This is a genomic window from Psychrobacter sp. 28M-43 (genome assembly GCF_014770435.1).
GTDB lineage: Bacteria > Pseudomonadota > Gammaproteobacteria > Pseudomonadales > Moraxellaceae > Psychrobacter.
In genome coordinates, this window is sequence record NZ_CP061739.1 from 2,940,021 (window position 1) to 2,997,691 (window position 57,671).

A 57,671-nucleotide genomic window follows, 5' to 3' on the forward strand; every position below is an offset into this window, starting at 1 on the left:
CTGCATAGCGTAATGCATTACCTGCAAGGTTCTGAATCACACGGTGTAAGTAACGTCTATCTGCCACTGCCGTTACTTTTGCATTTGGCAAACTGGTTACTATTTTGATAGGTTTACCTAGCGCATTGGTTTCGCGCTCGATCTGCTCTAACAGCTCTCTTAAGTTTACTGGTTCTAAATCTAGCTTAGGTGACCCTTCCTCAAGCTTAGCATAGGTCAAAATCTCATCAATCAAACCATTAAGCGATTCAATATCTTCATCAATATAGTCACGCTGCATAAAACGTGAGTCTTCGTCATCCGTATCAGCAAGCATATCTACCGCAAATCGAATACGAGCCACTGGCGTACGCAGCTCATGTGAGACCGCTCGGGTAAGCTCTCGCTGTGATTCAATCAAACGCTTAATATGCGAGGTCATGGCATTAAAAGTCGCTGACAAACGCGCTATTTCATCTTGACCAATAACCTGTACTTGAATATCAAGGTTACCTTGACTGACCTCATTCACACCTACCTGAATCAATTGTAGCTTACGTTCAAGCGGGAAGATGAGCGCATATACACCTAAGCTAATTAGGAACATACTGATAAGAATCATACTAATAATTAAGTTAAGCGGGAACCAATTAAATAACGGTATAGGCCCAATCAAAATTGCCATATCATTGATTTCAGAGGGTACTATTACCCTAATCGCAGAGTTACTCGTACTACTGTTAGTATCTTGCAGCGATATAACAACTTCATCACGGCGCAGGCGAGACATCTGATCTGAATCTAACTCAAGTGTATTGACTGCTTTGAACGCTAAAGGAAAAGAAAACTTTTTCTCCAATTCAGCCAAACGTGCGCGCTTGTCCGATAATGTCATGTGATAAGACAAATCATCTAATAAAAAGACCGCGATTGCCCGTACTTGCTGTTCGGTAACTTGAGAGATTCTTGCTGTTAACACACTCTTATTATCCGGCAAGCGATAATAAACATCTGCATATACAGGCTGGTTAAAATAACGCACAACGGTATTATCATTTTTAAAGCGGCGTAGCTCACTGGCGCTAAAATCTACTTCGTCAATAGGCAAGACTTTAAAAGTAGTACCAAACAAACTACTCGCATCTGATAACCAATATTCACGCTCTTCTTCGCTATTTTGGTGAGAGATTCCTTCACTCACCAAATGGAACGCCCCCATTGCCATATTTTCACGATAGGACTGCACACGCTCCTTATTAATGGTATCCATCAATAACTGCGCAAACAGTGCCACACACAAACAGACTATAAGTAGCCCAGCATAGATACGAACAAAAATACTGTGTTTTAAAGAAGAGACTAATGACATACGTGCCGTGACCAACTTAATAAATAGAGATTGCCAATCTCATCAAACATATAGATAGTACTATGTGTTTGATGATATCGAACATGATCGAATAGAGATAGACTTTAACTTTTAATTACCGCATTTTAATTCATATGTGGCAATCATCCAAAGACTTATATGTATGACATATATTTAGTCAGCGTCTATAATAATGGCTTAATTAAACCACATAACACTGCATTTAAGTTTAAAAATTAAAATTTAGCCACAAAAAAACCAGCATCGTTGCTGGTTTTTTCGAATAGTGATCAATAATTAATCAACCTATAGAAGCAACAATATTAGTTGCCTTCTTTTACGAATAGATAGCCTTTACTACGTACGGTCTTAATACGCTTTGGATTTTCTGGATCATCACCGATTTTTGGACGAATACGTGAGATACGCACGTCAATTGAACGATCTTGACCATCATACTCAATACCGCGTAGACGCTCAAAGATATCCTCACGAGATAGAATACGACCTGCGTTAGAAGCAAGCAACCATAGTAGATCATATTCAGCACTGGTAAAATCAACCAACTCATCACCTAGGTTAACTGAACGACCGCCGTTATCAATTACCAACTCGCCAAACTCTAGACGTTGTGGCACATCTTCTGATGGTGCATTTTCTGAACGGCGTAATAGCGCACGAATACGAGCAAGCAATACACGTGGCTGAGCAGGCTTGGCAACATAGTCGTCAGCACCCATCTCAAGACCCAATACCTGATCCATGTCTTCAGTACGTGCAGTCAACATCAAAATTGGATTTTGATAATGTGGGCGTACTTCACGGCATACAGTCAAACCATCGCTACCAGGTAGCATGACATCAAGTACAACCATATCTGGTTGCTCATTGACGATACGGCGAATAGCGCGATTACCATCAGTTTCAATTGCCACTTCTAAACCATTTTTGACCAAGTAATCTTGAGTCAACATGGCCAGACGCTCATCATCTTCAACAATCAAGATTCGGGGGGTGTTGTCTTCTTCATTCGTTGTCATTGTTATATCCTCTAATACATCTAATTTAAAAGCAGTAAAAGTAAGAGCGGTAAAATTAATAGCACCATATAGTGGCACAATTGATGTTCGTATAGCTGTTACAAACTTGGTAGCACAGTATACTATTAAATTATCAGCTTCCTATACTATAGCTGATAGTCGGTAACAAAACCTATAAACTACCCCTATCAAAACTTTAGTTTGCGTCCAAAAATTACGCCAATTACTTCGTTAGTACATCGCAATTTGTATTATCTATTGTTTGCTGATTAGCCAAACTATCGAGCCAACATTATCGCGTACAGTTACTGCCCGTTACTTATAATACGTTATGTCTAATATAACCATATATTACCGTTGTCGCCAGTGTCTTTTTAAGAAAATTCCAATGGACGATGATTCATTGATAATAAAAGATTTTTCCTGAGAATAGATTGAACTGCCACAAATAATAGACAAATAACAACCATGTCTATTTACCGCAGAACCGTTAATTTCATAATGAATAGACATAAAAAAACAGCCCATATAATGGACTGTCTTTTTATTATTACTTTTAGCGATAACTCTAAATGATTAGCTAGAGCCATCAATAATAAATTACGCGCGGTTTTTGTACTTACGGATAGTCTGTAATTGTCCTACTGACTCTGCAAGTGAGGCCAAAGCAGCATTGGTTTGTAGCGTATCAGACTGGTTAACTAGCATTTGCTCAGCCTTTTTACGTGCTTCAACGATTTTGCTTTCGTCAAGATTGTGTGCACGCATGGCTGTATCAGCCAATACCGTAACCATCTTAGGCTGTACTTCTAATACACCACCTGAGACGTAAATTACTTCTTCTTCACCGTTTGGTGTTTGCACTCGCATTGCACCTGGCTTTAGCAAAGTAATAAGCGGTGTGTGACCTGGCAATACACCAATCTCGCCTTCGGTACCAGTAGCTATTAACATGCTAATTTCGCCTGAATACAACTCTTCACGAGCACTTACGACGCGACATTGTAACGTTGCCATACTTAATTCCTTACCATCAAAGCGCGATCAAAAAACAGTAAAACTGCGATGCGTTACTGAAGAGTAGATACAAGGTTTATATTATATCTACTCGTTAGCTTATGCTCATACAACTTACGCTGACTTAGACTTCATTTTTTCAGCTTTAGCGACTACTTCATCGATGCTACCAGCCATGTAGAACGCTTGCTCTGGTAGGTCATCGTATTCACCGGCGATGATTGCTTTAAAGCTAGCAATGGTATCGCGTAGTGGTACGTATTTACCAGGTGCACCAGTGAAGACTTCAGCTACGTGGAATGGCTGAGACAAGAAGCGCTGAATCTTACGGGCACGATAAACAACCAATTTATCTTCTTCTGATAACTCATCCATACCCAAGATAGCGATGATGTCTTTAAGCTCTTTATAACGCTGTAGAACTTCCTGAACACCACGAGCAACATTGTAATGATCTTCGCCGATTACTTGTGGATCTAACTGACGCGACGTTGAATCCAATGGATCAACCGCAGGATAGATACCTTGTGATGCGATATCACGGCTTAGTACAACTGTTGCATCCAAGTGAGCAAACGTTGTAGCAGGTGATGGATCAGTCAAATCATCCGCAGGTACGTATACCGCCTGAACTGAAGTAATAGAACCTGACTGAGTTGACGTAATACGTTCTTGTAGTAAGCCCATCTCTTCAGCTAGTGTTGGCTGATAACCAACCGCTGACGGCATACGACCAAGTAGTGCTGATACTTCTGTACCCGCTAGTGTATAACGGTAGATGTTATCAACAAACAATAGTACGTCACGACCTTTGCCAGTCACAGGATCTTTGGTATCACGGAAGTACTCAGCCATGGTCAAACCAGACAGTGCAACACGTAAACGGTTACCCGGTGGCTCATTCATCTGGCCATATACCATTGCTACTTTAGACTTACTGAAGTCTTCCGTGTTTACAACGCCGGCTTCCTGCATTTCGTGATAGAAATCGTTACCTTCACGAGTACGCTCACCAACACCAGCAAACACTGACAAACCTTCATGTTTTAGAGCGATGTTGTTGATCAGCTCCATCATGTTAACGGTTTTACCAACACCAGCACCGCCAAACAGACCAACTTTACCACCTTTAGCAAACGGGCAAAGTAGATCGATAACTTTAATACCAGTCTCTAGTAGCTCAGTGCTGTTTGACTGATCCGCGTAGCTTGGCGCTTCACGGTGGATAGACCATTTTTCGTCAGCAACAACAGGACCTTCTTCATCGATAGGACGACCAAGAACATCCATGATGCGACCTAGCGTACCAGTACCTACAGGCACAGAGATAGGTGCGCCAGTATTAGTAACAGGTAGGTTACGCTTTAAACCTTCGGTTGAACCCATTGCAATAGTACGTACAATACCGTCACCCAGCTGTTGCTGTACTTCTAGGGTAGTTTCGGTACCGTCTACTTGCAAGGCATCAAAAATTTGAGGAACTTCATTACGGTTGAACTCAACGTCAAGAACCGCGCCAATAATCTGTACAATACGACCGCTACTCATTGCGTTCTCCTTGAACTTCTATATATAGGTGTAGTCAATTATGAAACAGCAGCAGCACCGCCAACGATTTCCGAGATTTCTCGGGTAATCGCCGCTTGACGCAGCTTGTTATAAACCAACTGTAAATCGTTAATAAGGTCACCAGCATTATCTGTTGCCGCTTTCATCGCAACCATACGTGAAGACTGCTCAGAGGCAATGTTTTCCATTACCGCTTGATAAACAATCGACTCAATGTAGCGACCAAGCAATTCATCAATTAACGTCTTGATGTCAGGCTCGTAGATATAATCCCAGCTAAGTTCTGTCTGTAGACCACTGTCTTCATCATCAAATGACTGCTCTGGTAGAGGAACCAACTGATTGACTGTTGGTTTCTGAGTCATCGCATTGATGAATCGGTTATAGACCACATAGATACGGTCAATATTGCCGTTGCTATAGTCTTCAAGCATCGCTTGAACCGGTGCATTCAATTGTTCAAACGTTGGTTTATCGCCATAATCGGTCACAGCCGATGTAACTTTACCACCAAAGTTTTTGAAGAAACTCACACCTTTGGCACCGATGACTGCAAACTCAGCTTGTACAGACTGATCTTGATAATCTTGGATACTTTTAGTTAGGGCTTTGAATAAGTTAATATTCAAACCACCCGCTAGGCCACGGTCAGAGGTAATGACAATATAGCCAACCTTATTGACTGGACGCGATACCATATACGGATGTTTGTAGTCTGATGAGGCATGCACCAAATGTGAAATAACCCGGCGCATACTATCAGCATACGGGCGACCCACTTCCATGCGCTCTTGTGCACGGCGCATTTTACTTGCCGCTACCATTTGCATAGCACGAGTAATTTTCTGGGTGCTTTTAATACTGGTGACTTTGGCACGTATCTCTTTTAAGCTTGCCATAATGATTCCAATATAAGAGGGTTAAAAAGCATTGGCGCATGCGACAATCGTTTGATATACAACATCAATCCTACAGAATAACATTTTATATCTTGTGGCATTACGCGATCTAATACCGGTAATGGTTAAAACAGTGGCGCAAATATCTGGTCAGACAACGCGCCACTTTATCAGCTCTAAGCTACAGTTATAACCAATTCGGCTTAACCCGTTAAATTAATAACTGTGATTTTGTTTAAAGGTCTCTAGAGATGACTTTAAACGACCTGCGATATCATCATTGTAGTTCGCAGTGTCATCAATCTCACGCATCAATTCACTTTGCTCATCATGCATATAACGTAGGTACGCTTCTTCGAAAGAACCAATCTTTTCGACAGGTACGTCAGCTAAGAAGCCTTCGTTTGAAGCATAGATAACGGCTGCTTGCTCAGAGATTGACATCGGCTGATACTGCTTCTGCTTCATCAATTCAGTCACACGCTCACCATGATCAAGCTGCTCGCGAGTTGCGTCATCAAGATCTGATGCGAACTGAGCGAATGCTGCTAGTTCACGATACTGAGCTAGAGCGGTACGAATACCACCAGATAGCTTTTTGATGATCTTAGTCTGAGCGGCACCACCAACACGAGATACCGAGATACCAGCGTTTACTGCTGGACGGATACCTGAGGCGAATAAGCTAGACTCTAGGAAGATCTGACCATCAGTGATCGAAATCACGTTGGTTGGTACGAATGCAGATACGTCACCGGCTTGTGTTTCAATGATTGGTAGTGCGGTTAAAGAACCAGTTTTACCTTTCACTTCACCGTTAGTGAACTTTTCTACATAATCAGCATTTACACGTGATGCACGCTCAAGTAGGCGTGAGTGTAAATAGAATACGTCACCAGGATAAGCTTCACGACCTGGCGGACGACGTAATAGTAGTGAAATCTGACGATAAGCAACTGCTTGCTTTGATAAGTCATCAAATACAATCAGTGCATCTTCGCCGCGGTCACGGAAGTATTCGCCCATCGTACAACCTGAGTACGGTGCGATATACTGAAGTGCTGCAGGCTCTGATGCTGAAGCAACCACAACAGTGGTATATTCTAGTGCGCCAGTTTGCTCAAGCTTACGTACTACGTTAGCGATAGTCGAACGTTTCTGTCCGATAGCCACATATACACATTTAATGCCTGACGCTTTCTGTGCGATGATCGCATCGATAGCCATCGCTGTTTTACCAGTCTGACGGTCACCAATGATAAGCTCCCGCTGACCACGACCGATTGGAATCATGGTATCAACGGCTTTATAACCAGTCATTACTGGTTGATCTACTGATTGACGGTCGATAACGCCTGGAGCGATCTTTTCGACTTTATCAGTCATCTTGGCATCGATAGGACCTTTGCCATCAATAGGATTACCCAAAGCATCAACAACACGGCCTAACAGCTCAGGACCTACTGGTACTTCAAGAATACGACCAGTACAATAGGCTTTTTGACCTTCTTGCAGCTTTAGGTAATCACCAAGTACTACCGCGCCAACAGAATCACGCTCTAAGTTTAGAGCCATTCCGTAGATTTCGCCTTCAAACTCAATCATTTCGCCGTACATGGCATCTTCAAGACCATGAATCTGCACGATACCGTCAGATACTTTGACAATCGTGCCTTCATTCTTTGCAGTTGCACCCGCATCAAGGTCTTGAATACGCTGCTTAATCAGGTTACTGATTTCCGCTGGATTCAATTGTTGCATTGCCTTGTTTCCTTTAATTTATGATAACCCGCCCACTGACTTAATTGCTCTTATAATCATACAGTCAATATTTGACTGTATTGATGATTGGCATTAGGCAGTTAGCTGTGTTTTTAACTGTTGTAACTTGCCGCGCATCGAATCATCAATGACTTTGTCACCGACTTTGATTGTAGCGCCTGCCAATAGGCTTGGATCAACTGATTCGTGAATCACTACACTAGCATTTAGCGAGGCAGCAAGACGCGTTTGTAGCGTTTGACGCTGTTCATCAGTCAATGGGTAGGCAGAGGTCACATATGCGTCAAGCTGCTTTAAGCTTATTGCCTTGTGACGGCGATAATGCTCATAAACTTCAGGAAGCAGCGCCAGACGCTCTTGTTCTGATAACTGTTTAACGAAGTTACTAAGTGCTACTGATACTTTTGGATAGCTTACGTTACTGTCAAGGCTAGTCCCTTGAGCTTCGCTTAATAACTGCTTAAAAGCAGAATCATTAGCGCTAGCTACTTGCGTATCATAAAGATCGACCAAAGCAGCTGACTTATGCTCAGCAGAAACAGCTGGATTGTCTAGCCAAGTACTGAACGACTTGTCATTGACAACAGTGCTAGCAACAAGTAAGAAGTTTTCCCACTCGTTGACTGCGCCGTTTTCGTTGGCATAGTCAAACGCGGCTTTAGCGTACGGTCGTGCTAAGGTTGATAAGTCAGCCATTATATCCTCACAATTACAGCTTCGCCGCCAGTTGGTCTAACATACTGGCATGTTTTTGCACATCGACTTTGTCTTGCAAAATCTTCTCTGCACCAAGTACAGCCAGTTCAGCAACTTGGGCACGTAATGATTCACGCGCTTGATTGATTTCTTGATCGATAGATGCTTGCGCTTGTTGACGAATGCGCTCGCCTTCCGCTTGGGCTTGCGATTTTGCATCTTCGACGAGCTGATTGGCACTCTTGTTCGCTTGCTCGATTAGAGCGGCAGCCTTGGTCTTTGCAAGATCAAGTTCCTGCTGGACATTTTGCTCCGCGGTCGCCAAATCTGCTTTTGCTTTTTCTGCGGCATTCAGACCTTCAGCAATTTTACGCTGACGCTCATTGATGGCACCGATAAGTGGTGGCCACACGAATTTCATGCAAAAAATCACAAATATTGCAAAAGCAATGGCTTGACCGACGAGGGTAAAATTGATATTCACGTGATCACCTCTTTGTTAATGAAAAATCAGTTTCATTGATCATGTTTGGTAGTCAAATCTTGACTATATTTGATAGAAAGTCTCCGAATACCAAACATTTACAACTGAGCTTTCGGATTAACCTGCTAGAGGGTTAGCGAACAACAATAGCATAGCAATACCAACACCGATCATCGGAATAGCATCAAGAAGACCTGCTACGATGAACATACGAGTTTGCAATTGTGAGCCAAGCTCTGGTTGACGCGCAACGCCTTCTAAGAATTTTCCACCTAGAATAGCAAAACCAATACCTGTGCCAAGTGCGCCAAGACCGATAAGTAGTGCTACTGCGATAACTGTGTAACCACCTAATACTGGATCCATTGATGTATCCTCATTTACCTATTGAATGTCTAATTAATGTTCAGTTGATGATGCAAGCGACATGTAAACTATCGTCAGCATCATGAATACGAACGCTTGAAGTGTAATAACTAAGATGTGGAAGATAGCCCACGGTACCGATAACGCCCATTGAATCCAAAACGGCATTAGAGCAATCAGTATGAAAATCAATTCCCCAGCATACATGTTGCCGAATAGACGCAAACCAAGTGATACAGGTTTGGCTATTAGAGTAACTGCTTCTAGGATGAAGTTGATGGGAATCAAAATCGCTTGTACGATTGGGTTTTTGGCGCCAAACGGATGCAGTGTTAACTCACCGATAAAACCGCCCAAACCTTTTTCTTTAATGCTATAAAAGATAATCAGTGCAAAGACAGAGAACGACATGCCAAGCGTGATGTTAGGATCAGTCGTTGGAACAATCTTAAAGAAAACATGATGTGGATCATGGCCCATAGCGGCACCGATTTGCCCAGCAATACCTGGAATGAAATCAACAGGTATCAAATCCATCAAGTTCATCAAAAAGATCCAGACAAAAATGGTCAACGCCAATGGCGCAATCAGTTTTGATGTACCACTGTATGAATCACGAACGTTGTTATCAACAAACTCAACGATCATCTCAACTGCTGCCTGAGTTTTTCCTGGCACGCCTGAAGTGACTTTTTTGGCAACCATCCAAAAGACGGCGCAAAATAAGATACCTAGACCAATCGACCATAGCATAGAATCAAGATGGATAGCGTTAAAGCCCATTGCCCCTGCTTCTTCAGCAGTATGAGCAACTTTCCAACCTTCGCCCGGCAGATAGCCATACGTCCAATTCGTTAAGTGGTGAGAGATATATTCTGATGATGTTTGCTCGGATGCCATAATGTAAGCTTCTTATTAATCAACGATTTAATCAACTACCAAAAATATGGTTGTCATCTGATGAGGTGTAGTATTTATATCTATCCTGCTATTAAGCAGACAAATAAACCGTACTAAATCACTCATGTAACCAACAACATCCAACCCAAAGTTCTATTACTAATATGCAATATTTGATAGCGTGAGATAAATTTTAGCTATCAAAAAAGGGCTTATGATAACTCAGTAATAGCCCTTGCATTTTTATACGCAAAATTATTATATATGTGCTTGCCCACTGACCGTTTTTTACGATCGGCGCTTAATGTAGCGCTTATAAGCAAAATATTTAGCCGCCTATATTAATGCAGCGTTGTATTCGTGTAAAGTCAATTGTGATTTTTTTATCCACTGTATGAATAAGTTAGCCACCAGTTTTACTTGCTAATATAGCTACTAACCATAATTAGATATCAGTACTCTAATTATCAGTGATACAGATAGTTGAATAACCCCTACCCTCTCACTGCATACTACGTCTAACATTGAGACTCATAGTGCGGTCTTTATAATCACTGGTGCTATCCTAAGACAGCGTTATGCTTCGACTTTTCGAACTAGTCATAGAGAAGCTGGACGGCAGGGTGACTTGCCAGTACTATTAATAAACCATCTGTTTAGCGATCATTTATTAGCGCTAGCGTATATGCCACAACATCCAACTGTGACTAATTTGCATTACCATAAAACCGATAAACAGCGCTGGCGCAGATAGGGGTTGTACGGTAATAAAAATTAGTGCAAAACCAAACACGGTCAATAACCATTTTGACATTTGACCCCGATATAGCTGGCTAACGATGTGTTGGCGCGCGCGATATCCGGTGTACCAAAAAATAAAAAACGCAAATACTGCTTGAGTGATAAAACTTAGTAGCGCACCAATTGCAGCGCTTTTTGCTATCGTAAGCTCACTATGTAGCCAAATAGTATCTACTAACCAAGCAATGATAATAAGGATAAATAGTATCCATGCTTGTCGTTTAATATAGATGCCAATCTTGTCTTTTTGCGTGCGTTTGGCAGGCTTGGTCATCGGTATTCCTATAGCCCTTACAGCATTGGGACAATATATCATACTTATGATAATTTTATCCGTGAATGACTTACTCTACAGGCATTACCTTTCGGCCAAAATAAAACGCTACTTATTATAGGTAGAGCGTAACTATTAAGCAAGTAAAATATGACTTTTATCAGTCACCTAACGCATTTTGCTAAGATTATTATAGTATTTAGTCTGTAATAAATGCTTGAAGCGAAGCTATACAACCAACTCAAACAATCCTAGCAAATTGCTATTCTTGATTATATTACGAGATACATTGATATATCTGTTTGGCCATACTCTGCCAACCGCTGATAAAGTCATCGCTACTACTCATATCTTCTGGCTGTACCGTACTCTTCACTGGTTGTAACTTCGCAAGTAAGCCTTTTGCTGGCTCACTTGGACTAATCAAACACATTTGCTTGGCTGGGCGTTGCTCATTTAACCAACGGAGTTGGCTTGCTTTGGGTGAGAGATGATGATCTACGCTAAGGCTGCCAACGAGCGTTAAGTGTAAGCTATCTTCGATATATTGATAAGCATCATGATAAGCCCAATAAGGTCGTGTTTTTGAGGCACTTTGAATAGAGATTTTCTCAAATGCAGTAACTTCTTTGTCTAGTTGCTGTGCAAATTTTTTCGCGTTGGCTTGGTATAGATCTTTATATTGCGGATTGGCATGGCTATGAATTACAGCCAATGCACGGGTAATGGCTTTGGCATTTTCAGGGTCTAACCAAATATGTGGATCTAGTGTACCCGCGATAGCGTCGCCCTTTACATCACGTAATGGATGTCGATTGAATGCATCAAACTCAAATAAAGCAATGGCATTTGGGGCTGTTTTTAGACTTGCTGCTAGATTGTTTTCTAGCGGCTCACCGAACCATACGACGAACTTGCTGTCTTTGATTGCCTTGATATCACCTGGGCTGATACTACCATGATGTCCCACCTCCCCCGCTTGCAATAGTCGATTGGCTGATGGCGCACCTTCTGTTACTGCTTCACTTAACAAGAATAGCGGATAATTACTAACACTGACCGTTGCAGCTTGTGCATTCAGTGTAAAAGTTCCTAAAACTATCAGTCCTGTCATTAGCAAGCACTGTAATGTGATAAGCGAACGTACGGAGTAAGTAAAAACAGCGTTCATAGTAAGCTCTTTTATTGTTAGATAGCATTGTTTGATAACGAACGTAGGATCAATAGTGTACTGCCCAACTCCTGTAAAAAGGGTAGATATACAAGACTACTATAAGACAATTCACTCAGTTCTTATTTTAGTATGTTATACTATAACAATAAAAAACGCTATCATAAAAAACGTCATGCGATTACCATGCTATTTTTAGGAGCCTGTACCATGTCTATTACTTCATCGATCTGCGAACATTTGCATGATGTGCAAGATCTGACTCCGCATGATGTTTATGAACGCTTAGCAGCAGCTAAAGAGCATTGCCGTCTAAATGGCGCGCGCTTTACGCCTTTGCGTCAGCAGATATACCAATTGGTCTTGGAGGCGGATCAGCCCGTTGGCGCTTATGACCTAATCACTCAGTTGCAGCAAATGCGGTTGTCTATACCTGATGACAGCGATATTCAAAAAGTAGCGAGCTCACCAACACTTTCGGTAGAAACTAAGACAACCAAAAAACGCGCGCCAAAAAACGTCGCGCCACCAACGGTTTATCGCAGTTTAGAGTTTTTGCTAAGTGAAGGGTTGATTCATCAATTAACCTCTATCAATGCTTATGTTCCTTGCTGTCATCCGCGCGCCCAACATACAGCCGCCTTTTTGATCTGCGATCAGTGTCAACGAGTGCAAGAATGCAGCAGCCTACCTGTTCAGGAAATGATGAGCTTCGCCGAGCAAGATGTGGGGTTTGTGGTTGAGCGTAGTGTCATTGAGCTTAGCGGTCGTTGCCAAGCTTGTCAGTAGAGCTACTATGGTTTGTGTAAACGTTTTAAGCATGATTCGTCGATTGTCTATTTACCTATGCGTTGTCATATTATGAATACCTCTACCCTACCTTATAATCAGTCAAATCCTGCTGTTACAAATGACAGTACTGTGAGTAACGCTGACAAATTATTGAGCTTAAACAATATCAGTTATCATATTGGGCCTCAATGTCTGCTCTCTCACATCGATATTGACATTGCTGTTAACGAGACAGTCAGCCTTATCGGTCCCAATGGCGCTGGTAAGTCAACGCTAGTCAAACTTATCTTAGGTTTGATTGAGTCAACTGATGGCTCTATGACAGCACATCAGCCGTTACAGCTTGGCTACGTACCGCAGCGATTTGCTGTGCCACCGATATTGCCATTACGCGTTTGCGACTTGTTGGCGCAAGCAGATAAAAAACGTCTAACCCCTGAGCAGCGGCAGTTTATCTTTGATAACTTATCATTAACGCATTTACTGTCACGGCAGATGTTGCATTTATCAGGTGGTGAGACGCAGCGCGTACTATTGGCCAGAGCGCTACTAGACAAACCCAATTTGCTTATTTTAGACGAGCCAATGCAGGGGCTCGATCCTGATACTGAAGTTTGGCTATATCAGTTCATTGATGAGCTACCAGATTTCTTACGTTGCGCCATGCTAGTGGTGTCTCATGATTTGCACTGGGTCATGAAAGGCAGCCGCCGCGTCATTTGTTTGAACAAACATATTTGCTGTGAAGGACAACCAAGCGAGCTAGCTATTAGTACCGAATTTCAAAAGCTATTTGGTCATCATTACGAGCAGCCATACGTACATCAGCCCCATGCCTGTGAACACCATGCGCCAAGCGAGTTATAGGTTTAATAGACAAAGCTCGAAATCTAGCTCATCAAAGCCAAAACTATCAAATATATAAATAATACGGCTTTACTCTATTTATAAAAATTTTACGGATATTCATTATGACTGCTTGGTTAGCCATCATTGCGCCTGCTTGGATCGCTGGCAGTATATTAGCGTTATTATCAGCGCCGTTAGGTTGCTTGGTATTGTGGCGGCGTATGGCATTCTTCGCCGATGCCTTAGCCCATGGCACGTTGCTAGGTGTAGCCTTGGCTGTATGGTGGCAACTGCCAATGGGCATTGGCATTGCATTGGTCAGTGTCATGGTCGTGCTAGGACTGGTCTTGATTGATGATGAGCGTCTGCCAGTGGATGCTGTATTGGCAGTCGTGTCAGTATCGCTATTATGCCTAGGCTTACTGGCTTTGACCCAATTGACTGACCAACAGGCCAATGTGCTCGGGTTTTTATTCGGCAACTTGCTAGATCTTGATTGGGCAGATTTGCCTTTGCTTGCTGGTAGCGTATTAGCTGGCTTGGGACTGCTTATTTACATTTGGCCTGCGCAAATCAAGCTGGCAACGCATGAAGCATTGGCACGTATTCAAGGTATCAACCCAACACGGCAACGGCTGTTTTTTATGGGTGTACTAGCAGGGTTTTGTGCGATTGCTCTACAGGCAGTTGGCAGTCTATTAATCAGCGGATTATTAGTACTACCTGCACTGACCGCACGTCTATGGTCGGCATCGCCAAAACAAATGGTGATTATAGCGTTGATAATCGCTCAACTGGGTGTGACACTTGGTGTGTGGGGCAGTATTTGGCTAGATATTCAGACAGGTCTTTCTATCGTCTTGATATTAGCTGCTTTATTTTTTACTGCACTCATTTTTTCAAAGTTGATAAAGATAAAACTTTAGTTAGCGTCGCTGTAAATACGTTATAATAAATAAAACATGACTGTTTTTCACTATCTTTTTGTTCGACTTTATTTTATTAATATAATGAATACTTTAGCTCAATAATACTATAAAGTGGCTCTAGACTTTAAATTTGCTATTGCTAATTAATAGTATAAATATCGTTGATTCGAGTCAAAGTAAGCTCAAGATAAACGCTGTGCTCTTCTATAGTAGATTTATGATAATTATAAATACCCAGTGAAAAATAGTAGCTCATTTATCCATACTCGCGCTAACAATACTTATTGTTGTGATTCGATAAGGGACTGAACCAATGCCAAACTATCCTGCCAATAAGTTAAGCACCTCCGACCAAATAATAAATATTTTACAGATTACTGATTTGCATTTATCGACGCCTGTCTTTGTTGCTGAGAGTAACTCCTATAGTGATGACATGGCCTGTCAGCATAGCTTTGAAGCAGTGCTTCAACAGGCACTTAGTGAAGATATTCGCTGTGATCTGATTATTGTGACCGGTGACTTGGTCAATCGAGTAAAGTCCTCAATTTATGATCATATCTTTACTGTATTGCAGGCGACTCAGATTCCTTTTGCTTGTATTGCTGGTAATCATGATGTGACGGACGAGAATGGTAAAGACTTGCCGTTTTTTCAGCGAGAGCTTGTCGCTCAGCCTGCTGACTCACGCTTGTTAAGTCGTCATGTCATTGAGACTGAATTCTGGCAGCTGTTGTTATTAGACTCCTCCATTTCTGGTAAGGTCGCAGGCGAGATTACGCCTACTGATATCAATTGGTTATGTGAGAGACTCAGCACCTGTGATAAGCCCGCATTAATCGCCCTACACCACCATATTGTTCCAGTTGATTCTGACTGGATTGATACCCATATGGCAGAAAACACTGAGAGTTTTTGGCAGCATATGGCACCATTTGAACAGCTACAAGTGGTGATCAGTGGACATACTCACCAAGAGCAAGTTCGACTGCGCCAAGGCGTCACGGTATATAGCACGCCATCTACCTGCTATCAGTTCAAACCTTATGAAGATGATTTTTCTTATGATGAGTATGCTTTACCAGGATATCGCTGGTTGCAATTAGCCAACAATGGAACAGTTGCAAGCTGGGTTGAAAGACTGGATACTTGATGCCCAGAATTATTGGGAATAGTATAACCCTTAGCCCTTTATACTTATAGCTTTCGTCAATAATTCCTAATCAAAAATGCAGTGATGAACAAATAAAATATGCATTCAATATAAAAAATCACTTCATTATTATTACAAACAATGATACAACTTATGAAATAAAGCAAGGGTGGCCCAATATCTAATATGAAGTCACTGCACGATAGCTAGGATGGCCCATTAACCACAAGCTCAGTTTTCACAATCAATGACCTATGGCATGCTTTAGACAGTATTATTGAAACCGAAGTTTATATAACAACCTATCTAACAATCGGTATATAACTGTCAGTATATAAAGTCTACGATATTATTTGATCAGCTGTGTTACTTGTATTACCAAGTGGTGAAACGTTTGATAAAAGGACAAATTGTAGCGTTTGTAGCATTAATAACGTCTTGTCTTTTGATACGTCGTTTTATTGAATTAATTTGAAAAAGTAGGATACCCATATGAGCACCCTGACCACGAATCCGAGTGAAGTTAAATTTACTCCTTATGTGCCGGCCAAAGACGAAGAGTATATGTCTGATGCGCAGTTGGAGCACTTTAAGGCTATTTTATTGGATTGGAAAAACCAACTGATTGGCGAAGCGGATCGTACTAAAAACTACATCCAAGATGAGTCAAGCGCCATGCCAGACATCAATGACCGTGCCACTCAAGAAGAAGAGTTTGCATTGGCATTACGTACTCGTGACCGTGAGCGCAAACTTATCCGCAAAATCGACAAATCTATGTTAGAAATCGAAAATGACGACTATGGATTTTGTGAGACTTGTGGTGTAGAGATTGGATTACGTCGCCTTGAAGCACGCCCAACCGCTACTCAATGTATCGACTGCAAAACCTTATCTGAAATCAAAGAACGTCAAAACCAAGGCGCTTAGATCAGATATTACAGATATGAATGTAAGCAGAAGCGACCTTATAATAGGTCGCTTTTTGTATTTTAGATATTCATTACTTTGCTAACGTAATAGCACTACTTCAAAAGATATAATCACTAGAATAATGATACAACTAACAAAACAATCTCATTTAATGAATATCTTTTGATACTCATATTTATTATTCTATCTTTATTACCTTTTATAGACAGCCATTTATTTTGAAAACAATACCTACCGCCATGCCGACTCAAACGCCACCATCACAGCCCATTGGCCGCTTTGCGCCTTCACCAACGGGTGAGTTACATCTCGGCTCTTTAACGACTGCACTTGCCAGCTTTTGCCATATCAAATCAATCGGTGGCAAGTGGCTTTTGCGTATGGAAGATACCGATACTGAACGCTGTGACAGGCAGTTCACTGAGCAAATTTTGATGGATCTTGAGGCACTTGGATTGCATTGGGATGGTGATATTATTTATCAGTCTGAGCGCATTGATATCTATAACGATTATCTATCATCATACCTGCGACCATTGACCTATGGCTGCCAATGCTCCCGTAAAGACTTAGAACAGTACTGGGCGCAAGAAGAGATAAGTAGAAACCATAGTCGTGCCAGCTTAGCTGCGCCAACTGATCAGATATCATTAAACGAACAAGTTTCATCAATTGACCAAGTACAGCCAAATCGGCAGCGCTATCCACGTCGCTGTGTGGCAGCTGACCTTGATAGACAGCAGCATAAGCTACGTATTCAACTACCAGACTATCGGATTGGGTTCAATGATGGTATTCAAGGACTACAATGGGATAATCCGCAGCAGACGTTAGGCGATATGGTTGCTCGTCGTCAAGATGGCATGATTAATTACATACTGGCAGCCAGTCTCGATGATGGTCTACAGCAGGTTACTCATATCATGCGTGGTCTTGATATTCTACCTATGACGACCGCGCAAATCGGTATCATGCAAGCCGCGCGACTACCCACTATTGACCAATGGTATCATCTGCCATTGATTAATAATGCTGACGGCCAAAAACTCTCTAAGCAAAACCTTGCTCAACCCATCGACACATCAGACCCGAGTCAACTTATTGCTGAAGCCTTATCACTATTACAGCAAGCAAAGGTCGATATCGATACCCCAGAAAACATGCTCAAACAAGCCATTGCGCAATGGGACAATACCCCACTACAAGGCAAGCAGCAATTAAACTTGTCCTATTAATAAGAGTTCAAAAGCTATAAATAGACAATAAAAAGCGCCACTATGAGTGACGCTTTTTATTGCAATAATACTAAACACTATTTACCTAAAATCTGAATCTATGCAGAGACTGTTATATATAGAGCCTATTAGTAATAACGGCATTGGCTTTTTTCTATTTCAGGGCTTTCTTTATATATCTTCAATAATAGCGCGACCATAACCAAGCTAATCAACATAGACGATCCGCCATAACTAAAGAACGGCATAGTCAGACCTTTGGTTGGAATGGCGCCCATATTCATTGCAGCGTTAATAATCGTCTGGGCAATAAACACCACACCAATACCAAAAGCGGTATAGCTCATGCGCATTTGACGACGTTTTAGCGCGTTGTAACTGATACGCATCGCACTACCGATGATCAACGCTTCAAGTATCAGTACCATGCTGACACCGACGAACCCTAACTCTTCACCCGTAATGGCTAATAAAAAATCCGTATGCGCCTCAGGCAAATGCGACAGTTTCTGTACACTTTCGCCATAGCCAACACCCGTGAACTGCCCACGACCAAAGGCGATCAAACTACGTGCCAGCTGATAATCAGTATCCTGCACATCGTCAAATGGATCCATAAACGACATCACACGCACCAGTCGGTACTCTGCCGTAGTCACCATCAATACAGCTCCGCCAACAGCAGCAGCACCCAATGCTAAGAAATGCTTATAAGGTGCCCCAGCGATATAAAAAATCGCGAACAGCGTACCAATAATGACGACAAAAGAACCAAAATCCGGCTGCGACAATAACAGTATCGTTATCAGCGCCACTACCAGCATAATTCGCAAAAAACCATCTAGGCCATTACGAACTTCAAAAGATCGGCGCACCACGAAGTCAGATACAAACACAATCATGACCAGTTTGGCTAACTCAGCTACCTGAAAGTTAAAACCGCCTACCGTAAGCCAGCGTTTAGAGCCATTAATTGGTGTACTAAACAACGTGGCAACAAGTAATAGCCCTGTGATACCTAACAAAGCAAACTGGGTCTCGGTCTTATATAGGGTGCGTAAAGACACGCCATAATAAGGAATAACCGCAACGATTAAACCAATCGTCATATACAACAGCTGGTTTTTGAAAAAATACAGCTCTGTCATACCGCGGCTAAGCGCAAAAGGAATAGAAGCAGAAGCAACCATCAGCAGACTAAGCACCATCATACAGCCGACGCTAGATAATAAAATTGCGCGCGCTGACGGCATAGACAGAACACCGTCTGAGCCAGAGGTTTGCTTGGTTTGGAGCGAGGAACGAAAAAAAGAAGAGAGCGCCATAATTTTATATACACTAACAAACGAAAAAACACGGCGTCTATGAAACGCCACCGTTTAAAAAATCATAAAATAAATCGTACTAAATAGATGGTGATAGAAAACCTTTAACCATTGGCAAACGCCTTAGCTAGCACCTATTTCAGTAATCAGGATTATATGCTTGACAGTAGCAGCAATCTATAAGCAAAACAATCATTTATCCAGAAAATACTGGCTGTTGCTAGAGAAGAGACATCTGCTATGCCAATCTATATAGCTGCTTAATATATTCGACTACCTATTAAGCTTCTGATTGTGCGGTGTCTAATTGATTAACTAGTTGGCTAAAGTGTTCACCGCGAGCCGCATAACCACTATATTGGTCAAAGCTGGCACAGGCAGGTGACAACAACACAGCCTGCACTTGCGATAAACTACTGGTAGTAACTTGTTGAATAGTCGCAAATGCATTCTCTAATGTCTGACACTGATGTAGCGCAACATCATCACTCAGTTTTGCAGCTCTTAGGTGCTTTTCAATCTGCTGGCCATCTTCACCAATGAACAAGACTTGGCTCACGTATTGATTGATAAAAGGCGTTAATTCACCAAACTGTTGCCCTTTACCTTGCCCGCCTAAGATCAATAATAGCTTACCGTCTTTTGGTGCATAGACTGCACCCAAGCCTTCGATAGCAGCCATGGTCGAACCAATATTGGTGCCTTTAGAATCATTGAAATAATCAATACCAGCAGCATTTGCCACATATTGGCAACGGTGTTCAAGGCCTGAGAACTGCTGTAAAGTGGTCAACATACTCTCTAGCGGTAATCCTGCAAGCTCACCAAGGGCCAGAGCTGCTTGCGCATTCAGTAGATTATGACGACCTTTAATCAACAGTTTGTCTGCCGACAGTAATCGTTCTGTACCACGAGCAAGATAAGTTTGGCCTTCTGTGTCGGTAATCAGACCATACTGACCTTTATCAGGGGCATGAATACCGGTACTAATTCTCGGTAGGTTGTCTGCGACCAATGGACGAGTCAGTGCATCTTCGCGGTTAATCATCACCGACTTGGCACCTTGGAAGATACGGTGTTTGGCTTGATGGTAGCCAAGCATATCTCCATGACGATCTAAATGATCAGGCGACATATTGAGCACAGTCGCTACTTTTGCGCCCAAGTTAGTGACGGTTTCTAACTGAAAGCTAGACAGCTCAAGCACCGCAAGCTCCATATCAGGATTGTCTAGCAATGTTAAAGCTGGCACACCGATATTGCCACCAACACCCACATTAACGCCAGCATCTGCCGCCATTTGACCAACTAACGTAGTGACCGTACTTTTGGCATTAGAACCTGTAATCGCTACGATGGGTACGGTACACGCTTCACAGAACAGTTGAATATCACTAACTACAGGAATATTGGCTTGGCGAGCAGCAGCCACAGCGGTAGTCTCAAGAGAAATACCTGGGCTAATAATAATACGTGCCGCTTGCTGCAATAAATCGGCATCTATCCCACCAAACTGACGAATCTCTATCTCGGCTGGCAACTGATCGGCCAATTTAGGGGTAACTTGAGCATCAGTGACTGCGACTTGATAGCCTTGCTTGGCCAGATAATGCGCGACTGACAATCCAGACTGCCCCAAACCTACCACGACTTGTAGACCACTACCCTTATGAAGTAAGGCTTCTGTTGCTGTATGAGTGGTCATATCTATTCCTTCTATTAAACGAGAAAAGTTGTATCAAATAAATCTGCTATATAGCGAATCTAATCGACGCCGCTAAGATATGCAGCATCTTAACGCCATCGTTCAGATTTCGGTACTGATTTTTTATGAGTTTATGCTATTATTCGCCTGTTTTTATATTAAGTGGCTAATGCTATAATAGTTAGCTTGATTAATATTTATCAGTATTTTGCTGAGCACATTGCTCAAGCATTTTAGTTTAGCATGTTGTCACATTTATCGCGCTATTGTCACGCCTCTTCATCAACGATTCTTGTTGTGATAAGGGTGTATCAGACAATTTTGATAATTTGACGAGTGATATATCACCTTCTACTACAGCAAGTGATTGCTGACTCTATATATTATTGTAGGTACATCTATCTAGTTGCCTATTTTAAGCAATCTTTTAAAAAATATTTTTAGGTAATTTACTGCCCTTATCATCGTATTGATTATTGATGATCGTATTTTTGAGACCAAAAAAATCAGTAGATACTTTGATTATTAGTTAGATACCTCGGTTATTAGTTAGATATCTTGGTTATTAGTTAGATATCTTGGTTATTAGTTTCTCACAATCCAACACAGCAACATGACCTAGTGCATGTTGAAGTAAAAGAAAAATGAATAGCTATTATTAGCGACGCGATCATTTTATAAATGAGTAATGATTACTTTTTTTGCCTCTAACCCTATGTAGTTTACTTATGACATCTTTTATTGATAACTTGCGTGACGAGTGGTTTTCCAATGTTCGCGGTGACGTTTTATCGGGTTTGGTTGTAGCCCTAGCCCTTATTCCAGAAGCTATTGCCTTTTCCATTATCGCTGGTGTTGATCCAAAGGTTGGCTTATATGCCTCATTTTGTATCGCGGTAGTGATCAGTTTTGTCGGTGGTCGTCCAGGTATGATTTCGGCAGCAACTGGCGCTATGGCATTGGTCATGGTCGATTTGGTTGCTGACCACGGTCTGCAATATTTGCTTGCCGCAACTTTGCTTTGCGGTGCCATTCAGGTCGTGATGGGCATTCTAAAGCTTGGTAATCTGATGCGCTTTGTCTCCCGCTCAGTGGTTATCGGTTTCGTCAATGCTCTAGCAATATTGATTTTTGCTGCGCAATTACCAGAACTGAACCCGATGACTGAACGTGTTGGCATGACCGTTTATATCATGACGGCAGCTGGTTTGGCGATTATTTATCTGTTTCCGCTTATTCCTAAAATCGGTCGCATCGTTCCTTCACCGCTTATTTGTATTGTAGGTTTGACCGCTGTTGCAATGTATATGAATCTTGATATCCGTAATGTTGGCAGCATGGGTGATTTGCCAGATTCATTGCCAGTATTCTTGTTACCTGACATTCCATTAAACCTAAATACCTTGCTGATTATTGCACCCTATTCTATCGCGCTTGCCATCGTTGGTCTTTTAGAATCTATGATGACAGCGACGATCGTCGATGAACTGACTGATACCCCAAGTGATAAAAACAAAGAGTGTCGTGGTCAAGGTATGGCCAACGTCGTATCAGGTTTCTTTGGTGGCATGGCAGGCTGCGCGATGATTGGTCAGTCAATGATCAACGTCAAATCGGGTGGTCGTACGCGTCTATCTACCTTGATGGCCGGTGTTGTTCTTCTTATCATGGTAGTATTCTTGAGCGAATGGGTCAGTCAGATTCCAATGGCAGCCCTAGTTGCAGTCATGATTATGGTATCGATTGGTACGTTTAACTGGCAGTCTATTCGCGAGTTTAAAACGCATCCAATGTCGTTCAATATTGTCATGCTAGCGACTGTATTGACTACTGTCTTTACTCACAACTTAGCTTACGGTGTGGGCGTAGGTGTCTTGCTATCTGCCTTGGCATTTGCCAATAAAATTGGTCAGTTCCTAACCATCTTTAGTGAATATGATGACAGCAGCAATACCCGCTACTATTATGTTCAAGGGCAGGTATTCTTTGCCTCTACCACCCAGTTCTTGCATAGTTTCGATACCAAAGAGGCTGTAGATAGTATTCAGATTGATGTAAGCCAAGCACATTTCTGGGATGTCAGCGCTGTTGATACCTTGGACAAGCTAGTGATGCGCTTGCAACGTGAAGGCATTGATGTCAAAGTGGTAGGACTCAACAATGCGAGTCGAACACTGATTGATCGCTTCTCTGTTCATGACCGCCGAGACATTGGCTTGTTAGACTAAGCGAAACTGCTAAGCGAATCTACGCGGTTGCCATGTGGCTATATTATTAGTCTATGGCTAATATATCGGATATTAATAGACAGTTATATTGGTAAAAGGGTTGGATGTATTTTGCATACGCCAACCCTAAACTGAGATAGCCGATTTTTATTAAAATGATGTGGTCGTTTTATGAGTAATTTAAAACCAGATAGTGTGATTGCTTGCTTGGACTGTCCTGATCATGTTCAAGCGGTACTAGAGGCCAGTATGTGGGCTTCTATTCGCCTGCGCGCGCCTGTTGGCTTATTGCACTCGATGCCAAGCTTGCAGCAAAAAGCCGCTATTAATTATTCTGGTTGCCTCAATATTGATGACGAAAATGCTTTGCTCGAACAGTTCACATCCAAAGAGCATCTGAGCAACTGTGAGCTAAAAGCACAGGGCCGATTGTTATTATCTCAAGCAACCTCGTATTGTGAGCAGCAACGTCATAAGCTAAAGACATACACATTGCATCGTCATGAGAACCTCAATCAAAGTATTGATTACGTTGATGACAAAGCACAAATGATCGTTATAGGTCATCATGTCACTTGCAAATCAACACTGAGCCAACTCATTCGAGTCAGTCACTGCCCCATTTTGGTGACACATGCACCATTTTTGCCCCCTACTACCGCTTTATTTGCGTTTGATAACAGTCCAACGTGCCATAAACTACTAAATTGGCTGTGCAAAACGCCACTGGTGCGTGCACTAACGGTTCATATTGTGATGGTTGGCAAGGAGACTTCTGATAACTGTGATGCGTTGCGTGAAGCCTACGCCAAACTCAAACAGGCGGGTATTAAATCCAAAAAGACATTGCTTGACTGCCGTGATGTTGCAGCAGCTTTGAACTACTATCAAAACCAACATGATATCGGTTTACTTATGACTGGGGCTTTTGGCCAATCTCGTCTACGCGAATTACTACAAGGTAGCGACACTAAAAAGCTATTGGTCAGTACAAAAACCCCTTATCTACTATTTCCTAAAGCATAACGACGTATATATAAACACGTCCAAACCCTTTATCTACCTAAGCGCAGGGGTCTGACTACTATGTTAGGCTCTGACGCTTATATCTATTTTCTCTCTACCTTCGCGCCATTCATCTTTGATACGCTTGCATGAAAAGGCCAAGCTAACGACCAAACTCAAGTTAGCAAATCGTCACATGAAATAAAGGGATAGCCTCCCCAAGCACTCAAAAAGTTGGTTATAATAAAGTTTTCGTTAACCAAACGCTAAAGATTGATTCACCTTTATTATGCTTGTAGCGATGGCTCTAATCGTTGCATCGTAGCCCATACTCTATGTTACTACTGTCATTACTTTTTAATGAACAACGCCAGTTCTACCTCCCCCCTTGAGTAGGTTGGCATGGTTCTTGAATAACTTACAGTAAGCAAGGCAGAGATATGATGATGCACCATAGTACTTCTATCAATCTGCGGCATCACACAAATAAGGAATTTTTTATGAAGCTAATCACTGCGATCTTAAAACCGTTTAAGCTCGACGACGTGCGTGAAGCGCTTTCCGACATCGGTGTTAAAGGTGTCACTGTCACTGAAGTCAAAGGTTTCGGTCGTCAAAAAGGTCATACAGAGCTCTATCGCGGCGCAGAATACGTGGTGGACTTTTTACCTAAAGTAAAAGTCGAAGTCGCTGTGATCGACGAAATGGTTGAGCCTGCTATCGAGGCAATCACTCGTATCGCTAGCACTGGTAAGATTGGTGATGGCAAGATTTTCGTCACTGCACTTGAGCAAGTTATCCGCATCCGTACGGGTGAAACAGGACCTGACGCTATCTAAATTTGAAGACCTACCTACGGGCATAAACTTATAGGTACAGACTCTTACAGCATTTTTATCTATCGGTAATGCCGATATCTATATTATAAATTCAAGGGGGAATTTAAATGGAAAGTCAAATTTTTGAGCTCCAATATGCGCTCGATACGTTTTACTTTTTGATATGTGGTGCGTTGGTCATGTGGATGGCAGCAGGCTTCACTATGTTAGAGGCCGGACTGGTCCGATCAAAAAATACAGTCGAAATCTTAACTAAAAACGTCGCACTATTTGCAACGGCTAGTATCATGTATATGGTATGCGGCTATGCGATTATGTATGGTGGCGATCTATTCTTAAGCGGAATTGCAGGCGGTGATACGTTAGTAGAAGACGCCTTAGCAGCCTCTGCTGAAAATGGCTTCGGTGGCGACTCTGTCTACTCTGCCGCATCAGATTTTTTCTTCCAAGTGGTCTTTGTAGCAACCTGTATGTCAATCGTATCAGGTGCTGTTGCTGAGCGTATGAAACTGTGGTCATTCTTATTATTCGCTGTGGTCATGACTGGTGTTATCTACCCACTAGAAGGTAGCTGGACATGGGGCGGCAACGATGTCTTTGGTCTATTCAACCTAGGCGACATGGGCTTCTCTGACTTTGCAGGCTCCGGTATTGTACATATGGCTGGTGCTGCAGCAGCTCTAGCAGGTGTACTACTATTAGGCTCACGTAAAGGTAAATATGGCCCTAACGGCGAGATACGCGCTATTCCTGGTGCCAACCTACCATTGGCGGCACTCGGTACACTAATCTTGTGGATGGGTTGGTTCGGTTTCAACGGTGGTTCAGTGCTTAAATTAGGCGACATCGCTAGTGCTAATGCTGTTGCAATGGTATTTTTGAACACTAATGCTGCTGCTGCTGGCGGTGCTGTCGGTGCCTTAATCTTAGCTCGCATCATCTTTGGTAAAGCGGATCTAACCATGCTCTTAAACGGTGCATTAGCAGGTCTAGTAGCCATTACTGCCGAGCCTTCAACCCCTTCTGCACTACAAGCCACTATCTTCGGTGTTATCGCCGGTATCATTGTAGTGCTATCAATCTTAGCCTTAGACAAAATCAAAATTGATGATCCAGTTGGTGCAATCTCAGTTCATGGTGTGGTCGGTCTATTTGGTCTACTAATCGTACCTATCACTAACCCAGCATCTACCTTTATCGGTCAGATTGTGGGTGCTGCAACCATCTTTGCTTGGGTGTTCATTGCCAGCCTAGTGGTTTGGTCTATCATCAAGCTGGTTATCGGTCTACGTATCTCTGAAGAAGACGAGTACGAAGGTGCTGATATTGCAGAATGTGGTATGGAAGCTTACCCAGAATTTATAAGATAAGCTCCTTTCAAGTAAGCTAAAGACTGCTGTTAAATGCGCTGATACTACCTACTGTAGTATCGGCGTTTATAATTTTAGTGTTTAAAGTTCTCGCCTATTGAAGATATGAAATATAAGCTTAAATCTAAAACGTAAAAATCCCGCGAGACCTTTCGGTAACGCGGGATTTTCTATATTAAGCTAAGACTAACTTTTTAGTTTATTTCTTTTTCCACTCTTGGCTACGAGAGAATGGCCCGATATAGCCTTTTAGCTTTAATGTGTTGCCGCTTAAGCTTGCAGTCATACGATAGTCTTTACCTTTTGCTGGATCAGTAATTGTACCACCACTATATTTACCACCACCGTCAGCTTTTAGACCTCTAATAACGGTCGTACCAACGTGCTTTTTGCCTTTCGCAGTGTTAGCAGCAATAAGAGTACCGGTCAGAACACCATTTGACTCAGTAATTTTTACCGTACCTTTTGGTTCACCATCATCATATGTCTGCCAAGTAGTGTTGGCCAATGGGTCAGCGGCGAATGCCATGCTAGCAATACCAATACCAGCAACTGCTAAAGTGGTCTTTGTAAATAATTTCATAGATTGACTCCCTTCATACAATGATTACTCGAAACGTTATGTTTCTGTTGTCCTATGCTTATCCTTTGCTAGAACCTTTCATTACGAGCTTTACGGTTTCGACCTTTTTAAATGATAGTTACCATGACAGCTTATAAGCTTTTGGTTAAAGATTCGAGCGACACAAGCGATGTCTTAACTCATTATAAGCAATTTTTAGGTTTTGCCTAGTAATTTTTTTACAGTTTCTTATTTCTGTAAAAATAAAACCATATCAAAGACTTATAGGAAAGGATTGTCGATATCTTTATCTAATTGGTCATCATTTTCCTTTGACTCAGCATCATTCTTACTATATAGATTTTTATCTGCAAATGCCTGTACGATTTTCCCCGACAGCTCATACAGCTGTTGGGCTTGCGCGTATCCTAACTCATCAAAAGTGAGATCAATATCACCATATATAATAATCTTGTCTTTTTGATTTTCAATGACAAGATCACCAATCTGCATGCTTTGATGGTCGTTGGCGAATGGCTCAATCATTTGATTATCCTTATTATCAGTAACATTTATATTTTCCAAAATTAGGCTATTTTAGAGTCTTACTTTCAGCTTAAGCCTGTAATTGTGCAATTAACCACTCTAAAATAGCCCAGACAAACAGCATCCACTCAGGCTCCTCCACAGGTGCCTCAGGGGTATCTGAGCTCTCACCCGCCTTCAATGGTAAATCAAACGCTTGAGATTTGGACTGACTATCTAGCATAGGTAATACATCGATACCAATCTCAGTGGTCAGCTCATCGATACTGATCACATCGATGCGTTCTGACTCATCATTTGGGGCGTAATACACGCCTGCTTGATTGGTTGCTGGGATATATACAGCTTTGAAAAAATGGCTAGGTACAAGGACGCGATTAGCGAGCTGCTTGGTTTTTTTATCAGTAAATGCCACACCTGTGATGGTATACACCTCACCGTATTGCTGCGTTAAATACCGAGTGGCAGATTCAATATTACGCCAGATGTAGCGATTGTTACGTGGTGACTGCGGAGCGATATTGGCTAAACTAAAACTATCATACTGCTGGCTGCGATTGGCCATGTTGGCATTGGGTGCCAAATGTCCTCGATCATAGCCAGAGCCTGAATAATCAGATAATGAGGCTCGTGCTGACTTTGGCAGTTTACTCTCTTCGTGAAAGCTGTCTTCACGATCAATCTGCTTAGCTTGTTGTAGACGCGTGCGATCGAGATGCTCTGCTGACCAGAGCGGTGTACGCGATACCCCCGAGTACATAACCGCAAAGCCATCCATGCATAGCGCTTGTGTGTTTGTTTTTAACTTGGTATTGGTAAATTCAGGATAAACACCCCCATAAAAAGACTGGCTACACTGGGTCAAATCATCAGCGTGTGTCTGGGTAATACCCGTCGCGACAAGCAATACTGCCATCAGCGCACTATTCTTACATCCGTACTTAAGCCTTCTAAAACTTATCATTCAACTTTCAACCATTTATACTTGCCGTTACATACTTGCTATCCTAGCAGGCGCTTGCCAATAAAGAAAGATAGCGCGCAAGTCGTGACATTCTACATGGTATCCGCTATACTTAGGCGTTCAAAAAACGGTGAAGTGGGTGAGTGGCTGAAACCGCACGCCTGGAAAGTGTGTATACGTTCATAGCGTATCGAGGGTTCGAATCCCTCCTTCACCGCCAATCTTATTCTGCTTAAGCAAAATCTCAGCTTTTCTATCTTGTTCTACCCTTCTCTCAATATTCTTTATATTTTTTAACAGTAAGACTTTCAGTCTATACTCATCCTCTACTGCTGTCTGAAGCATTCCTTTTAAGCCTTAATTCCGTGTGTTGTTTGAATCTAATAAATATATATCTACTCTAATAACACATTAATTGACCAAGCTAAAAATTTCGTACCATGGGCTGAGAGTAACTCATAAAATGAGTCGATATTCTATTAAGATTCGTTTTATTAATAGCTTAGTTTTTTTCTTAAACCTTTATACAAAAAGGCTTTAATTTTTTTAAGCATTCAATCTAGTTTTATATCAATGCTAGTCAATATTGCTATTCCGTACAAAAATGTAATAACGATAGGGTCTCTGATACTCGGCAAGTGCCATTGTCCAGAAATTGGATTATAGTAGATATCCGTAGTATTTATTTAAATAAACTAAAGGATACAATAATGAAAACACTAGGAATGTGTATCGTAGCAGGACTCGGGTTGAGTGCTTGCGCGACTGGCATGGGCGGCATGGCAACAGGTAATACCAATCAAAATAACAGCTCTGATAAAGTCGTCACTCAATATCCAGTTGAGACTGCCCTACTCAATATCTATACCAAACAACGTAGTGAAAAACTGGTAGCTACTGTCGGCGGCCAAAACGTAGCCGCAGATATTCAAATCACCCCTAAAGGCAGCATGCGCTTTAATAATAAAATGGTACAAGGTGCAGAAGTCAGTACAATCAACACAGTGAATCAGCAGATTACGGATCAATCAGTCGCTATCAATTACTTTACGCTAAATCCATTGGTGTTCCATGGTTTTACGGATAGTACGGGTGAGTATTCAATCGCTAACCAAACGACGAGTATCCCTAAGATAGCTACGGTGGGCGACTCAAGTCAGCTCATCACTGAAAACGTATATGCTGACAGCAGTATGCGTCAGAAAACCGCCACTTATAAGCAGGACTGGTCGCTCACACAAGACACGAATAGCACGGCGTGGCTCTGTATAGAAACCTCAGGCAATCTACTTTTGACTTCTGATGCTGCAGGTACGTCCTCAGAATGCTATAAAATCAATGCTAAAGGCGATGTTTTGAGTAGTAAAGTCACACTTACTCAGCCTAATAAAAGCGGCACATCCAAATCAATGACGTTTATCAGTCAGTAGCATTTGCTCAATTAGTAACGATCAATAGCGTCATATAAAAACAAAAAAATAGCGCCTCATTAAGGCGCTATTTTTGGATGGTAAAATCGTGTTTTTACGAGCGACGATCATGGTTATTTTTATCATGACCGTTTTTGTCGTGGCTGTTTTTAGCATGGGCATTTTTGGCTATTGCTTTGTGCTTAGCAGCCACTACGTTCGCTTTGTGATGTGACTTTGCTGCCTTAGCTTTGGCTTGCTTATAGTTATTACTCGCTTTATTGCTGCTGTGCTTTTGTTGCTGTGTTTGAGCTGAATGATGCTTATTAAAATTAGGTGCAGCATTGGCTTGACCCACCATCGACAAACAAGCAGTAGCGGCTAAAATCGAACTAACTAGTATCTTTTTCATCATTTTATTCCTTTGAATTCATATTTAGAGTAGTTATAGATAATTCACTTAGTGTTAAATGAACTATCGTGATAAAGCTTTACTCTATCGACAAAGAGAATGATAAATGATTCTAGTATTAAGTAGATTTATGAAACTTGAAGAAAGGTTGCGATTGTTACGAGGGCATGCGTAATTAAAGGCATATTAGGTATTGGCGTAATGTTTGGTTAAATGACAGCGTATTTAGGCTTTATCGGTAAGCATCGTAAACAGGATATTTATAAAAACGCGAATGACTAGCTGATTGTTGAAGAATGCAAATACGGAAACGGTGAAGTTGCTGGCTAATATTTAACACGAGCATAGCAATACTCCATACTGCTATGCTCTAAATGTGCTAAACAGACGTTTTCTGCAAAATATAAACCACAAACTTTGCCTCTGTGCTAAATGCTGCTGTTTCTACGGCGGCCAATAGTGCTTGCCTTTTTTCGCTGCGGGCACGGTACGCATAAGGTGTCATCGTCATCAAATCAGCCAAATCCTCTGCGGATAACGTCAGATCCGTACTGACACGGCAAGTCTCAACCAACGTAAAATACGGTGCCAATTCTTGCAAGAATTTATCAGAATCATGCTCACGCACATCATCAAATAGCGCATCACGCATCGTTGCCAAATGCCCGACATCAGGCTTGGCAATGATCAGATAGCCACCATCCATCAACACATTATCAAACGCCTCGGGCAAGATAGGGCTAAAAATACTGCTAATACCCGTCATACTGTGCGGGCGTAATGGTAAATGTGCAGCACTGGTCACTAATGGATAGACCGCTGTCGTTTTGGCAGTATCTTCTTGGCGAGGCTGATACCATAGACGACCTGCTAGTTTACTGACTTTGGCCAGCTCAACCACTGCAGGCTTACTGATGTCAGCGGCTATCAGCGTGTCTATAACCTTCAACCCCATTTGTGCCATTGCCTGCGTGTAATAGCCTTCTCCGCAGCCAATATCAAGCCAACTGACTGGCTTGCTATCTTGCTCGTTTATGAACTCATCGTTAGACAGCAATTCTGTCATTTTTTGACTAATTACGTTTTGGAGCAAGGCATAGTGCCCATGATTCAAGAACCGTTTACGCGCATCGATAGATTCTTGGCTGTCCCCAGGTGCTTTGGACTTTTTCTGTTGTACTGGCAGTAAGTTGACATAGCCTTGACGCGCTACATCAAAAGGATGTGAAGTCTGTTTGGAATTCAAACTGCCATCACAGCGCCAAGTATCTGCGGCAGGCTGTAGTGGTGACTGACAAAGTGGACAAATAAATAATGACACGGGCATCTCAAAGTGATAGCAATATGCTTCGCATTTTAACAAAATTCATCTGCCTTGAGCGACAAAAAGCCGTCTCAATCACGATTGAAACGGCTTTTTGGATTTTTGCAAATTGATATCTATATAGATATTTGGCGGTTATAGCCTAACGCAGTTTTAGCGTCATTAGCCCAAGGATGACAAGAATAATTGCAATAATCCAAAATCTTGCCACCACTTGCGTTTCTTTCCAGCCAATTTCCTCAAAATGATGATGCAGCGGTGCCATACGGAAGACGCGTTTTTTGCGCAGTTTGTACGAGCCAACTTGCAACATCACTGATAGCGCTTCTGCGACAAACAAACCACCCATAATCGCAAAGGCAATCTCTTGACGGGTCATCACGGCAATAGTACCTAGCATCGCGCCCAGTGCTAGCGCGCCAACATCACCCATAAACACTTGTGCTGGATGCGCGTTGAACCATAAGAAACCAAGGCCTGCTCCGACCATTGAACCACAAACGATGATGACTTCGGAGTTATAAGGAATATAAGGCACATGTAAGTAATCAGCAAAGCGTACATCGCCTGATACGTAAGCCATCGCGCCCAAACCTGCAGCGACGAGAACGACTGGCAAAATCGCCAAACCATCCAAACCATCGGTTAGATTGACTGCGTTAGAAGCACCATTAATCACAAAGTAGGTAAAGATGATAAAGCCAATACCAAATGGCACCGCTGAAAATGGAATCATCCAGTCTTTGAATACTGGCAATAGCAAATCCTGCATCTCACGCGTGGTGTTGATATCGGGTTGTAATGTGGCGATATAGTACAAAGAAACACCGACAAATAGCGCGCCCATAGACAGCCAAAAATACTTTTTGCGAGCGATTAAGCCTTTTGGATCTTTGTACTTAATTTTTAGCCAATCATCAGCCCAACCTACGGCGCCGAAGATAACCATGACCACGAGCAAAATCCAAACATAAGGATTGTTTAATCGTGCCCATAGTAGCGTCGATATGCCAATGGCGCTTAGGATCAATACCCCGCCCATGGTTGGTGTACCCGTCTTGGCTAAATGCGATTGAGGCCCATCATTACGAATGGCCTGACCATATTTGAGCGAACGCAAGTGCCGAATGACACGGCCACCAAACATCATGCTAAACATAAGGGCGGTAACAACGGCAAGCAATGCTCGCAGCGTCAACGAAGAAACCGCAGAAAACGGCGTATAATACTGGCCAAGCCAGCCGAACAACCAAACTAACACCGCCTACTCCTCTACTAGCGCATGAATAAGTGTTTCCATTCCCATGGAACGAGAGCCTTTGAACAACACAGTACAAGGCTTAGCTTGTTGCGCTTGCAAATACGGCTGTAAATACTGTAATAAATTGTCTTTGTCGGCAAAAGCATGAGCACTGATATCAGACACTTCTTGCGCACCCGCAACGGTATAAGGGGCATATTCGCCAACACAAAGCAGCACGTTGATACCTGTGGTCGCAATAGTACGGCCCAAGCTTTGATGCTCACTAATAGCTGCTTCACCGAGCTCACCGATATCGCCCAGTACCATGACTTGCGTGCCCGTTTGCGCAGCCAATACTTTGGCGGCGGCACGTACCGAATGAGGGTTGGCATTATAAGTATCATCAATAAGACGATGCATCCCAAGTATTTGGCTATTTAAACGACCTTTAGCAGGACGCGCATTTTCTAGCCCAATCACAATGTCACTTACCTCAATATTTAGCGCATGCGCACAGGCAGCAGCAGCCAAGGCATTATTGACATTATGCTCACCTGCCAATGGCAAGTTGATATCATGGACTTGGTTACCGATATGTAGCTTAAATTCGCTACGTTCAGGCTCTACGTCTAGATGGCTTGCGCTTACATCCGTATTACCAAAGCCAATCACATGTGAGGTATGCTTTTCAGCGATACGGCGTAGCTGATTGGTAAAGTCATCCTTATCAGGAACAATCGCAAACTGCACGTCCGTCAAAGTATGGTAAATCTCTGCTTTGGTCTGGCAGATGCCTTCACGGCTACCAAACTCACCCAAATGCGCTGTACCGATGTTTAAGATACAGGCCACATCAGGCTGAACAATTTCAGTCGTATAAGCAATCTCGCCAATATGGTTTGCGCCCAATTCTAAAATAGCATAACGATGATGATCTGATAGCTCAAGAAGCATCATTGGCACACCCAAATCGTTATTGAGGTTACCACGAGTGATCAAAGTCGGTGCCAATCTACCAAAAATACTACCTAGCATTTCTTTGCAAGTGGTCTTGCCGCTAGAGCCCGTAATAGCAATCACGGTTAAATCTGTATGCTGCTGACGACGATACGCTGCCAATTGACCTAGTGCCAAACGAGTATCGCTGACTACCAATTGCGGAATAACATTTGGGCCGGACAACAAGATAGGACGCGAGACAACAGCGGCAACTGCACCTTTTGATATCGCTGTCTCGATATAATCGTGACCATCGAAATTGTCGCCGCTTAGCGCCAAAAATATATCGCCTGGCTTTATCGTACGAGTATCAGTGGCTATCCGCTTACTGGCTAAAGCAGTCTGCTCTGCTGCATGGCCTTGTGGTAGTTGCCAATGCCCATCGAGCGACGTGGTCGCTGCGAGCAGATTGTCCATTTGCCAGACATAGAGCCCTTGCGACTGGGCAGTATTATCGGTGTCGGCTGTCATAATGATTACCTTATATGATGACTACTTAATTTTTATATTTAATGATCGATTTTTACTGATGCATGTATCGAAAGCCTATCAATTACACACGTCCCGCTTGACTCAATGCCTGCTGCAAAACAACACTGTCATCGAAATCATAGCGAACGTTATTAATCTCTTGATAGGTTTCGTGACCTTTGCCTGCGATGACCACGATATCATCCACACCCGAGTGACTAACTGCATATTCAATGGCCGTCTGACGGGCAGGCTCGATATGGGTTCGTTGATATTGCTCAGCTGTCATACCAGCCTGCATATCTTGCAAAATTACATTTGGGTCTTCGGTACGTGGATTATCCGCGGTCAAAATAACTTGATCAGCACCTGCCAGACCTGCTTGCGCCATCAACGGTCGCTTGCCTGCATCACGATCTCCGCCGCAACCAAATACTGCCCAAAGCTGACCTTTACAGTGGGTTTTTAAACTTGCCAGCACTTGGCTTAGAGCATCTGGAGTATGTGCATAATCAACGATAAAGCAGCCGTCATTTGACGGTACACGCTGCATACGCCCAACCGCACCTTGCAACTGTGCAACAGCAGGCGCAATACGCTCGATATTCATAGCCAAGTCAGTATCAAGTGCTACGACGGCTGCTATCGCTGCGAGCAAATTGGCTACATTGAAGCGACCTAATAATGGACTGACAATCTCTATGTTGTCAGCTTTCTCATCACCAAAATCAGTACGCAGATTTATTTTGACGCCTTGCAGACTCGGCGTAATATCAGCGGCAACAAAAGTAGCAGCTTTTAATGAATCCAAACTGTATGTCCATACCGTCAAACCGCTGACGTTTGCCGTATCTAACATAACCTGAGCATGCTCATCATCGATGTTGATAATGGCATGGGTCAAATCTGGGAAATGCGCTTTATCAAATAGCTTGGCTTTGGCAGCGGCATATTCTGCCATATCAGCATGATAGTCTAAATGGTCACGGCTCAAATTGGTATAAAGCGCTACAGTGACTGGCATCCCTTGTAGACGTTGCTGATCCAACCCATGAGAGCTAGCCTCTAATGCCAATATTTCTGCCTGCTCTGTTCCCATCTGATGTAAGAACTGTTGGACAGCTAACGCATCGCCCGTGGTATGACTGGCTTGCACCAGAGCGCCAAGTCTACCATTACCTGCCGTACCCATCACCGCGCTACTCTGACCCATCATCTGAATAAGCTGTGCTACTAACTGGCTGATGGTTGTTTTACCATTCGTACCAGTCACCGCAACCACGGTCGGTAGGGTCACTGGCTGCTGATATTGCAGGCGCGCTTGAATTAAGCTACCCAAAAAGTCGCGAATATTAGGAACGTACAATACAGGGCATGGTAATGCTGCTAGTTGCTGAGGTGCATTAGCAATACTATCTGTCTGCGGTTCACTACTGGTATTTGAGTGATTGTTTGCTTCGCTAAGCAAAACGCTAGGGTCAATCTCTGAGAGAATAAACGCGGCTTGTTCAGCGGCTTGCAATAAATAATCGCGACTTTTTTCAGAATTGGCTGTTTGACTTTTTAACAGGACAAATACGTCATTCGCTTCCAATTGGCGATTATCCAAGCGAAACTGTTGAAAAGGAATATGGGCAATAGATTGAGCTTGATCTAAACTCGCTTGATTGGATGCTTCCTGAATCGATGTTGCTATCATCGCTGTAAGCTGCTCAGCCAGTTTTTGCTGCTGGCTTTTATTGGCATTTATAAGCTGTTGTAAAGTAACAGTAGCGCTATCTAGCGATGATATAGTCATAGATAAATCCTAAACAGTTAAAACGTGTCAGCTCAGTAGAACTGAACATTTAAAATAATTGAACGCTTACTGCGCTTCCGTTTTTAGTGGCTTATCCAAAGGCACATTATACAATCGCAATGCTTCTTTCATCACATTATGGAAGACAGGTGCGACCGTTAGACCAGCATAAATCTGACCACGTGGGTCTTCGATAAGCATTACGCCTACCAGCTTTGGATTGGATGCAGGTGCCATGCCAGCAAAGACGTTACGATACTGATCAGTATAGTAACCACCATCTGGATTGATACGGCGTGACGTACCTGTCTTACCTGCCACCCGATACCCATCAATGGCAGCAGCTTTTGCCGTACCACCAGGCTCAGTCACGCTCTCAAGCATTTGTACGATAGACATTGCCTGCTCATGCGCCATAATGCGTTTGCTTGGCTGCGACTTGTCATCTTTAATTAAAGTTAATGGATGCATGACTCCCCCTGCTGCTAGGGCTGAATACGCCTGTGCAACCTGTGCCAATGTCACTTGTAGACCATAACCATAACTAACCGTCGCACGACGCGAGGTTTCTTTTTCTTTTGGCGTGACGATCAGACCACTACCCTCACCTGGGAACTGCAAAGGTGTTTTTGAGCCAAAGCCAAACTGTCGTTGCATATTACTAATAGCATCGGCTGGCAGTGATAGCGCAATCTTGGTGGAGGCAACGTTACTAGATTTCTGTAATAGCGTGGCCATGTTAATCATACCCAAATTATTATGATCTCGAATGGTATAGCCACGTACGCGAATCGAGCCGGGATTGGTATCAATCAAAGTCGTTGGCGTATATTTACCCGAGTCTAGTGCTGCTGCAACGGTAAACGGTTTCATCACTGAGCCTGGCTCAAACACATCTAACAGTGCGCGGTTACGCTGGTTTTCACCCGTCATCTCATTAAGGTTGTTTGAGTTAAATGACGGCCATGTTGATAATGCCAACACTTCACCAGTTTGTACGTCAACGATCATACCCGTGGACCAACGTGCTTTTTGTAAGCGTCCAGCTTTTTCTAGCTCTTTATATAGCAAATACTGTAAGCGCGAATCAATCGTCAATGCCACATCTTTGCCGGGTACTTCTGGCTCGATTTGTTTGATTTCTTTTAGGCTGTTTTGTTTGGCGTCTTTTAGAACCAAAACTTTTCCGTCATCACCTGCCAGATCTTTTTCGTACTGACGCTCAATACCAGCACGGCCTTCGTAGCCGCCTTCAGGATCTTTGGCGTTTTGACCCATAAATCCTAGCAGCTGCGCATTAGACTGTGGCTGCGGGTAATAACGCTGAAAGAAATTCTTTTCGTAGACGCCTGGGAAATCAAGTGAGCTGACGCTTTGGGCAATCTCAGGTGTGACTTTATTAAGCAGTGGCAAATAGTGTGAGCCTGCGCCAGATGGCAAAGCCGCTTTTACGGCTTTCTCATCGGTCACATCGATACTGTCATCAATAGCCGTGACTTTTTTCAACTCATCGACCGAGATATTGGCAGCAGCGGCTAGCTTTGTCAGATCCATATTATCTAGACGCTTTTGCATACGTGCCTGTAATTGGGGACTGCTAGGGTTGGTGATGATAATGCGCTTTAGCTCGTAATATTCACGAGAATAATCATGCGGACTGAATGAAACTGTCGCGAGCGGCGCACTGACTGCAAGCGGTAGATTATTACGGTCGGTAATCATACCGCGATAAGATTTTTGGGTACGCTCACTGGTAATGAGCTCATTACCTTTATCCTGATAAAACTGTGCGTTGGCAACCTGAATATAATAGGCGCGGCTAATCAGTAGCGCTAATATGACCAGCGCTAGACCCCAGACCATACGAAAACGGTTTTTGTCTTGTTCGAAACCGCCAAGAGCTGACGCACCTGACGCTTTGCTCGAAAAAACCATTTTACTTTTGCGGTTTTTTACACTGGTATAAGCGCCTTGGGTGTCGCTTTTTTTGATGCGACCAAACAATTTAGCCTTACGATTACTTGCAGCTTTATCAGGCTTGCTACTTGTTTGACCAGACTTAGCAGCACTGGCTCGGCGGAGAGGTTTGGTTACCTTGCCGCTGGCTGGTTTCTTGCTAGTGTTTTTTGCGGTGGATTTAGGCTTTTTCTCACTCATTGTCCTGCCTCCGTCGCTGGTTCTTCAGGAGAGATGTCCGTAGAGGCACGTGGCCCAATCACGTCAGACATATCTTCATCTGAGTCTTCCGTAACCACTGGCACCAAGGCAGTAGCGACACCAGGCTGGATAATCAGCTTATCCTTTAACGTTGGCGAATACATACCCAATTCAGCAACCGCTCGACTGGCAATCTGCGGAGTGGCGCTAAAGGTTTGCTGCTCAATCAATAGACGCTGATGCTCTACTTGTAGCTTACGTTCTTGTTTTTTCATGTCTTGCAAGGTTTTGTAGTCCTGATGATATTGCTGAACTTCTTCGGCAGTTTTGATACCACTCCATACAATCGTGGCTGCCAATAACAGTAGCACGACTACATAAATGCTCACCACATTAAACCGGCGCACGAACAGCTCGCCGACATCGGTATTATAAGGTGTAGCAGTGCGGCGATTCGCAGGTTTGTCAGATATTGCCATGACGATCTCAAAAAGGTGAACGTAAACGATAGAGTAGATAACGGATTGCGAAAGATGAACGTGTCATTATTCGGTCGTACCATCGATAAATATAAAACCAAAGACACTTATAAGTGTAAAAACTAAACCTAAAAACCGAATGTAAAAAACACATCCAATAGCTAATATATTCAGGAGCCATAAATCATTACAACTGATGGCTATCAATATGTCATACCACAACCAAGCACGTTGCATGGCTATACTACATATAAATCTGTGCAACTATCATGCAGATAAAAACCAACTGCTGAGCCTAACAGACAATATTTACAGATTTTTAACAGTGGCGTAGCCATTAGGACATTTGCGCATCATTTAGACAAACATTAGCAATCTTAGACAACTCAATAATCATATTCGACTATGACTTGTGGCAGCATGATGTTCTATGGTGCTGTCATCTGCTCATAAGCTGTGTCAGTACGCGTTGCCATACGCAGCCATGCACTACGCGCGCGCGGGTTCTGACTCGTCTCAGCTTTGCTTGGGCCAACACGTTTTGGCTTGCTAAAATAGCGTGGTCGATTTGGCGGCATTGGCAGGTTTTCGTCTTCTGGATACTGCCCTTTGCTATGTCGCTGCAAAAACTGCTTGATACGGCGATCTTCTAATGAGTGAAAGCTAATGACTGCAAGCTGCCCACCTGACTTTAAGATAGGAATGCTTTGCTCTAAAAAGTCGTCAACATCGCCCAACTCATTATTAATAAAGATACGCATGGCCTGAAAGCTTTGCGTGGCTGGATGTTTACCGCGTTGCCAATTAGGATGCGCTATCTTAATGACTTCTGCCAACTCAAGCGTAGACTCGTAGCTCTCCATCTGTTTGATAGCTCGTGCAATACGGCGGCTATGACGCTCTTCACCAAACTCATAAAGCACATTGGCCAACGTTTCATCATCGACTTTCTCGAGCCATTCGGCAACTGACTGGCCACGGCTGGTATCCATACGCATGTCTACTGCCCCGTCACGCATAAAGCTAAAGCCGCGACTACCATCATCAATCTGCGGTGATGAGATGCCCAAATCTGCCATCAAGCCATCAACTTCAGTGATACCCATAGCAGCCAGACTGTCGGTCAACGTCGCAAAACTATCGTGAACCACACGCACACGGCTGTCTTTGCTTGCCAACTCTTGCGCCACACTAATGGCTGTCGGATCTTTGTCAAAGACAATCAGTGTTGCATCTTCAGCGAGTTGACTTAATAGCAATCGGCTATGGCCGCCACGACCAAAGGTTGCATCAACGTAGATGCCACTTATATTTAAGCTATTTTGGTCGCCTTCTTTTTGCTTGGGCAAGGATTTTACGCCGAGTACCGCAGCGACAGTCTCTTGCAGCAGCACCGCATCATGGACAAAACTTAATTCATCAGACGTGATATCGCCCTCATGACGGGCGTGAGTAACATCCAGATCGACATCTTGCGTAGACGAATCCTTTACAGCAGAAGGATTAGACGCTGACTCAGAGAGATCAGCGGCGGCAGAAGGACTGGCTTTCGATTTTGGCTTAGACTTTGATAGGGACACAAACAACTCAATAGATGACGACCATACTGGCCAGTAATTAGATGAAAATAAACAAGTTATGACTTGCTTAGCATTATTATCGCAAGGATACACCTGTAGTCAAGCACTAGAAGGGCTTTTCATTAAAAATATCACATGTCTCTGTTATACTAGCGCTATATTTTACGCTATTTCTTAACATCGACTTCATATCTTTCATCGCTATTTATACTGATAGCTTATATCGATAGCAAACTTTGAGAATTTTATCATGCAAACCTCTACTGACAGCAAGCGCCCTGTGCGCACGCGTATCGCCCCATCACCAACTGGCTTCCCGCACGTAGGTACTGCCTATATTGCCCTGTTTAACTTAGCTTTTGCTAAAGCGCATGGCGGAGAATTCATCTTACGTATCGAAGACACTGATCAGACGCGCTCGACTGAGCAATCAGAACAAATGATTTTGGATGCCCTACGTTGGGTTGGTCTGGATTGGAGCGAGGGCCCAGATATTGGCGGCCCACACGCCCCTTATCGTCAGAGCGAGCGTAGCGATATCTATAAAAAGCACGCTGAGATACTCATAGAAAAAGACCATGCGTTCCGCTGTTTTTGTACCAGTGAAGAGTTAGACGCTATGCGCGCTGAACAAATGGCCAATGGCGAGACCCCTCGTTATGATGGTCGCTGTGCCCATCTTGCTCCAGAAAAAACTGAGCAATTGGTAAGCGAAGGCAAACCGCACGTGATTCGTATGCGTGTACCGACCGAAGGCACTTGTCAGGTACAAGACATGCTACGTGGCACCGTTGAGTTCCCTTGGACTCAAGTCGATATGCAAGTACTACTAAAAACAGACGGCATGCCAACGTATCATTTAGCCAACGTCGTCGATGACCATTTGATGGAAATCACCCATGTGATGCGCGGTGAAGAGTGGCTGAACTCTGCGCCTAAGCATCAACTGCTATATGATTATTTTGGTTGGGAAATGCCGACCCTTTGCCATATGCCACTACTGCGTAACCCTGATAAGTCAAAACTGTCTAAACGTAAAAACCCAACCTCTATCACCTACTATCGTGATGCAGGCGTGTTACCTGAAGCGCTGCTAAACTATCTCGGTCGTATGGGATACTCAATGCCCAATGATGCTGAGCAGTTTACGCTAGAAGAAATGATTGCCAGCTTTAATATTCAGCGTGTGTCGCTTGGTGGCCCTATCTTCGATATTGAAAAATTAAACTGGCTCAATGCTGAATGGCTACGTGCGCTTAGCCCTGAAGAACTAAAGAATAAAATCCTTGAGTGGGCCAGCAACAGTGACAAACTAACCGCTATCGCAGCCGCAATTCAGCCACGTATCGAGCTATTGTCTGATGCGGTTAATTGGGGTGGTTTCTACTTCCAAAACCTACCTGACATCAATGCTGAGAGTTTCACTCATAAATCGCTCACGCCTGAGCAAATTATTGAGATGCTGCAATTAGCGCTTTGGCAGTTAGAAGTCTTGCCAACGTGGTCAGAAGAAAACATCTATGCCACGCTAAAAGGCCTTGCTGCTCATCTGGATATCAAGATGCGCGACTTTATGGCGCCGTTCTTTATCGCTATCGCTGGTAGCACCTCATCGACGCCAGTCATGAACTCTATGGCGATTATCGGTGCTGATATGACTCTGACTCGCTTGCGTCACGCAGTTGATGTATTAGGCGGCCTCGGTAAAAAGAAACTGAAAAAACTTGAGAAACAAGCGGCAGAACTGCCAGACTTTTTGGCTGCTGCTGAGTAGTACTGCTGGAGCTTTCATTATTAAAAATCACCTAAACTCCTACTCATCGAAACGTTCTTGAAAGAAGTTTATTCTGTAAATTAAGATTAATTAGCGTGGGTTTTGCAATAGCAAAATTCACGCTTTTTCTTATCAAAAATTTGAGTTTCTCAATAAAACTAAAATGTTGTAGACTCTTACCTAAGCCTTACATATTTTAATTCATTTGGAGATGAAAGATTTGAAAATTACAAAGCTGTTAATATCATTATTTCTAGGCAGTATGATTTCAACACAAAGTTATGCCACAGAAATCGAAGACTTTATGTCATGGGCACAGCTAGGTAATGGATCAGCATGGATTAAGTACACTAGTAACTATGGAGCTGAAGCTAAATTTTTTGAAGCTGAAATAAGTCATTCGAAGTCAGGAGGTCAAAGGCTTTATTTTAGCGATTATCATGCTGCAGATATTAATAGCTGCAAATACACAACTACTATACCTGACAGCACAACAATGATATTCAATGGACAAGCAGTTAAAATGTCACGTTGGTGCCAAAAATTTAGAGATTCTAGCAGTTACTATTTTAGTCTAACTCCTCAAACAGAACGTGGTCATAATTATGTTGTCAATCTATTCAAGATAGCTACCTCACCTATTGAGATTCAGTTTAATAATGAAAAAACATACTTCCCTGTAATAGGATTTACTAAAGCATGGAATAGTGCCGGTGGTAATGCTATCTAATAATCTATTTCGGATAGTATGTTTATAAAACTCACAAGTTCTAGATAAGAACCTATAAAATAGATGGACTTTATATTTTATAACTCGCTAAACCTTCTTATGAACTGGAACTAAACATGGCTGCCAAAACCGTCACGATAGAAAGCAAAGATTATGTCTTTAACACGCTAAAAGAAGCACAGAAATATTATGATGCCATCGTAAAGGAGCTGTTTGATGCAACTTTGACCCTGACCAAGGGCCAAGACTTCGAAGATTTAAAATGGATATACAGCGCTTACTGTGGTTACACCAAACATAATCTAGATAAATTGGGCGAATATGACATCATTGGCGTCAAAGGTATAAGAACGATCCGAGAGAAAGGTGGTCAATATATGCCAACTGAATGCTGTGCTATTATTTTTTCTGATGGTAGCGAAGAAGAGTTTTATACCGATAAAGCCCTAAAAGAGATTGCCATTAAGCAAAATCCACGCTAATTTGGGCTTATTGAACCTTTAAAATAGGCTAAATCACTTTTTTTTGCATATTTATGCATTATTTTTAAAATAGTGGTTGACAAGACTGCCGCTCTTACATAAAATACGCACACTCTTAGCGAGGGGCTATAGCTCAGTTGGTAGAGCACTTGCATGGCATGCAAGGGGTCAACGGTTCGACTCCGTTTAGCTCCACCATACTTATTTATAGCAACGCTCAGTATTACTGAAACGTAATAATAAATACTCGCTAGTAGGACGATATCAGCACCTAGGCAATGCTTATTTACTAAGCTATCTGATATTGTGAAGTACCGTTGTAACCACTGGTTATAACACTCTATGCGTCCCCATCGTCTAGAGGCCTAGGACACCGCCCTTTCACGGCGGTAACGGGGGTTCGAATCCCCCTGGGGACGCCACTATTCGGCGTCACTTATTAGCACTTTTGCTTAGCATCAGATTAGACTAATAAGCGAACAATGAAAAATCCCAGTCATCATACGGTGACTGGGATTTTTTATGTCTGTCATTTCTCAACATCCTCTATTCTGTTGTCGTTAGCTTATTATTAATAGCTGCTAGCTTAGTGTTGATAGCGCTATTGCCAACCTATCTAATACTCGTTAATATCGATCTGATAAGCATATTTATAAAGTGCAGCCACATACTATAAATGATGGGGCTTAGCGTGATTAAAGGGAAGTGATTGCTATGTTTGGTATCGAGAATTATCTGGGGTTTATCTTGGCGGCTATTTTGTTAAACCTAACGCCAGGTACGGATAGCATGTACATCATCACCCGTAGTATTTCACAGGGACAAACAGCAGGGGTTTATTCTGTTCTTGGCATTACTTCGGGTATTTTGGTACATACGTTATTGGCGGCGCTAGGGTTGTCCGTATTGCTTGCCAATTCCCCTACCGCTTTTATGATTGTCAAATATGTTGGGGCCAGCTATTTGTGCTATTTAGGCTTCAAGATGCTGACGAGCAAAAGCTCTAACTCAATAACAAACAATCTATCCAAAGATCAGAATGTGACTAGCCGAAAGGCTGTAGATGGTTGGCAAATATATAAGCAAGGTGTGTTAACCAATACTTTTAACCCAAAAGTCGCTTTATTCTTCTTGGCGTTCTTCCCTCAGTTTATCGACGCTAGTTATGCTTATGGCATGCTGTCATTTTTGATGTTAGGGCTGACTTTTGCCACTACAGGCTTTATATGGTGCTTGAGTTTGGCACTGCTGGCGTCAAAGTTCAGCAAAAAATTAAGAGAGAATCCAAAAATTGAATCCATGATGAATAAAATAAGTGGTATCGTATTTATGGGGCTAGGAATTAAGTTATTGACTGAAAAGGCTTGATTAGCGAAATAACAGGAAGAAAAAACGTCTTCCATAAAAAAGCCCAATCCCCTACTTTGAAGGAGATTGGGCTGTTTTCATACTAAGTCTAATACATCACTAGCCTGCTTCTTTGCTCTCAGCAGCCAGTTGACGTAGTACATAGTGCAATACGCCGCCATGACGCACATATTCGCGCTCTTTTGGCGTTTGTAGACCGACATTTACCTCAAAGGTTTCTGCCGTTCCGTCAGCACGTGTAGCCGTAACCGTGGCTGTTTTACTTTCACCATTATCTAGCCCCGTGATGCTCAGCACTTCAGAACCATCTAGTTTGTAAGTCTCTGCATTTTGACCGTCTTTAAACGTCAATGGCAGCACACCCATACCGACGAGATTCGAACGGTGAATACGCTCAAACGAGCTGGTCAACACCGCTTTTACGCCGAGCAAGATAGTACCTTTGGCTGCCCAGTCACGGCTCGAACCAGAACCATACTCTGCCCCGCCCAATACCACTAGCGGACGCTTGTCTTCTTTATACTTCATCGCTGCGTTATAGATAGGCATTTCTTCGCCATCTTGTAGCGTAGCGCTGTCATCTTTGAAGTAATAGGTATAGCCCCCTTCTTTACCGCCCATCATCGTGTTTTTGATACGGATATTGGCAAAGGTACCACGGGTCATGACTGCATCGTTACCACGGCGTGAACCATAGCTGTTGAAGTCTGCTTCCATTACACCGCGCTCTTGCAAGTACTTACCTGCTGGTGAGTCTGGATCGATATTACCTGCTGGTGAGATATGATCGGTGGTGATTGAATCACCGAACAGACCTAGGATACGCGCGCCTTCGATATCAGGGATACCTTCTGGCTCCATGGTCATACCATCAAAGAACGGTGGGTTTTTAATATACGTTGACCCTTCATCCCATGGATACAGTTGGCTATCCGCTGAACTAATTGCGTTCCACGCTGCACTACCGTCAAATACTTCGCCGTAGTTTTTGCGGAACATATCGGCATCGATATTATTGGCAATCAGCTCGTTGATCTCTTCTGAAGTCGGCCAGATATCTTTTAGGAATACATCATTGCCATCTTGATCCTGTCCGAGCGGATGAGTCGTCAAGTCAATATCAACAGTACCTGCCAATGCATAAGCAACGACCAACGGTGGTGATGCTAAATAACTGGCTTTGACATGCGAGTGAATACGACCTTCAAAGTTACGGTTACCAGACAGTACCGCTGCCGCGACTAAGTCGTTTTCTTCAATGCCTTTTTCGATCTCTTCTGATAATGGCCCTGAGTTACCGATACAAGTCGTACAACCATACCCTACTAAGTAGAAGCCTGTTTTTTCTAGCTCATCCATTAGATGGGTTTTTTCTAAATAATCGGTTACGACTTTAGAACCCGGTGCGAGCGATGTCTTAACCCAAGGTTTGGCTTTAAGCCCTTTGGCAGCAGCTTTTTTGGCCACTAGACCTGCACCAATCATTACCGCTGGATTTGAAGTATTGGTACAAGAAGTAATGGCGGCAATAACTACCGACCCGTCTCGTAACTTGTGTTGTTTGTCATCGATACTGACATTTGAAAAGACATTGTTTGCTGGCGCATAACCTGCATTGTCATCACTGGTATCAACTTCGATATTCGGTTCAGCCGCTAAGTGTTCAGCTTGCTCTTGCTCGCCGCCTTCTTGATCAAAGCGTACTTTACCTTCTACTTCTGACTTGCGATCTTTGGTCATTTTCTCTAGCGTTTCACCAAACTTCTCATGCATATCAGACAAATTGATACGCTGCTGTGGCAAGTTTGGCCCTGCTAGTGCTGGCTGTACTGACGACAGATCTAGTTCTAGTTTACTTGAATAAGTCGCCGCAGGTGTATCGGCATCGTGCCATAAGCCTTGCGCCTTAGCGTATTTTTCAACCAGTTCAATCTGCTCTTCGTCACGACCTGATAGACGCAGATAATCAATTGCCATTTGATCAATTGGGAAAATACCACAAGTCGCACCATACTCTGGTGACATGTTGGCAATGGTAGCGCGATCCGCTAGCGGCATACTATGTAAGCCTTCGCCATAAAACTCGACGAACTTGCCCACTACGCCATGTGCGCGCAACATCTCAACCACACGTAATACCAAATCGGTCGCCGTGACGCCTTCGGTTAGCTTACCTTTTAACTCAAAACCGACTACCTGTGGAATCAGCATCGATGACGGTTGACCCAGCATTGCAGCTTCAGCTTCGATACCGCCCACACCCCAACCAAGTACGCCAATACCATTAATCATCGTGGTATGGCTATCTGTACCAAATACTGTATCTGGATAAGCTGTCAGCTCGCCATCAACGTCTGCTGCCATCACGACACGGGCTAAATACTCAAGGTTAACCTGATGCACGATACCTGTCGCTGGTGGCACCACGACGAAGTTTTCAAAGGCTTGCTTGCCCCAATGTAAAAACTCATAGCGCTCATTGTTACGCTTAAATTCAATTTTTTCGTTCAAATCTAGCGCGTCCTCTCGGCCATAAGCATCAACCTGTACAGAGTGATCGACGACCAGCTCACTAGGGATAAACGGATTGATCTGCTCAGCCTTACCGCCAAGCTCGACAACTGCATCACGCATCGCCGCCAAATCGACTACTGAAGGTACACCAGTGAAATCCTGCAATACCACACGCGCTGGCATAAAAGCGATTTCTTTTGACGCTTCAGCCCCTGCATCCCAGTTGGCAACCGCTTCGATATGGTTTTTACCAACCGACTGGCCGCCGTCTTCGTTACGCAATAGGTTTTCTAATACCACTTTCATACAAAATGGTAGTGTCTTGATATGCTCATAAGTTTCGGTCAGCTTTGGTAGGCTGTAGTAGGCATGTTCCTTGCCAGCAACCGAAAGGGTGTCTTTTACATCAAAAATATCACTCATGATAGCTTCCTTATCGTTGTTATAAATCCTGGACATAAATTATTATAAGTTTATGTATGACTGGTGGCTCAATAAATGATTGATCTGTCTTAAATCAATATCGCAGTTTCGCAAAACTGTCTGATATGAGTCAGTGTTAACAAAAGAGATAATCATATCTGTAGTGATTAACAGAAACTCCCTTTTACCATAACAAACATACAAGGCTTTGTTAACGTCTGGACGTTGTCGAATCGTGGCACAATCGTAAACGTAACAACGGTTTAGCGAGCTATTGTTAAATGATTTATTCCTATTCAATTTTTATCTTTTTTACGTCGTCCATTGCGGAATACGTAGCTGTCCTCATAAAAGCCAGTATCTGCATTTTCTGCCCAAAAATGCGGTACACCTAAGATCGGTAGCGGCGCAAGCTGGCGCGGCTTCACATCGTCATTTGATAATAACGTGTCCATATATTCTGCAACCTTGTCATCCAAATAGCTCATACGTTCAGCTAAGGATAAGGTAAAGAATTCTTGTGCAACGTGAATGACAATGCTGTGAGCACATAGAGGTTTGCGCGGGTGTACCAACTGCTCAAGCAGGGCATGCCCAAAAATATAGACTGCGGCTTGAGCGCTGTTATCAGGCTGGGTTGGGTTGTCCCATTTAGCACGTGGTTTCACCAAACTTGCCTGCCAGTCAAAATCAACCAATGCCTCACCGATATTAGCATCAGAAGTCACTAGCACTGCGCCATTCTCATCAAAGACTGTAATAGTGTCGCGCACACGCCCTCGACGCTCACTAATACCCTGCTTAGCGATTTCTAGCATATGGTAGTAATTGAGCATAGCTTTAGTCTTCGGAAAGGTCAGCCAAATACTGCCGTTAAACAAATCATGCAAATTATCACGCGTCGGGATGTTGCCAGTTGTGCCGATGAAATGCTCATAAGCCTCCCCTTCAGGCAATGCATTTTGAGAGACGAATTGTAGCGTCTGAGATTTGTGGTCATGAGCAGGTTTGGTATGCGGTAACGGCTGCTCTAAATGATTGGCCTGCTGCGTTATCGCTGTTTTTAAGACTTTGGCAATCGTGTCAGGCGTATTGATGTCAGAAGCATTTATATCGTGCTCATCTATGCTTTTCACATTATCCAAACTTTCTGAATCACCCAAATTACTTAAACTATCCAAGCTATTTCTCTGTGATTTCGAGCGACTAAGGTGTTCAATCGTGTTGCTGACATAACTCAATTGAGTAATATGAGACAGCCAGGGCGCTTGCCAATCAATGGCAGCAAAGCTGTGATCAAGCTGACCTTCTACTACAGGTAGCTGCTTAGTATGAGTAACGGAGTTAAGTGTGGCGGGTAAATCACTGGCAGGCATAGAAGCTCTCTCTTACAGGCTATCTCTATTAGACGTATGGACGGTCTATGGTATCATGGTGCGCTTTTTTACTGCTAGATACGCCGCTCGAAAGGACTTTTTGAGCGCTATGGATGAATGAGTTTTATGGCAAATTTTAATACCCACTTAAATGTCGCCTTTATGGTCAGCGGCACACTGAGTTTGACGGTTTATAAAGCTGGATTGATTGATGATTCAGGATTTTTGGTGTGTGTGGCGCTTGGTACTATCGGTGGGTTGCTGCCAGACTTGGATTCTGATAATTCAACACCGATTAAGCTCGGTTTTAATATCACCTCGTTTATATTTGCCTTTGGTCTGGTCATGCATTGGCGTAGTGATTTGAGCTTACTGGCACTAATAGTATTGTGGCTGGCAGGCTACGGTTTTATGCGTTATGTCGTTTTTCATATTTTTACTACTATGACGGTGCATCGCGGCGTCATCCACTCTGTGCCGTATATGGCACTACTGGGATTGGGTCTGACGTGCCTAAGTTATTATGGCTTGCACCTACCACTGACGACCAGTTGGTTTTATGGGCTGTTTTTATTTGGTGGCGCGATGGTGCATTTGTCATTGGACGAGCTGTATAGCGTCAATTTGTCCAATATGAAAATGAAACGTTCATCGGGCACGGCAATGAAGTTTTATCAGCCAAAAGACAAATGGTGGTATCTGCTCTTATATACTATCCTTGCACTACTGGTATACGCCGCCCCACCTTTTGAGATGTTTTGGTCACGATTAAGTGATCCTTCTGCATGGGCGCAGCTCAAAGTCGGCATATTGCCAGAATTAATAAAAAGAATGCTGCAATAAAATTATCAAAAGACCACTGAGCCTAAACGAATAGGCCCAAACAAAAATTAGAGTAAAACATGCAATCTTACCCAGATACTTGCCCTTGCCAAATCAATCCAACAGCAGAGACGGTAGACGCTCCACTATCCTATCAAGACTGCTGCCAGCCTTATCATGATGCTTTTTATAATGGTGCTTTTTATAATGATGAGGCTGACAAAGCAGATGGTATAAAAGCGGAGACAGCCGAACGGCTTATGCGTACGCGCTATAGTGCCTTTGTGCTCATAAAACCAGAGTATATCGTCAAGACCACAGTGCCTGCTCAGCAAGCATTACTTGATGTTGTAGCGATTGAAAGTTGGGCAAAAGAGACGGATTGGGCAGGACTAGAGATTGTAGAGCACACGCCAAAGCTGGGTAAATGTCATGCACAGGTTGAATTTAAAGCTTATTTTAAAAGCGCTGAGGAAACATCAGGTGGTTTAGCAGAAAAAATACAGGTGCATCATGAACTTTCTACTTTCGTAAAGGTAAAAAGCAAAGCTAATCAAGATGCGCGCTGGTACTTTTTAGACCCGACGGTTGCGATGACTGTCAGCCAAAAGCAACCGTGCATTTGTGGGTCGGGTGAAAAGTTTAAACGGTGTTGTGGAAGTTATATTTAAACAATTTTAGTTATTTATCGTTCCCTAAACACTCGCTCCAACGGCTCGTGCAATTGCAATCCCTTCATCAACCGTCAAAAACTTGCGCTGGCTCGGGCTGTCTTTATAAATGACATCACCATCTTGAAAGATTAAGCATTCATTGACCGCCAACTGCTGCCACTTCTCGTTTTCAGTCAATGGCACGGTGACTAAAATAGTGACTTTATCTGTATCTGTAGTCACATCACCAAAGTTAATCGCCATATCATCATCAGCGAGTTTCGCTTCACCAAATGGCGCTTTGCGCGTGAGATAAAACAGTAAGCTACCTGCATAAGCCAGTTGCCACCTGCCATTCGATATTAAGCAGTTAAACAACCCATTGGCAGAGAGATAACGACATTGCGTAGTCAAAAAATTAAACAACGTTTTGTCATCAGGACGCGATTTAAAGCTGCTTTTTAGACGATTGACCAAATAGCAGAATGCCATTTCAGAATCAGTTGAACCAACTGGCTGACAATGTGAGGCATTGCCATTGTCTTGTAAGCGCTGACAGCGTTTGATAAATTCGCTATTCATCTGTCCATTATGCGCAAACACCCACTGCTCGCCCCATACTTCACGGACGAATGGATGGGTGTTTGCCAAGCAGTTCTGCCCTTGCGTCGCTTTACGGATATGCGCAATGACATTCATGGCTTTGATTGGATAATTGTTAACCAAATCAGCGACTGGCGACAGATGGCTTGGACGATTGTCATGAAACAAACGCAGACCCGTTGAGTCATTTGCCGTCTCATCGTTGGTTTTGTCATTATTGCTGCATTCGCTGCGCTCAAAAAAGGCAATACCAAAGCCATCTTCATGACTGTCCGTCATCCCGCCGCGCTTGCGAAACCCTGCAAAGCTAAAGCCAATATCCGTTGGGGTATTACAGTTCATTCCTAAGAGTTGACACATTTAATCGTTACCGCCGTTATTGTCGTTTATCATCGAGTTACCTTGAGGAGTGTTGCTTTGAGCGGCAGACAGCGCATCAAAGTCAGCATCACTCATTTCATCTAGTAAGGCGGCACCATCAGTTGGGATGGTATCCAAAATGCGCTGAGCTTCTGCCAGATCTGCATTTTCTACCCAGAGAACGATACCCGAGTTCATCCCAGGGATAGCGCTTAGCGGCTGCAAGGACACGGTGATGCCATTATTACGTAGTAGGTTGGCGTGTAGCTCACCTTGCATATTGGTATCGTAGCGCGCCAGTTTGTGCCAGTTATCAACTTGATCGGTCATGGGGTCGCCTCTAAGGTTTCGGTGCTAAAATTAGTACTAGCATTGGTACTAGAATAAATGAATAGGCAATGCTTAAGACAATTGATCTAGCGTATATTCTTTGATTGCAAACTCACTACTGTTTAATGTTTCCTGCGCTTGCTCAGCTTGCGTGATACTGCTAAACACGCCGACTATTTGATTATCTGGTTTGCTTAATAATACGAATACGGTATTTTGCGACTTTTCAACATGCGCCCAATGATAAGCAGCCAGACGTTTCATCAAGTCAGGGTTTTTGACCATGATGTTATCACCCGTACGGCCTTCGGTACGATTGTAGTGAATCACGTTTAGGCGTAATAACCAGAATATCACCGCGGCTTTTGCCAGCATAACAGGTAGTGCACGGTTTTCGTCGTTATTTAGCGGACGGATCGATTCATAACCTTGTAAGAACGCCGCCATTTTGCTCCGGTCAAAGTTAACGGATTCGCCTTGTTCTGCAACGCCCCACGTGGTACAAAAATCATTGATAGTAATCGCAATATCCATCACGTAATGCTCGACACTGACTTCGGTGAAGTCCAATAAACCTGTCAAACGCGCTTCGCCTTTTTGTAGATTCCATAAGGTATTGTCGGCGAACATGTCTAAATGGCATAAGCCTTTTGGCAAGGTTGCCAGTGGCAATTCTGAATAAGAGCGCCAGATATCGCTCATCAGCTTGGCTTCGTCACCTGGCATGAACTGCATTTCACGGTCGCGCACATCTGCCCATGGGTACAAAGGCACTCCGTACTGCTCACTTGGCTGCAATGCTTGTAGCGTTTCATGCAGCATGGCTAATGCCGCGCCAATGTCATGACACATCGCTTGCGTGGTTTGATCCGGATGTGAGCCCGCTAAGCATGGCACTAGCGTAATCGCTTTGTCTTCATAGTGGATGACATAGCGCTTATCATCGCCATCCGTTTGCGAACTATTTGATTCAACAACGGCTAGCGGCGCGGCGACTGGTAGCTTGCCATTTAATTGATTAAGAATAACGGCCATTTTTTCGATATCAGCAGGCGGACGTTCTTCAAATAAAGTAAATACGTAAGAGTATGTGCCGTCTACATCGTCAGTCGTTTGAATAAACCAGTTTGAGTTTTTAATACCTTGAGTGATCGGAATCGCGCGGGCAAACGACACGCCAAAGCTTTGGCAAAAGGCGGCAAACTGATCATCGGTTAACTGGGTATAGACGGACATGACATCTCACTTATAGCAATTGGATAAGAAGTTAAATAGGATAAATTTATGCGGTAATAACAGCAATTGTACCGCGCATGATAAAACTATGGTGAAAAGCGTAATAATCTTGCGAAAACCTGCCTGAAATAGCAGTGATTTTGCTAGACTAGCGCCTATGAATTGATTATAAGGTGAAAGACCCTATGTTAGCAAAGCGTATCATTCCTTGCTTGGACGTAGACAATGGCCGCGTGGTCAAAGGCGTACAATTTGTCGATATAAAAGACGCAGGCGATCCTGTCGAAGTAGCCAAACGCTACAACGAACAGGGCGCTGATGAGATTACTTTTTTGGATATTACTGCGACCAATGATGAGCGCGATACCACTTATCATACTGTTGAGCGCATGGCAGAAACGGTATTCGTTCCGCTGACTGTTGGCGGCGGCGTAAGAAAAATCGCTGATATCCGCAATTTGCTCAATGCTGGCGCGGATAAAGTGGCGATTAACTCAGCAGCCGTATTTACGCCAGAGTTCGTTGGTGAAGCCGCGCAGAAATTTGGTAATCAGTGTATCGTCGTTGCTATCGATGCCAAACGCGTCGCTGATATCAACGTCGATGGTATTGCCGTACCACGTTGGGAGATTTTTACTCATGGTGGCCGTAAGCCAACGGGTATCGATGCCGTTGCTTGGGCGAGCAAAATGGCAGAGCTAGGCGCTGGTGAACTACTGGTCACCTCGATGGACGGTGATGGCACCAAAAAAGGCTACGACTTGGCGCTGATGCAGCAAATTACGAGCCGCGTTAATGTACCAGTTATCGCATCAGGCGGCGTTGGTAACCTACAACATTTGGCAGAAGGTGTACTGGAAGGCGGCGTCGATGCCGTACTTGCCGCCAGTATTTTTCACTTCGGTGAGTACACGGTATTGGAAGCCAAAGAGTATATGGCAGCGCAAGGAATACAGATGCGTCTTTAGCACGCTCGTAATATACAAATAAAACCCAAAAAAATGCTATCATAGCGCTAACCATTTATTTTCGTTCAATTAACTAGGGCAACGCCAAAATAATAGGCGACCGAGTCGATTGAACGCATCAGACTATTTAGCTACTTATTGACGCCTATATTTCAATTGAACGCTTATTAAGCAAAGGATTTTTTATGTCGAATTTACAACAGCAGCGCAACGACGTGACTCATATCGATGGTAACCTACATCAAAACGCTGACGCTCGCATTGGTATCGTTGTTGGTCGTTTTAACGGTTTTGTCGTTGAGTCATTGGTTGATGGTGCAATCGATGCCCTACTCCGTCATGGCGTACTGGGTAGCAACATTACTGTTATTCGTGTGCCTGGCGCATTTGAGCTACCACTTGTTGCCCAACGTGCTGCTGAGTCAGATCGTTTTGACGCGATTGTGGCACTGGGTGCAATCATCCGTGGCAGCACGCCGCATTTTGATATTGTAGCTAGCGAATCTGCCAAAGGTTTGAGCGCTGTGGCAATGGATTATAATATCCCTGTTGCTAACGGTATCATCACTACTGATAGCATCGAGCAAGCTATCGAGCGCTCTGGCACTAAAGCGGGCAATAAAGGCTCTGAAGCTGCGATGGTTGTACTAGAAATGATCGCTGTTTTGTCACAACTTGATATTGATGATATCGATGAAGCGTAAGCTTTAAAGCTCAAATTTATTAGTTTAACTGGTGCTGCTATTTAGTAATAACAGCACCTCATAGCAATAGCCAGCTATCGAAACAATTGGCTACTTTTTGAATTTTCGCCGTATTTCCATACCCTTTAAAGCTTTGAATCAGCATAGCTAAAAAACTACTTTGCTAATTTATATTTTGACTGGGTATCATCTCAAAAATTTAGGTACAGACCCCCTATGACTGACCAACTCAAGCGCGCTATTAGCGCTGCGAAAACCGCACAAGCCAATGATGGACAAGCTGAGGCTACCCGTATAGCGAGCAGTAGTGCGGGTGATCAAACATTCGATATGAGTGAGTCTTCTTACAAGACCAGTCACACTGCTATACGTAAGGCACGTCGCTTTGCGATGCAAGGCCTATACGAATGGCTCGTCACTGATCGCCGCTTTGATGTAGATGGTAAGCTTGGCTGGAAAGCCAATGCTCCGCACGATATTGCTGCTCGCACGCGTGCAACCAATGCCATGCATACCGTCCATATCGGTTATTATCATGAAATGATGCGCGACATCCCAGAGCAAATTGAAGCTCTCGATGCGCTTATCAGTCAGCATCTCGATCGTGAGGTTGATAAGCTAGATACTGTTGAACACGCTATATTATTGATTGGCGCGTATGAGCTACAAAACCGTGTAGAGATTCCTTATAAAGTCGTGCTTGATGAAGCGATGAAGCTAAATAATCACTTTGGGGCGACTGATGCTCATAAATTGATTAATGCGGTACTGGATAAAATGGCTGGTGAGCTGCGTGCTTTAGAGGTACAAGCAGATACCAATGCCAATCTACGTACGTCACAAAAAGCGGCGGCTAAACAGCCTGAAGTAAGTTCAGCCGATAATATCGAAACTGCTGCTGAAACAGAAAGCACGATCGTCGATGAGCCGACTGCATCAAACAAGCCGCGTATCAGTGCTAACAAAGCCAACGTTAAACGCAGTAGTGCCAGTAAAGCCAATGCAAATATCAGTGACTTTAAGGCGAGCAAGAAAAACGCTAACGATACCAAAGACTAAGACTAGCCATGAACGAGTTTGAGCTGATTGAGCGTATATTCTCACAGATGCAGGCCACGCATGCGCCATTGACTGGTATCGAAAAAGGTATCGGTGACGACGCAGCTGTGATGGCATTGCCAGCAGGATCACGCTTGGTTAGCTGTATTGATACACTGGTTCAAGGTCGTCACTTTCATGCTGACTGGCAAAGAGTTGACGAATTAGCATTTGCGATTGGCTATAAAGCCGTGGCCGTTAATGTCTCAGACATTGCAGCTATGGGTGCGACGCCGCATAGCATTATGCTAGCGTTGGCACTACCTGAATGTCTAGCAAATCACGAATGGCTCACTGAATTTGCCAAAGGGCTGTTTCATGCGTGCCAGCTGTTTGGCGTGACGCTGATAGGTGGTGATACGACGCGTAGTGAGCGCTTAGTACTCAGTATCAGCGCACAAGGGTTGCTGACCGCAGATACACCAGCCATTTACCGCTCAGGTGCACAAGTTGGTGATAAGGTTTATGTCTCAGGCACACTTGGTGATGCCGCTTTCGCCTTGCAGCATCCTGACAGCGCACAAGGTATCGAGTTGGCGCATCGTCTACATATGCCAACGCCGCGTATTGCACTAGGTGCAGCATTGGCAAAGATGGGTGCAACAGCGATGATAGACATCTCCGACGGTCTTTATCAAGATCTTGGTCATGTCTGTCAACAAAGCTCTGTCGGCATGCGCATCCATTTAGACAAGCTACCGAGTAGCGAGTCATTGTCTACTGTCGATTTGTCTGATCGCTTATTAGGTCAGCTAGCGGGCGGCGATGATTATGAATTGGCATTTACTTTGCCTGCGAATATCAAACCGCCTATAGGCAACACACCTGTCACTTGTATCGGCGAGGTAATTGCACTAGCAGATCCGATAGCGACAGATACTAAGTCTTCTGATAACTCACGTCTTGAACTGTTTTATCAAAATCAGCCAGTAACGCCTACTCAGCCCGCACCGTTTTTAACGTGGCCCAACCTTACTGGCTACCAACACTTTACAGGCTAATCCATGACTGATCACGACTTATCTAAGCCTGACATCCGTAAAGCAAATGACTGCCCACCCTTACCGGTCGGTGCTAGCGTGCTTGACCGTGTGGTTTATTGGCTCGGTATTGGTTTAGGTAGTGGTTTACCACGCCGTGCACCTGGTACTTGGGGTACCCTTGGTGGGCTGATTGTGGGCGTGCCCTTCATGAGTCTAGGTTTTATTCCTTTTTTACTGCTGACTATTTTATCTTGTTTGGTTGGTATCTGGATCTGTGGGCGTACTTCTGAATTAATGCAGGTGCACGATGATCCACATATTGTGTGGGATGAATGGGCAGGCATGTGGATTACCTTATTACCGTTATCTTACATTTTGTCTTATTTATTTCCTAAGCCTGAAAACACATTGTCGTTAATGATGATGCCTATGTTTTGGGGCTGGCTACCGACCGCCTTTATCCTATTTCGCGTATTTGATATCTTGAAGCCGCCCCCGATTGGCTGGGCAGACAAAAAAGTTGCTGGCGGTCTTGGGGTAATGTTAGATGATATTATTGCAGGCATCATGGCAGCGGTCATTTGGTTGGTTAT

The 57,671-nt window shown here is 43.3% G+C and carries 52 protein-coding genes and 3 tRNA genes (2 of these 55 cut by a window edge); 25 read left to right on the forward strand and 30 right to left on the reverse strand.

The features are described from left to right. From IEE84_RS12315 to IEE84_RS12370, 12 genes are all read right to left on the reverse strand, one after another. Window positions 1-1,348, reverse strand: the 5' portion of a protein-coding gene (locus IEE84_RS12315; protein ID WP_102093131.1) for an ATP-binding protein. Its footprint begins 350 nt before the window's first position; 1,348 of the gene's 1,698 nt are visible here — the first part of the coding sequence; it begins with the start codon at window positions 1,346-1,348; the stop codon falls past the left edge of the window. A 323-nt stretch (window positions 1,349-1,671) separates the two neighbouring features. Then, a complete protein-coding gene (locus IEE84_RS12320) occupies window positions 1,672-2,388 on the reverse strand; it encodes a response regulator (RefSeq protein WP_057761994.1) in 717 nt (238 codons plus the stop codon). Between the two features lie 600 nt (window positions 2,389-2,988). Next, window positions 2,989-3,405, reverse strand: coding sequence for a F0F1 ATP synthase subunit epsilon (locus tag IEE84_RS12325; RefSeq protein ID WP_057761996.1), 417 nt, complete (start codon window positions 3,403-3,405; stop codon window positions 2,989-2,991). Between the two features lie 114 nt (window positions 3,406-3,519). Further along, complete coding sequence (atpD, locus tag IEE84_RS12330; RefSeq protein ID WP_057761998.1) at window positions 3,520-4,953, reverse strand: F0F1 ATP synthase subunit beta; 1,434 nt, start codon at window positions 4,951-4,953, stop codon at window positions 3,520-3,522. A 38-nt stretch (window positions 4,954-4,991) separates the two neighbouring features. Continuing rightward, window positions 4,992-5,873, reverse strand: coding sequence for a F0F1 ATP synthase subunit gamma (atpG, locus tag IEE84_RS12335; protein WP_057762000.1), 882 nt, complete (start codon window positions 5,871-5,873; stop codon window positions 4,992-4,994). Between the two features lie 216 nt (window positions 5,874-6,089). Then, window positions 6,090-7,634 carry a F0F1 ATP synthase subunit alpha gene (gene atpA, locus IEE84_RS12340; RefSeq protein ID WP_057762002.1) on the reverse strand — a complete coding sequence of 515 codons (1,545 nt, stop codon included), beginning with the start codon at window positions 7,632-7,634 and terminating at the stop codon, window positions 6,090-6,092. A 93-nt stretch (window positions 7,635-7,727) separates the two neighbouring features. Then, window positions 7,728-8,351, reverse strand: a complete 624-nt coding sequence (locus IEE84_RS12345; protein ID WP_057762004.1) for a F0F1 ATP synthase subunit delta — start codon at window positions 8,349-8,351, stop codon at window positions 7,728-7,730. A 13-nt stretch (window positions 8,352-8,364) separates the two neighbouring features. Beyond that, on the reverse strand, window positions 8,365-8,835 hold the full coding sequence (locus IEE84_RS12350) for a F0F1 ATP synthase subunit B (RefSeq protein WP_101205956.1): 471 nt from the start codon (window positions 8,833-8,835) through the stop codon (window positions 8,365-8,367). Between the two features lie 117 nt (window positions 8,836-8,952). After that, window positions 8,953-9,201, reverse strand: a complete 249-nt coding sequence (gene atpE / locus IEE84_RS12355; protein ID WP_010197960.1) for a F0F1 ATP synthase subunit C — start codon at window positions 9,199-9,201, stop codon at window positions 8,953-8,955. Between the two features lie 33 nt (window positions 9,202-9,234). Further along, the gene (gene atpB, locus IEE84_RS12360; RefSeq protein WP_101205957.1) at window positions 9,235-10,101 is read right to left on the reverse strand and encodes a F0F1 ATP synthase subunit A; all 867 of its coding nucleotides are present in this window, start codon (window positions 10,099-10,101) and stop codon (window positions 9,235-9,237) included. A gap of 676 nt (window positions 10,102-10,777) precedes the next feature. After that, window positions 10,778-11,176: an ATP synthase subunit I gene (locus tag IEE84_RS12365; RefSeq protein WP_057762011.1), complete on the reverse strand. Its 399-nt coding sequence runs from the start codon at window positions 11,174-11,176 to the stop codon at window positions 10,778-10,780. Window positions 11,177-11,453: 277 nt separating this feature from the next. Continuing rightward, complete coding sequence (locus tag IEE84_RS12370; RefSeq protein ID WP_191114370.1) at window positions 11,454-12,347, reverse strand: metal ABC transporter substrate-binding protein; 894 nt, start codon at window positions 12,345-12,347, stop codon at window positions 11,454-11,456. A 210-nt stretch (window positions 12,348-12,557) separates the two neighbouring features. On the opposite strand from IEE84_RS12370, the gene IEE84_RS12375 reads away from it, so the two are divergent. From IEE84_RS12375 to gluQRS, 6 genes are all read left to right on the forward strand, one after another. After that, entirely contained in the window at window positions 12,558-13,136 is a 579-nt protein-coding gene (locus IEE84_RS12375) for a Fur family transcriptional regulator (RefSeq protein WP_191114371.1), read from the forward strand. A 72-nt stretch (window positions 13,137-13,208) separates the two neighbouring features. After that, entirely contained in the window at window positions 13,209-14,006 is a 798-nt protein-coding gene (locus IEE84_RS12380) for a metal ABC transporter ATP-binding protein (RefSeq protein ID WP_191114372.1), read from the forward strand. Window positions 14,007-14,110: 104 nt separating this feature from the next. Next, window positions 14,111-14,914, forward strand: coding sequence for a metal ABC transporter permease (locus IEE84_RS12385; protein ID WP_101205961.1), 804 nt, complete (start codon window positions 14,111-14,113; stop codon window positions 14,912-14,914). Between the two features lie 316 nt (window positions 14,915-15,230). Further along, window positions 15,231-16,070 carry a metallophosphoesterase gene (locus IEE84_RS12390; RefSeq protein WP_191114373.1) on the forward strand — a complete coding sequence of 280 codons (840 nt, stop codon included), beginning with the start codon at window positions 15,231-15,233 and terminating at the stop codon, window positions 16,068-16,070. 492 nt (window positions 16,071-16,562) lie between these two features. After that, window positions 16,563-17,000 (forward strand): RNA polymerase-binding protein DksA, encoded by a 438-nt coding sequence (dksA, locus tag IEE84_RS12395; protein ID WP_057762021.1) that lies wholly within the window; start codon window positions 16,563-16,565, stop codon window positions 16,998-17,000. Window positions 17,001-17,242: 242 nt separating this feature from the next. Further along, window positions 17,243-18,238 carry a tRNA glutamyl-Q(34) synthetase GluQRS gene (gluQRS, locus tag IEE84_RS12400; RefSeq protein ID WP_191115485.1) on the forward strand — a complete coding sequence of 332 codons (996 nt, stop codon included), beginning with the start codon at window positions 17,243-17,245 and terminating at the stop codon, window positions 18,236-18,238. Between the two features lie 128 nt (window positions 18,239-18,366). On the opposite strand, the gene IEE84_RS12405 is transcribed toward gluQRS, so the two are convergent. Continuing rightward, on the reverse strand, window positions 18,367-19,563 hold the full coding sequence (locus IEE84_RS12405; RefSeq protein WP_191114374.1) for an FtsW/RodA/SpoVE family cell cycle protein: 1,197 nt from the start codon (window positions 19,561-19,563) through the stop codon (window positions 18,367-18,369). 280 nt (window positions 19,564-19,843) lie between these two features. After that, window positions 19,844-21,268 carry a UDP-N-acetylmuramoyl-L-alanine--D-glutamate ligase gene (gene murD, locus IEE84_RS12410; RefSeq protein ID WP_191114375.1) on the reverse strand — a complete coding sequence of 475 codons (1,425 nt, stop codon included), beginning with the start codon at window positions 21,266-21,268 and terminating at the stop codon, window positions 19,844-19,846. A 728-nt stretch (window positions 21,269-21,996) separates the two neighbouring features. Between murD and IEE84_RS12415 the strand changes: the two genes are divergently transcribed. The 4 genes from IEE84_RS12415 to IEE84_RS12430 all read left to right on the forward strand — a co-directional run bounded on the left by IEE84_RS12415 (window position 21,997) and on the right by IEE84_RS12430 (window position 26,710). Further along, entirely contained in the window at window positions 21,997-23,496 is a 1,500-nt protein-coding gene (locus IEE84_RS12415) for a SulP family inorganic anion transporter (protein WP_057762027.1), read from the forward strand. 171 nt (window positions 23,497-23,667) lie between these two features. Continuing rightward, window positions 23,668-24,522 carry a universal stress protein gene (locus IEE84_RS12420; protein ID WP_057762029.1) on the forward strand — a complete coding sequence of 285 codons (855 nt, stop codon included), beginning with the start codon at window positions 23,668-23,670 and terminating at the stop codon, window positions 24,520-24,522. 479 nt (window positions 24,523-25,001) lie between these two features. Next, window positions 25,002-25,340, forward strand: coding sequence for a P-II family nitrogen regulator (locus IEE84_RS12425; RefSeq protein WP_010197981.1), 339 nt, complete (start codon window positions 25,002-25,004; stop codon window positions 25,338-25,340). Window positions 25,341-25,447: 107 nt separating this feature from the next. Further along, window positions 25,448-26,710, forward strand: coding sequence for an ammonium transporter (locus tag IEE84_RS12430; RefSeq protein WP_057762031.1), 1,263 nt, complete (start codon window positions 25,448-25,450; stop codon window positions 26,708-26,710). Between the two features lie 199 nt (window positions 26,711-26,909). On the opposite strand, the gene IEE84_RS12435 is transcribed toward IEE84_RS12430, so the two are convergent. The 3 genes from IEE84_RS12435 to IEE84_RS12445 form a co-directional block, all read right to left on the reverse strand. Beyond that, window positions 26,910-27,293, reverse strand: a complete 384-nt coding sequence (locus IEE84_RS12435; RefSeq protein ID WP_191114376.1) for a DUF2147 domain-containing protein — start codon at window positions 27,291-27,293, stop codon at window positions 26,910-26,912. Between the two features lie 261 nt (window positions 27,294-27,554). Then, window positions 27,555-27,818, reverse strand: coding sequence for a hypothetical protein (locus IEE84_RS12440; protein WP_191114377.1), 264 nt, complete (start codon window positions 27,816-27,818; stop codon window positions 27,555-27,557). A gap of 70 nt (window positions 27,819-27,888) precedes the next feature. Next, window positions 27,889-28,734 carry a DNA/RNA non-specific endonuclease gene (locus IEE84_RS12445; protein ID WP_224737792.1) on the reverse strand — a complete coding sequence of 282 codons (846 nt, stop codon included), beginning with the start codon at window positions 28,732-28,734 and terminating at the stop codon, window positions 27,889-27,891. Window positions 28,735-28,911: 177 nt separating this feature from the next. Between IEE84_RS12445 and IEE84_RS12450 the strand changes: the two genes are divergently transcribed. Next, window positions 28,912-29,002: transfer RNA gene (locus IEE84_RS12450), tRNA-Ser, on the forward strand. A gap of 490 nt (window positions 29,003-29,492) precedes the next feature. Continuing rightward, window positions 29,493-30,212, forward strand: a complete 720-nt coding sequence (locus tag IEE84_RS12455) for a hypothetical protein (RefSeq protein ID WP_191114378.1) — start codon at window positions 29,493-29,495, stop codon at window positions 30,210-30,212. Between the two features lie 94 nt (window positions 30,213-30,306). Here IEE84_RS12455 and IEE84_RS12460 read toward each other — a convergent pair whose 3' ends face one another. The 8 genes from IEE84_RS12460 to rsmH all read right to left on the reverse strand — a co-directional run bounded on the left by IEE84_RS12460 (window position 30,307) and on the right by rsmH (window position 40,537). Next, window positions 30,307-30,603, reverse strand: coding sequence for a hypothetical protein (locus IEE84_RS12460; protein WP_224737793.1), 297 nt, complete (start codon window positions 30,601-30,603; stop codon window positions 30,307-30,309). A gap of 379 nt (window positions 30,604-30,982) precedes the next feature. After that, entirely contained in the window at window positions 30,983-31,930 is a 948-nt protein-coding gene (locus IEE84_RS12465; protein ID WP_191115486.1) for a putative RNA methyltransferase, read from the reverse strand. Window positions 31,931-32,069: 139 nt separating this feature from the next. Next, entirely contained in the window at window positions 32,070-33,188 is a 1,119-nt protein-coding gene (gene mraY, locus IEE84_RS12470; protein WP_057762045.1) for a phospho-N-acetylmuramoyl-pentapeptide-transferase, read from the reverse strand. Between the two features lie 3 nt (window positions 33,189-33,191). Next, on the reverse strand, window positions 33,192-34,640 hold the full coding sequence (locus tag IEE84_RS12475) for a UDP-N-acetylmuramoyl-tripeptide--D-alanyl-D-alanine ligase (RefSeq protein ID WP_191114380.1): 1,449 nt from the start codon (window positions 34,638-34,640) through the stop codon (window positions 33,192-33,194). An 82-nt stretch (window positions 34,641-34,722) separates the two neighbouring features. Then, window positions 34,723-36,438, reverse strand: a complete 1,716-nt coding sequence (locus IEE84_RS12480; RefSeq protein WP_191114381.1) for a UDP-N-acetylmuramoyl-L-alanyl-D-glutamate--2,6-diaminopimelate ligase — start codon at window positions 36,436-36,438, stop codon at window positions 34,723-34,725. A 66-nt stretch (window positions 36,439-36,504) separates the two neighbouring features. Continuing rightward, window positions 36,505-38,595, reverse strand: coding sequence for a peptidoglycan D,D-transpeptidase FtsI family protein (locus IEE84_RS12485; RefSeq protein ID WP_057762051.1), 2,091 nt, complete (start codon window positions 38,593-38,595; stop codon window positions 36,505-36,507). Further along, on the reverse strand, window positions 38,592-39,074 hold the full coding sequence (gene ftsL, locus IEE84_RS12490) for a cell division protein FtsL (protein ID WP_057762053.1): 483 nt from the start codon (window positions 39,072-39,074) through the stop codon (window positions 38,592-38,594). The genes IEE84_RS12485 and ftsL overlap by 4 nt, the downstream gene beginning before the upstream one ends. A gap of 428 nt (window positions 39,075-39,502) precedes the next feature. Further along, window positions 39,503-40,537 (reverse strand): 16S rRNA (cytosine(1402)-N(4))-methyltransferase RsmH, encoded by a 1,035-nt coding sequence (gene rsmH, locus IEE84_RS12495; protein ID WP_416383498.1) that lies wholly within the window; start codon window positions 40,535-40,537, stop codon window positions 39,503-39,505. A 364-nt stretch (window positions 40,538-40,901) separates the two neighbouring features. Here rsmH and gltX point away from each other — a divergent pair, with 364 nt between their 5' ends. The 6 genes from gltX (at window position 40,902) to IEE84_RS12525 (ending at window position 45,008) form a co-directional block, all read left to right on the forward strand. Then, window positions 40,902-42,428 (forward strand): glutamate--tRNA ligase, encoded by a 1,527-nt coding sequence (gene gltX, locus IEE84_RS12500; RefSeq protein ID WP_191115487.1) that lies wholly within the window; start codon window positions 40,902-40,904, stop codon window positions 42,426-42,428. Window positions 42,429-42,648: 220 nt separating this feature from the next. Continuing rightward, entirely contained in the window at window positions 42,649-43,158 is a 510-nt protein-coding gene (locus tag IEE84_RS12505) for a hypothetical protein (protein ID WP_191114383.1), read from the forward strand. A gap of 116 nt (window positions 43,159-43,274) precedes the next feature. Then, window positions 43,275-43,640 (forward strand): hypothetical protein, encoded by a 366-nt coding sequence (locus IEE84_RS12510; protein WP_191114384.1) that lies wholly within the window; start codon window positions 43,275-43,277, stop codon window positions 43,638-43,640. A 122-nt stretch (window positions 43,641-43,762) separates the two neighbouring features. Continuing rightward, window positions 43,763-43,838: transfer RNA gene (locus IEE84_RS12515), tRNA-Ala, on the forward strand. Between the two features lie 148 nt (window positions 43,839-43,986). Continuing rightward, window positions 43,987-44,062 (forward strand) — tRNA-Glu (locus IEE84_RS12520). 292 nt (window positions 44,063-44,354) lie between these two features. Next, entirely contained in the window at window positions 44,355-45,008 is a 654-nt protein-coding gene (locus IEE84_RS12525) for a LysE family translocator (RefSeq protein WP_191114385.1), read from the forward strand. A 99-nt stretch (window positions 45,009-45,107) separates the two neighbouring features. Here IEE84_RS12525 and acnA read toward each other — a convergent pair whose 3' ends face one another. Next, window positions 45,108-47,945: an aconitate hydratase gene (gene acnA / locus IEE84_RS12530; protein WP_191114386.1), complete on the reverse strand. Its 2,838-nt coding sequence runs from the start codon at window positions 47,943-47,945 to the stop codon at window positions 45,108-45,110. 296 nt (window positions 47,946-48,241) lie between these two features. After that, complete coding sequence (locus tag IEE84_RS12535) at window positions 48,242-49,321, reverse strand: DUF3025 domain-containing protein (protein ID WP_191114387.1); 1,080 nt, start codon at window positions 49,319-49,321, stop codon at window positions 48,242-48,244. Between the two features lie 126 nt (window positions 49,322-49,447). On the opposite strand from IEE84_RS12535, the gene IEE84_RS12540 reads away from it, so the two are divergent. Further along, complete coding sequence (locus tag IEE84_RS12540; protein ID WP_191114388.1) at window positions 49,448-50,164, forward strand: metal-dependent hydrolase; 717 nt, start codon at window positions 49,448-49,450, stop codon at window positions 50,162-50,164. 59 nt (window positions 50,165-50,223) lie between these two features. Then, window positions 50,224-50,814 carry a YchJ family protein gene (locus IEE84_RS12545; protein ID WP_191114389.1) on the forward strand — a complete coding sequence of 197 codons (591 nt, stop codon included), beginning with the start codon at window positions 50,224-50,226 and terminating at the stop codon, window positions 50,812-50,814. Window positions 50,815-50,838: 24 nt separating this feature from the next. Here IEE84_RS12545 and IEE84_RS12550 read toward each other — a convergent pair whose 3' ends face one another. The 3 genes from IEE84_RS12550 to IEE84_RS12560 form a co-directional block, all read right to left on the reverse strand. After that, the gene (locus tag IEE84_RS12550) at window positions 50,839-51,759 is read right to left on the reverse strand and encodes a class II glutamine amidotransferase (RefSeq protein WP_057762068.1); all 921 of its coding nucleotides are present in this window, start codon (window positions 51,757-51,759) and stop codon (window positions 50,839-50,841) included. After that, window positions 51,760-52,089 (reverse strand): hypothetical protein, encoded by a 330-nt coding sequence (locus IEE84_RS12555; RefSeq protein ID WP_224737794.1) that lies wholly within the window; start codon window positions 52,087-52,089, stop codon window positions 51,760-51,762. It abuts the gene before it with no gap. Between the two features lie 72 nt (window positions 52,090-52,161). Beyond that, entirely contained in the window at window positions 52,162-53,325 is a 1,164-nt protein-coding gene (locus tag IEE84_RS12560; RefSeq protein WP_191114390.1) for a homoserine kinase, read from the reverse strand. Window positions 53,326-53,510: 185 nt separating this feature from the next. Here IEE84_RS12560 and hisF point away from each other — a divergent pair, with 185 nt between their 5' ends. The 5 genes from hisF to IEE84_RS12585 all read left to right on the forward strand — a co-directional run. After that, the gene (gene hisF, locus IEE84_RS12565; RefSeq protein ID WP_191114391.1) at window positions 53,511-54,293 is read left to right on the forward strand and encodes an imidazole glycerol phosphate synthase subunit HisF; all 783 of its coding nucleotides are present in this window, start codon (window positions 53,511-53,513) and stop codon (window positions 54,291-54,293) included. Window positions 54,294-54,478: 185 nt separating this feature from the next. Further along, complete coding sequence (gene ribH / locus IEE84_RS12570; protein ID WP_057762077.1) at window positions 54,479-54,997, forward strand: 6,7-dimethyl-8-ribityllumazine synthase; 519 nt, start codon at window positions 54,479-54,481, stop codon at window positions 54,995-54,997. A 216-nt stretch (window positions 54,998-55,213) separates the two neighbouring features. Continuing rightward, window positions 55,214-56,056, forward strand: a complete 843-nt coding sequence (gene nusB / locus IEE84_RS12575) for a transcription antitermination factor NusB (RefSeq protein WP_191114392.1) — start codon at window positions 55,214-55,216, stop codon at window positions 56,054-56,056. Between the two features lie 8 nt (window positions 56,057-56,064). Beyond that, on the forward strand, window positions 56,065-57,096 hold the full coding sequence (gene thiL, locus IEE84_RS12580; RefSeq protein WP_191114393.1) for a thiamine-phosphate kinase: 1,032 nt from the start codon (window positions 56,065-56,067) through the stop codon (window positions 57,094-57,096). A 3-nt stretch (window positions 57,097-57,099) separates the two neighbouring features. Continuing rightward, window positions 57,100-57,671, forward strand: the 5' portion of a protein-coding gene (locus tag IEE84_RS12585; RefSeq protein WP_191114394.1) for a phosphatidylglycerophosphatase A family protein. 34 nt of this gene lie beyond the right edge of the window; only the first 572 of its 606 coding nucleotides appear in the window; it begins with the start codon at window positions 57,100-57,102; its stop codon lies off the right edge, out of view.

Coding starts and splice junctions, on each gene's coding strand:
- IEE84_RS12385 (WP_101205961.1), top strand. CDS start 14,111: ATGACTGCTTGGTTAGCCATCATTGCGCCTGCTTGGATCGCTGGCAGT.
- atpE (WP_010197960.1), bottom strand. CDS start 9,201: ATGGATCCAGTATTAGGTGGTTACACAGTTATCGCAGTAGCACTACTT.
- IEE84_RS12550 (WP_057762068.1), bottom strand. CDS start 51,759: ATGTGTCAACTCTTAGGAATGAACTGTAATACCCCAACGGATATTGGC.
- atpB (WP_101205957.1), bottom strand. CDS start 10,101: ATGGCATCCGAGCAAACATCATCAGAATATATCTCTCACCACTTAACG.
- hisF (WP_191114391.1), top strand. CDS start 53,511: ATGTTAGCAAAGCGTATCATTCCTTGCTTGGACGTAGACAATGGCCGC.
- ribH (WP_057762077.1), top strand. CDS start 54,479: ATGTCGAATTTACAACAGCAGCGCAACGACGTGACTCATATCGATGGT.
- IEE84_RS12365 (WP_057762011.1), bottom strand. CDS start 11,176: ATGACCAAGCCTGCCAAACGCACGCAAAAAGACAAGATTGGCATCTAT.
- IEE84_RS12525 (WP_191114385.1), top strand. CDS start 44,355: ATGTTTGGTATCGAGAATTATCTGGGGTTTATCTTGGCGGCTATTTTG.
- IEE84_RS12440 (WP_191114377.1), bottom strand. CDS start 27,818: ATGATTGAGCCATTCGCCAACGACCATCAAAGCATGCAGATTGGTGAT.
- IEE84_RS12510 (WP_191114384.1), top strand. CDS start 43,275: ATGGCTGCCAAAACCGTCACGATAGAAAGCAAAGATTATGTCTTTAAC.
- atpD (WP_057761998.1), bottom strand. CDS start 4,953: ATGAGTAGCGGTCGTATTGTACAGATTATTGGCGCGGTTCTTGACGTT.
- atpG (WP_057762000.1), bottom strand. CDS start 5,873: ATGGCAAGCTTAAAAGAGATACGTGCCAAAGTCACCAGTATTAAAAGC.
- nusB (WP_191114392.1), top strand. CDS start 55,214: ATGACTGACCAACTCAAGCGCGCTATTAGCGCTGCGAAAACCGCACAA.
- IEE84_RS12430 (WP_057762031.1), top strand. CDS start 25,448: ATGGAAAGTCAAATTTTTGAGCTCCAATATGCGCTCGATACGTTTTAC.
- IEE84_RS12545 (WP_191114389.1), top strand. CDS start 50,224: ATGCAATCTTACCCAGATACTTGCCCTTGCCAAATCAATCCAACAGCA.
- IEE84_RS12560 (WP_191114390.1), bottom strand. CDS start 53,325: ATGTCCGTCTATACCCAGTTAACCGATGATCAGTTTGCCGCCTTTTGC.
- IEE84_RS12435 (WP_191114376.1), bottom strand. CDS start 27,293: ATGAAATTATTTACAAAGACCACTTTAGCAGTTGCTGGTATTGGTATT.
- gluQRS (WP_191115485.1), top strand. CDS start 17,243: ATGCCGACTCAAACGCCACCATCACAGCCCATTGGCCGCTTTGCGCCT.
- IEE84_RS12345 (WP_057762004.1), bottom strand. CDS start 8,351: ATGGCTGACTTATCAACCTTAGCACGACCGTACGCTAAAGCCGCGTTT.
- IEE84_RS12380 (WP_191114372.1), top strand. CDS start 13,209: ATGAATACCTCTACCCTACCTTATAATCAGTCAAATCCTGCTGTTACA.
- IEE84_RS12555 (WP_224737794.1), bottom strand. CDS start 52,089: ATGACCGATCAAGTTGATAACTGGCACAAACTGGCGCGCTACGATACC.
- IEE84_RS12320 (WP_057761994.1), bottom strand. CDS start 2,388: ATGACAACGAATGAAGAAGACAACACCCCCCGAATCTTGATTGTTGAA.
- IEE84_RS12370 (WP_191114370.1), bottom strand. CDS start 12,347: ATGAACGCTGTTTTTACTTACTCCGTACGTTCGCTTATCACATTACAG.
- IEE84_RS12420 (WP_057762029.1), top strand. CDS start 23,668: ATGAGTAATTTAAAACCAGATAGTGTGATTGCTTGCTTGGACTGTCCT.
- IEE84_RS12445 (WP_224737792.1), bottom strand. CDS start 28,734: ATGGCAGTATTGCTTGTCGCGACGGGTATTACCCAGACACACGCTGAT.
- IEE84_RS12375 (WP_191114371.1), top strand. CDS start 12,558: ATGTCTATTACTTCATCGATCTGCGAACATTTGCATGATGTGCAAGAT.
- IEE84_RS12465 (WP_191115486.1), bottom strand. CDS start 31,930: ATGCCCGTGTCATTATTTATTTGTCCACTTTGTCAGTCACCACTACAG.
- IEE84_RS12455 (WP_191114378.1), top strand. CDS start 29,493: ATGAAAACACTAGGAATGTGTATCGTAGCAGGACTCGGGTTGAGTGCT.
- ftsL (WP_057762053.1), bottom strand. CDS start 39,074: ATGGCAATATCTGACAAACCTGCGAATCGCCGCACTGCTACACCTTAT.
- IEE84_RS12485 (WP_057762051.1), bottom strand. CDS start 38,595: ATGAGTGAGAAAAAGCCTAAATCCACCGCAAAAAACACTAGCAAGAAA.
- IEE84_RS12325 (WP_057761996.1), bottom strand. CDS start 3,405: ATGGCAACGTTACAATGTCGCGTCGTAAGTGCTCGTGAAGAGTTGTAT.
- thiL (WP_191114393.1), top strand. CDS start 56,065: ATGAACGAGTTTGAGCTGATTGAGCGTATATTCTCACAGATGCAGGCC.
- IEE84_RS12415 (WP_057762027.1), top strand. CDS start 21,997: ATGACATCTTTTATTGATAACTTGCGTGACGAGTGGTTTTCCAATGTT.
- acnA (WP_191114386.1), bottom strand. CDS start 47,945: ATGAGTGATATTTTTGATGTAAAAGACACCCTTTCGGTTGCTGGCAAG.
- IEE84_RS12535 (WP_191114387.1), bottom strand. CDS start 49,321: ATGCCTGCCAGTGATTTACCCGCCACACTTAACTCCGTTACTCATACT.
- atpA (WP_057762002.1), bottom strand. CDS start 7,634: ATGCAACAATTGAATCCAGCGGAAATCAGTAACCTGATTAAGCAGCGT.
- IEE84_RS12475 (WP_191114380.1), bottom strand. CDS start 34,640: ATGACAGCCGACACCGATAATACTGCCCAGTCGCAAGGGCTCTATGTC.
- IEE84_RS12460 (WP_224737793.1), bottom strand. CDS start 30,603: ATGAAAAAGATACTAGTTAGTTCGATTTTAGCCGCTACTGCTTGTTTG.
- IEE84_RS12405 (WP_191114374.1), bottom strand. CDS start 19,563: ATGGCGCTCTCTTCTTTTTTTCGTTCCTCGCTCCAAACCAAGCAAACC.
- murD (WP_191114375.1), bottom strand. CDS start 21,268: ATGACCACTCATACAGCAACAGAAGCCTTACTTCATAAGGGTAGTGGT.
- dksA (WP_057762021.1), top strand. CDS start 16,563: ATGAGCACCCTGACCACGAATCCGAGTGAAGTTAAATTTACTCCTTAT.
- IEE84_RS12425 (WP_010197981.1), top strand. CDS start 25,002: ATGAAGCTAATCACTGCGATCTTAAAACCGTTTAAGCTCGACGACGTG.
- IEE84_RS12390 (WP_191114373.1), top strand. CDS start 15,231: ATGCCAAACTATCCTGCCAATAAGTTAAGCACCTCCGACCAAATAATA.
- IEE84_RS12480 (WP_191114381.1), bottom strand. CDS start 36,438: ATGACTATATCATCGCTAGATAGCGCTACTGTTACTTTACAACAGCTT.
- IEE84_RS12540 (WP_191114388.1), top strand. CDS start 49,448: ATGGCAAATTTTAATACCCACTTAAATGTCGCCTTTATGGTCAGCGGC.